Origin of the sequence: Frigidibacter sp. MR17.14, assembly GCF_037095735.1 — a bacterium.
GTDB lineage: Bacteria > Pseudomonadota > Alphaproteobacteria > Rhodobacterales > Rhodobacteraceae > Frigidibacter.
In genome coordinates this window covers 289,087-345,380 of the sequence record NZ_JBAWKD010000004.1, presented here as the reverse complement: position 1 = coordinate 345,380, position 56,294 = coordinate 289,087, and the positions used below count along the sequence as shown (strand labels likewise).

52 protein-coding genes (2 of these 52 only partly in view) are annotated in these 56,294 nt (G+C 69.2%); 25 read left to right on the top strand and 27 right to left on the bottom strand.

Annotation, left to right across the window (positions count from 1 at the left end):
• The 4 genes from V8J36_RS13840 to V8J36_RS13825 form a co-directional block, all read left to right on the top strand.
• Nucleotides 1–728, top strand: the 3' portion of a protein-coding gene (locus tag V8J36_RS13840; protein WP_336467953.1) for a ferritin-like domain-containing protein. 85 nt of this gene lie to the left of the window's left edge; the window shows 728 of its 813 coding nt (coding positions 86–813); the start codon falls outside the window, past its left edge; it ends in the stop codon at nt 726–728.
• Nucleotides 729–1,029: 301 nt separating this feature from the next.
• Nucleotides 1,030–2,358 (top strand): M23 family metallopeptidase, encoded by a 1,329-nt coding sequence (locus tag V8J36_RS13835; RefSeq protein WP_336467877.1) that lies wholly within the window; start codon nt 1,030–1,032, stop codon nt 2,356–2,358.
• Nucleotides 2,348–2,836 (top strand): bactofilin family protein, encoded by a 489-nt coding sequence (locus tag V8J36_RS13830; RefSeq protein ID WP_336467876.1) that lies wholly within the window; start codon nt 2,348–2,350, stop codon nt 2,834–2,836. The genes V8J36_RS13835 and V8J36_RS13830 overlap by 11 nt, the downstream gene beginning before the upstream one ends.
• Nucleotides 2,837–2,895: 59 nt before the next feature.
• The gene (locus V8J36_RS13825) at nt 2,896–3,258 is read left to right on the top strand and encodes an antibiotic biosynthesis monooxygenase family protein (RefSeq protein WP_336467875.1); all 363 of its coding nucleotides are present in this window, start codon (nt 2,896–2,898) and stop codon (nt 3,256–3,258) included.
• On the opposite strand, the gene V8J36_RS13820 is transcribed toward V8J36_RS13825, so the two are convergent.
• From V8J36_RS13820 to V8J36_RS13805, 4 genes are all read right to left on the bottom strand, one after another.
• Nucleotides 3,255–4,046 carry an ABC transporter permease gene (locus tag V8J36_RS13820; RefSeq protein WP_336467874.1) on the bottom strand — a complete coding sequence of 264 codons (792 nt, stop codon included), beginning with the start codon at nt 4,044–4,046 and terminating at the stop codon, nt 3,255–3,257. The two genes, V8J36_RS13825 and V8J36_RS13820, sit on opposite strands and share 4 nt — an antisense overlap.
• A gap of 129 nt (nt 4,047–4,175) precedes the next feature.
• A complete protein-coding gene (locus V8J36_RS13815; RefSeq protein ID WP_336467952.1) occupies nt 4,176–4,892 on the bottom strand; it encodes an ABC transporter ATP-binding protein in 717 nt (238 codons plus the stop codon).
• Between the two features lie 65 nt (nt 4,893–4,957).
• Entirely contained in the window at nt 4,958–5,914 is a 957-nt protein-coding gene (locus V8J36_RS13810) for a YVTN family beta-propeller repeat protein (protein WP_336467873.1), read from the bottom strand.
• Nucleotides 5,915–5,916: 2 nt separating this feature from the next.
• Nucleotides 5,917–7,086 carry an ABC transporter substrate-binding protein gene (locus V8J36_RS13805; RefSeq protein WP_336467872.1) on the bottom strand — a complete coding sequence of 390 codons (1,170 nt, stop codon included), beginning with the start codon at nt 7,084–7,086 and terminating at the stop codon, nt 5,917–5,919.
• A 158-nt stretch (nt 7,087–7,244) separates the two neighbouring features.
• Between V8J36_RS13805 and pedF the strand changes: the two genes are divergently transcribed.
• From pedF to V8J36_RS13775, 6 genes are all read left to right on the top strand, one after another.
• Nucleotides 7,245–7,925 carry a cytochrome c-550 PedF gene (gene pedF / locus V8J36_RS13800; protein WP_336467871.1) on the top strand — a complete coding sequence of 227 codons (681 nt, stop codon included), beginning with the start codon at nt 7,245–7,247 and terminating at the stop codon, nt 7,923–7,925.
• 14 nt (nt 7,926–7,939) lie between these two features.
• Entirely contained in the window at nt 7,940–8,854 is a 915-nt protein-coding gene (locus V8J36_RS13795; RefSeq protein WP_336467870.1) for a substrate-binding periplasmic protein, read from the top strand.
• Between the two features lie 35 nt (nt 8,855–8,889).
• On the top strand, nt 8,890–9,429 hold the full coding sequence (locus V8J36_RS13790; RefSeq protein ID WP_336467869.1) for a CoxG family protein: 540 nt from the start codon (nt 8,890–8,892) through the stop codon (nt 9,427–9,429).
• 70 nt (nt 9,430–9,499) lie between these two features.
• Entirely contained in the window at nt 9,500–10,000 is a 501-nt protein-coding gene (locus tag V8J36_RS13785; RefSeq protein WP_336467868.1) for a (2Fe-2S)-binding protein, read from the top strand.
• Nucleotides 10,001–10,040: 40 nt separating this feature from the next.
• Entirely contained in the window at nt 10,041–12,416 is a 2,376-nt protein-coding gene (locus V8J36_RS13780) for a xanthine dehydrogenase family protein molybdopterin-binding subunit (RefSeq protein WP_336467867.1), read from the top strand.
• Between the two features lie 60 nt (nt 12,417–12,476).
• Nucleotides 12,477–13,265, top strand: coding sequence for an FAD binding domain-containing protein (locus V8J36_RS13775; RefSeq protein WP_336467866.1), 789 nt, complete (start codon nt 12,477–12,479; stop codon nt 13,263–13,265).
• Nucleotides 13,266–13,364: 99 nt separating this feature from the next.
• Here V8J36_RS13775 and V8J36_RS13770 read toward each other — a convergent pair whose 3' ends face one another.
• Nucleotides 13,365–14,978, bottom strand: coding sequence for a GMC family oxidoreductase (locus V8J36_RS13770; protein ID WP_336467951.1), 1,614 nt, complete (start codon nt 14,976–14,978; stop codon nt 13,365–13,367).
• Nucleotides 14,979–15,157: 179 nt separating this feature from the next.
• Between V8J36_RS13770 and V8J36_RS13765 the strand changes: the two genes are divergently transcribed.
• A complete protein-coding gene (locus tag V8J36_RS13765; protein WP_336467865.1) occupies nt 15,158–15,961 on the top strand; it encodes a metallophosphoesterase in 804 nt (267 codons plus the stop codon).
• A gap of 485 nt (nt 15,962–16,446) precedes the next feature.
• Entirely contained in the window at nt 16,447–17,160 is a 714-nt protein-coding gene (locus V8J36_RS13760; protein ID WP_336467864.1) for a sugar transferase, read from the top strand.
• Nucleotides 17,161–17,283: 123 nt separating this feature from the next.
• Here the strand turns inward: V8J36_RS13760 and V8J36_RS13755 are convergent, their stop codons facing one another.
• The 5 genes from V8J36_RS13755 to V8J36_RS13735 all read right to left on the bottom strand — a co-directional run bounded on the left by V8J36_RS13755 (nt 17,284) and on the right by V8J36_RS13735 (nt 22,684).
• A complete protein-coding gene (locus V8J36_RS13755) occupies nt 17,284–18,537 on the bottom strand; it encodes an aminopeptidase (protein ID WP_336467863.1) in 1,254 nt (417 codons plus the stop codon).
• Nucleotides 18,538–18,672: 135 nt separating this feature from the next.
• On the bottom strand, nt 18,673–19,224 hold the full coding sequence (locus tag V8J36_RS13750; RefSeq protein WP_336467862.1) for a PqiC family protein: 552 nt from the start codon (nt 19,222–19,224) through the stop codon (nt 18,673–18,675).
• A gap of 1 nt (nt 19,225) precedes the next feature.
• Nucleotides 19,226–21,355 carry a PqiB family protein gene (locus V8J36_RS13745; protein ID WP_336467861.1) on the bottom strand — a complete coding sequence of 710 codons (2,130 nt, stop codon included), beginning with the start codon at nt 21,353–21,355 and terminating at the stop codon, nt 19,226–19,228.
• Between the two features lie 16 nt (nt 21,356–21,371).
• The gene (locus V8J36_RS13740; RefSeq protein WP_336467860.1) at nt 21,372–21,995 is read right to left on the bottom strand and encodes a paraquat-inducible protein A; all 624 of its coding nucleotides are present in this window, start codon (nt 21,993–21,995) and stop codon (nt 21,372–21,374) included.
• Nucleotides 21,992–22,684 (bottom strand): paraquat-inducible protein A, encoded by a 693-nt coding sequence (locus V8J36_RS13735; protein ID WP_336467859.1) that lies wholly within the window; start codon nt 22,682–22,684, stop codon nt 21,992–21,994. Before V8J36_RS13735 ends, V8J36_RS13740 begins: the two co-directional genes overlap by 4 nt.
• A 362-nt stretch (nt 22,685–23,046) precedes the next feature.
• On the opposite strand from V8J36_RS13735, the gene V8J36_RS13730 reads away from it, so the two are divergent.
• Nucleotides 23,047–23,241 (top strand): hypothetical protein, encoded by a 195-nt coding sequence (locus V8J36_RS13730; RefSeq protein WP_336467858.1) that lies wholly within the window; start codon nt 23,047–23,049, stop codon nt 23,239–23,241.
• Between the two features lie 154 nt (nt 23,242–23,395).
• Here V8J36_RS13730 and V8J36_RS13725 read toward each other — a convergent pair whose 3' ends face one another.
• The 6 genes from V8J36_RS13725 to trkA all read right to left on the bottom strand — a co-directional run bounded on the left by V8J36_RS13725 (nt 23,396) and on the right by trkA (nt 30,177).
• On the bottom strand, nt 23,396–24,472 hold the full coding sequence (locus tag V8J36_RS13725) for a DUF475 domain-containing protein (RefSeq protein ID WP_336467857.1): 1,077 nt from the start codon (nt 24,470–24,472) through the stop codon (nt 23,396–23,398).
• 303 nt (nt 24,473–24,775) lie between these two features.
• Nucleotides 24,776–24,991, bottom strand: a complete 216-nt coding sequence (locus V8J36_RS13720) for a hypothetical protein (protein ID WP_336467856.1) — start codon at nt 24,989–24,991, stop codon at nt 24,776–24,778.
• Nucleotides 24,992–25,491: 500 nt separating this feature from the next.
• Complete coding sequence (gene hflX, locus V8J36_RS13715; RefSeq protein WP_336467950.1) at nt 25,492–26,781, bottom strand: GTPase HflX; 1,290 nt, start codon at nt 26,779–26,781, stop codon at nt 25,492–25,494.
• Nucleotides 26,778–27,008: an RNA chaperone Hfq gene (gene hfq / locus V8J36_RS13710; protein WP_336460186.1), complete on the bottom strand. Its 231-nt coding sequence runs from the start codon at nt 27,006–27,008 to the stop codon at nt 26,778–26,780. The genes hflX and hfq overlap by 4 nt, the downstream gene beginning before the upstream one ends.
• A gap of 204 nt (nt 27,009–27,212) precedes the next feature.
• The gene (locus V8J36_RS13705; RefSeq protein WP_336467855.1) at nt 27,213–28,784 is read right to left on the bottom strand and encodes a TrkH family potassium uptake protein; all 1,572 of its coding nucleotides are present in this window, start codon (nt 28,782–28,784) and stop codon (nt 27,213–27,215) included.
• Between the two features lie 16 nt (nt 28,785–28,800).
• A complete protein-coding gene (gene trkA, locus V8J36_RS13700; RefSeq protein ID WP_336467854.1) occupies nt 28,801–30,177 on the bottom strand; it encodes a Trk system potassium transporter TrkA in 1,377 nt (458 codons plus the stop codon).
• Between the two features lie 147 nt (nt 30,178–30,324).
• Between trkA and V8J36_RS13695 the strand changes: the two genes are divergently transcribed.
• On the top strand, nt 30,325–30,831 hold the full coding sequence (locus V8J36_RS13695; protein ID WP_336467949.1) for a TIGR00645 family protein: 507 nt from the start codon (nt 30,325–30,327) through the stop codon (nt 30,829–30,831).
• Nucleotides 30,832–30,957: 126 nt separating this feature from the next.
• Here V8J36_RS13695 and ntrX read toward each other — a convergent pair whose 3' ends face one another.
• From ntrX to dusB, 5 genes are all read right to left on the bottom strand, one after another.
• Nucleotides 30,958–32,412: a nitrogen assimilation response regulator NtrX gene (ntrX, locus tag V8J36_RS13690; protein ID WP_336467853.1), complete on the bottom strand. Its 1,455-nt coding sequence runs from the start codon at nt 32,410–32,412 to the stop codon at nt 30,958–30,960.
• Nucleotides 32,409–34,763 carry a sensor histidine kinase NtrY-like gene (locus tag V8J36_RS13685; RefSeq protein ID WP_336467852.1) on the bottom strand — a complete coding sequence of 785 codons (2,355 nt, stop codon included), beginning with the start codon at nt 34,761–34,763 and terminating at the stop codon, nt 32,409–32,411. The genes ntrX and V8J36_RS13685 overlap by 4 nt, the downstream gene beginning before the upstream one ends.
• 213 nt (nt 34,764–34,976) lie before the next feature.
• Nucleotides 34,977–36,362 carry a response regulator gene (locus V8J36_RS13680; RefSeq protein WP_336467851.1) on the bottom strand — a complete coding sequence of 462 codons (1,386 nt, stop codon included), beginning with the start codon at nt 36,360–36,362 and terminating at the stop codon, nt 34,977–34,979.
• 24 nt (nt 36,363–36,386) lie between these two features.
• Nucleotides 36,387–37,496 (bottom strand): two-component system sensor histidine kinase NtrB, encoded by a 1,110-nt coding sequence (locus V8J36_RS13675; RefSeq protein ID WP_336467850.1) that lies wholly within the window; start codon nt 37,494–37,496, stop codon nt 36,387–36,389.
• Nucleotides 37,493–38,524 (bottom strand): tRNA dihydrouridine synthase DusB, encoded by a 1,032-nt coding sequence (gene dusB, locus V8J36_RS13670; protein ID WP_336467849.1) that lies wholly within the window; start codon nt 38,522–38,524, stop codon nt 37,493–37,495. Before dusB ends, V8J36_RS13675 begins: the two co-directional genes overlap by 4 nt.
• 262 nt (nt 38,525–38,786) lie before the next feature.
• Here dusB and V8J36_RS13665 point away from each other — a divergent pair, with 262 nt between their 5' ends.
• From V8J36_RS13665 to V8J36_RS13640, 6 genes are all read left to right on the top strand, one after another.
• Nucleotides 38,787–39,926: a bifunctional 2-C-methyl-D-erythritol 4-phosphate cytidylyltransferase/2-C-methyl-D-erythritol 2,4-cyclodiphosphate synthase gene (locus V8J36_RS13665; RefSeq protein WP_336467848.1), complete on the top strand. Its 1,140-nt coding sequence runs from the start codon at nt 38,787–38,789 to the stop codon at nt 39,924–39,926.
• Nucleotides 39,927–39,929: 3 nt separating this feature from the next.
• Complete coding sequence (locus tag V8J36_RS13660; protein ID WP_336467847.1) at nt 39,930–40,493, top strand: phosphatidylglycerophosphatase A family protein; 564 nt, start codon at nt 39,930–39,932, stop codon at nt 40,491–40,493.
• The gene (locus V8J36_RS13655) at nt 40,490–40,969 is read left to right on the top strand and encodes a CinA family protein (protein ID WP_336467846.1); all 480 of its coding nucleotides are present in this window, start codon (nt 40,490–40,492) and stop codon (nt 40,967–40,969) included. The genes V8J36_RS13660 and V8J36_RS13655 overlap by 4 nt, the downstream gene beginning before the upstream one ends.
• Nucleotides 40,970–41,043: 74 nt before the next feature.
• Nucleotides 41,044–41,421, top strand: a complete 378-nt coding sequence (locus V8J36_RS13650; RefSeq protein WP_336467845.1) for a DoxX family protein — start codon at nt 41,044–41,046, stop codon at nt 41,419–41,421.
• Between the two features lie 163 nt (nt 41,422–41,584).
• Complete coding sequence (locus tag V8J36_RS13645; RefSeq protein WP_336467844.1) at nt 41,585–42,433, top strand: DMT family transporter; 849 nt, start codon at nt 41,585–41,587, stop codon at nt 42,431–42,433.
• A 61-nt stretch (nt 42,434–42,494) separates the two neighbouring features.
• Nucleotides 42,495–43,424, top strand: coding sequence for a lysophospholipid acyltransferase family protein (locus tag V8J36_RS13640; RefSeq protein ID WP_336467843.1), 930 nt, complete (start codon nt 42,495–42,497; stop codon nt 43,422–43,424).
• Nucleotides 43,425–43,489: 65 nt separating this feature from the next.
• Here the strand turns inward: V8J36_RS13640 and V8J36_RS13635 are convergent, their stop codons facing one another.
• Together V8J36_RS13635 and V8J36_RS13630 are read right to left on the bottom strand one after the other, a co-directional pair.
• Nucleotides 43,490–43,996, bottom strand: coding sequence for a DUF1003 domain-containing protein (locus V8J36_RS13635; RefSeq protein ID WP_336467842.1), 507 nt, complete (start codon nt 43,994–43,996; stop codon nt 43,490–43,492).
• Between the two features lie 145 nt (nt 43,997–44,141).
• Nucleotides 44,142–45,101, bottom strand: a complete 960-nt coding sequence (locus V8J36_RS13630; RefSeq protein WP_336467841.1) for a DUF1223 domain-containing protein — start codon at nt 45,099–45,101, stop codon at nt 44,142–44,144.
• A 307-nt stretch (nt 45,102–45,408) separates the two neighbouring features.
• Here V8J36_RS13630 and acnA point away from each other — a divergent pair, with 307 nt between their 5' ends.
• Both acnA and V8J36_RS13620 read left to right on the top strand, forming a co-directional pair.
• A complete protein-coding gene (gene acnA / locus V8J36_RS13625; protein ID WP_336467840.1) occupies nt 45,409–48,165 on the top strand; it encodes an aconitate hydratase AcnA in 2,757 nt (918 codons plus the stop codon).
• Between the two features lie 77 nt (nt 48,166–48,242).
• Nucleotides 48,243–48,917 (top strand): TenA family protein, encoded by a 675-nt coding sequence (locus V8J36_RS13620; RefSeq protein WP_336467839.1) that lies wholly within the window; start codon nt 48,243–48,245, stop codon nt 48,915–48,917.
• A gap of 133 nt (nt 48,918–49,050) precedes the next feature.
• Here the strand turns inward: V8J36_RS13620 and V8J36_RS13615 are convergent, their stop codons facing one another.
• Nucleotides 49,051–50,643: a glucan biosynthesis protein gene (locus V8J36_RS13615; protein ID WP_336467838.1), complete on the bottom strand. Its 1,593-nt coding sequence runs from the start codon at nt 50,641–50,643 to the stop codon at nt 49,051–49,053.
• A gap of 268 nt (nt 50,644–50,911) precedes the next feature.
• On the opposite strand from V8J36_RS13615, the gene purF reads away from it, so the two are divergent.
• Both purF and V8J36_RS13605 read left to right on the top strand, forming a co-directional pair.
• Nucleotides 50,912–52,390, top strand: coding sequence for an amidophosphoribosyltransferase (gene purF, locus V8J36_RS13610; RefSeq protein WP_336467837.1), 1,479 nt, complete (start codon nt 50,912–50,914; stop codon nt 52,388–52,390).
• Complete coding sequence (locus V8J36_RS13605) at nt 52,387–52,869, top strand: DUF1284 domain-containing protein (RefSeq protein WP_336467836.1); 483 nt, start codon at nt 52,387–52,389, stop codon at nt 52,867–52,869. Before purF ends, V8J36_RS13605 begins: the two co-directional genes overlap by 4 nt.
• 31 nt (nt 52,870–52,900) lie before the next feature.
• Here V8J36_RS13605 and V8J36_RS13600 read toward each other — a convergent pair whose 3' ends face one another.
• The gene (locus V8J36_RS13600; RefSeq protein ID WP_336467835.1) at nt 52,901–53,458 is read right to left on the bottom strand and encodes a biotin transporter BioY; all 558 of its coding nucleotides are present in this window, start codon (nt 53,456–53,458) and stop codon (nt 52,901–52,903) included.
• Nucleotides 53,459–54,124: 666 nt separating this feature from the next.
• Between V8J36_RS13600 and V8J36_RS13595 the strand changes: the two genes are divergently transcribed.
• Nucleotides 54,125–54,790 (top strand): SDR family NAD(P)-dependent oxidoreductase, encoded by a 666-nt coding sequence (locus tag V8J36_RS13595; protein WP_336467834.1) that lies wholly within the window; start codon nt 54,125–54,127, stop codon nt 54,788–54,790.
• A gap of 129 nt (nt 54,791–54,919) precedes the next feature.
• Here V8J36_RS13595 and V8J36_RS13590 read toward each other — a convergent pair whose 3' ends face one another.
• Together V8J36_RS13590 and V8J36_RS13585 are read right to left on the bottom strand one after the other, a co-directional pair.
• On the bottom strand, nt 54,920–55,375 hold the full coding sequence (locus V8J36_RS13590) for a DNA polymerase III subunit chi (protein ID WP_336467833.1): 456 nt from the start codon (nt 55,373–55,375) through the stop codon (nt 54,920–54,922).
• On the bottom strand, nt 55,375–56,294 hold the 3' portion of the coding sequence (locus V8J36_RS13585) for a leucyl aminopeptidase (RefSeq protein ID WP_336467832.1). The gene runs 553 nt beyond the window's last position; only the last 920 of its 1,473 coding nucleotides appear in the window; its start codon lies beyond the right edge, outside the window — the gene reads right to left on this strand; its stop codon occupies nt 55,375–55,377. The genes V8J36_RS13590 and V8J36_RS13585 overlap by 1 nt, the downstream gene beginning before the upstream one ends.

Sequence of the window (56,294 nt, the reverse complement as noted above, 5' to 3'; positions counted from 1 at the left end):
GCGCGGCGGGCGCCGCGCCGATCGCCGTGGGCCAGGCCGCGCCGCCACTGCGCCCGGCGCGGCCCGAAAAGCCCGACCTCCTCGATCCGCGCGACGTGCCGCGCCGCCGGCCCGGCTCGCCGCAGGGCCGGATCGCGCTCCTGCACGCGCTCGCGCATATCGAGCTGAACGCGGTCGACCTGCACTGGGACATCATCGCCCGCTTCACCGACCAGCCGATGCCGCCCGGCTTCTACGACGACTGGGTGAAATCGGCGGACGAGGAATCGAAGCATTTCAACCTGCTCTGCGACTGTCTCGAGGCGATGGGCAGCCATTACGGCGCCCTGCCCGCCCATGCCGGCATGTGGCGCGCGGCCGAGGACACGGTGGACGATCTGTTCGGCCGCCTCGCCGTGGTGCCGATGGTGTTGGAAGCGCGCGGGCTCGACGTGACGCCGGGGCTGATCGCCACCTTCGAGAAGGCCGCCGCCACCGATCCCGCCGCCGAGGCCGCGGTCGCGGCGCTGAAGGTGATCTATGCCGAGGAAGTCCACCACGTCGCCTATGGATCGAAATGGTTCAACTGGCTTTGCGGGCGCGACGGGCTCGACCCCAAGGACCGCTTCCACGACCTCGTCCGGCGCTATTTCCACGGCGCCCTGAAGCCGCCCTTCAACGAGGAAAAGCGCGCCGAGGCCGGTCTGCCCCCGGACTTCTACTGGCCGCTGGCGGACGCCGAGGCCTGACCCGGGCGCGCTTAGCGCGGCGGTCCACGCCGCGCTGCGTTACCGTGGAATCAGTCACCATTTATCAACCATCGGATGCGAGGCTGCCCGGGCCTCGCCTCAACTGGATGTGGGCCGGCTCTGGCGGATTCCGCTGGATATTGGGGCGCGGGCCGCGAATCCCGTCGAAAGATCGGCGAAATATCGCCGATATCGGCCCCTTCGCGCCGATCCGGGGAACCTGCCCGGCGTTCAGCGTTGCCGCGAGGCGGTCGGCGTTGCTATCCCGCATCCGGGACAGGGGCAATCTGGGGACGGACTGGTGCCGAAACGGATACTCAATCGGGCCAACCATGCCCTCGAACGGCATCTGCCGGAACAACGCCTGTTCCTGCGCACCGATACCGACAAGGGCACCGAAACCCGCTTCGTCCGGATCTCGCCCGTCACCCAGCTTCTCGGCCTCGCCGGCGGCGGCGCCGTCATCGCCTGGACCATCGTCGCCTCTGCCATCCTGCTGATGGATTCGATCGGCTCGGGCACCGCGCGCGATCAGGCGCTGCGCAAGCAGGCCGTCTACGAACAGCGCCTCGACACCATCGGCAAGGAGCGCGACGCCCGCGCGGCCGAACTTGTCGCGGCCCAGGCCCGCTTCGGCGTGGCGCTCGACCAGGTCTCGGCCATGCAGACCGCGCTTCTCGACAGCGAGGAACGCCGGCGCGAGCTGGAAACCGGCATCGACGTGATCCAGGCCACCCTGAAACGCACCATGGCCGAGCGTGACAGCGCCCGCGGCGAGGCGCAGCTGGCCCAGGCCGCGCTGTCCGGCAATGCCGAGGCCCGCGCCGCCGCCCGCGCCAACGACCTGGAAGCCACGCTGGTCGCGATGACCTCGGCGCTGGAAAGCACCTCGGACGAGCGCGACGGCGAAATCGCGGCCGCGCAGGACGCCCACGCCCAGATCGACCGCCTCGCCTACGAGCGTCGGCTGATCGAGGAACGCAACACCCAGATCTTCGACACGCTCGAAGAGGCGATCACCGTCTCGATGGAGCCGCTGGACAAGGTCTTCCGCTCGGCCGGGCTGAACCCCGACGACCTCTTGAAGAAGGTGCGCCGCGGCCGCGACAACCTGCCGGTGCTGACCCCGCTCTCGGCCTCGAGCAAGGGCAACGAGGATCTGGGCATCGGCGAGGATCGCGCGACCGAGCTTCTGGACGGCTTCGCCCGGCTGAACGCCTATCGCGTCGCCGCGGAATCGGTGCCGCTGGCCTTCCCGCTGAAGACCTCGTTCCGCTACTCCTCGCCCTTCGGGCGCCGCTGGGGCCGCCTGCACGCGGGCGTCGATCTGGCCGGGGCCTATGGCTCGCCGATCTATGCGACCGCCGACGGCACCGTCACCCGCGCCGGCTGGATGAACGGCTATGGCAACATGGTCGAGATCAAGCACGACTTCGGATTCGAGACCGTCTACGGCCACATGTCGAAAATCCGCGTGAGCGTGGGCGATCGCGTCTCGCGCGGGGAACAGGTCGGTGATATGGGAAGTACTGGACGCTCCACGGGCACGCACCTGCACTACGAGGTGCGTCCGGGCGGGAATGCGGTCGATCCGATGACCTATATCAAGGCGGGAAAAGATGTTTTCTAAAAGCAGAATCAATGAGCCCGGGCCCAAGACCCCCGAGGCCGACAAACCGAAAACCCCCGAAACGACCCTGACGAAGCCGATGGATTACGCACCCGCACCGACGACCCCGAAGGCCAAGCCGGCCGCCTCGCTGCTGTCCTCGGATCTGACGATCTCGGGCAACATCAAGACCTCTGGCGACATCCAGATCGAGGGCACCGTCGAGGGCGACATCCGCGCCCACCTGCTGACCGTGGGCGAAAGCGCCACGATCCGCGGCGAGATCGTTGCCGACGACATCGTGGTGAACGGCCGCGTCGTGGGCCGCGTGCGCGGCCTGAAGGTGCGCCTGACCTCCACCGCCCGCGTGGAAGGCGACATCATCCACAAGACCATCGCCATCGAATCGGGCGCCCATTTCGAAGGCTCGGTCCAGCGTCAGGAAGACCCGCTCTCGCAGGGCTCGACCCCGAAGCTGGCGCCGCCCTCGGCCGACTGAGCCGACGGACAGATCAGGACCGGCCCGCCTCGGCGGGCCGTTTTCATTTCGGGGGAGCCATGATCGCCATCATCTTCGAGGTCCGCCCCGCCGAGGGCCGCCGCGACCAGTATCTGGCCCTTGCCGCGCGCCTGCGCGAAGAGCTGGTGACGATCGACGGCTTTTTGTCGGTCGAGCGGTTCCAGAGCCTCACCGACCCCGACAAGATGCTGTCGCTCAGCTTCTGGCGCGACGAGGCAGCGGTCGAGGACTGGCGCCGGCGCGAGGCGCATCGCGCCGCCCAGGCCGCGGGCCGCGCCGGGGTCTTCGCCGATTACCGGCTGCGGGTGGCTGCCGTGATCCGCGACTACGGCATGACCGAGCGCGCCGAGGCGCCGCAGGACAGCCTCGCCGCCCATGACGCACGAAGCCCGCTGATCTAGGCCTTCCGGGCGGTCTGCCCGCGCCCGGGGTCATAGCCCCAGACCGCGCCCGCCCCGAACACCACCAGCGCCCCCAGCGTGACCGCCAGCGCAAGCGCGTTGAACTGACCGTAGAGCGCGAAGCGGATCAGCTCGACCGCGTGGCTGAACGGGTTCGCCGCGCAGATCCGGTAGAGCAGCACCGAGGCCTCTTGCATCTTCCACAGCGGATAGAGCGCCGAGGACAGGAAGAACATCGGGAAGATGACGAAGTTCATCACCCCCGCGAAGTTCTCGAGCTGGCGGATCTGCGACGACAGCAGCAGCCCCAGCGCCCCCAGCATCAGCGCCGCCGCGAAGAACGCGGGCAGTGCGTAGAGATAGCCCAGCGGCTCCACGGTGATGTCGAAGGCGGCGGCGATGGCCAGGAAGGCCAGGCATTGCAGCACCGAGATCAGGCTGCCGGCGATCAGCTTGGCGCTCAGCAGCCACCAGCGCGGCAGGGGCGCGGTCAAAAGCAGCCGCATCGAGCCCATCTCGCGATCATAAACCAGTGAAAGAGAGCTTTGCATCCCGTTGAAAAGACAGATCATCCCGCAAAGGCCGGGAACGATGTATGTCTCGTAGGTGATGTAGGTCTGGTAGGGCGGAATGATCGACAGGCCAAGCGCCGCGCGGAATCCGGCGGCGAAGACCAGCAGCCAGACCAGCGGACGCACCAGCGCCGAGATGAACCGGCCCCGCTGACCCAGGAACCGCAGGAATTCGCGCAGGACGATGGCGCGGAGGGCGATCAGCCAGTGCAACATGTCAGATCGACCTTTTATGAATTATTTCATCATTATGAGAAGCGAAGCTTACATTGCACATCAACAATCGCCACGGGCGTGACATTGTCTTTTCTTCAGAGTGATACGCGCCGATCCTCATCTGATTTATCACGCCTGCTCGCCGGTCAGCTCAAGGAAGGTTCCGGTCAGATCCGCCCCCCCGATCTCGCCGGCGGTGCCGTCGGCCAGCACCTTGCCGCGGTGCAGGATCACCAGCCGGTCGGCGGGGCGCACCTCGTCGGTGAGATGCGTGGCCCAGAGCACGCAGAGGCCCTCGTCCGCGGCCAGGGCATGGACATGGTCGGTGATCGCGGCGCGGGCGGCGGCATCGAGGCCGACGGTCGGCTCGTCCAGAAGCAGCACCCGCGGGCGGTGGATCAGGGCGCGCGCGATCTCCATCCGCCGCCGGTGGCCGCCGTTCAGCGCCGCCACCTTCTCGCCCGCGCGCTCGGCCATGCCGAGCCGGTCGAGCGCGGCCATCGCCCGCGTTTCCGCCTCGCGGCCCGCGATGCCGTGCAGGGCCGCGAAATACAGCAGGTTGCGCCGGACGGTCTGGTCAAGGTCCAGCGTCGATTGCTGGAACACCACCCCGATCGCCGCCAGCGCCGCGCGCGGCGCGCGCGCAAGGTCGTGGCCCGCCACCACCACCCGGCCCGTCTGCGGCGTGAAGAGCCGCGTCAGGATTCCGAACAGCGTCGACTTGCCGGCGCCGTTCGGGCCCAGCAGCGCGCAGAAGGCGCCGGGGGTCAGCGTGAAGCTGACCTCGTCCAGCGCCTGTTTCGCGCCCCAGCGATGGCCGATGCGCTCGACCGAAAGTCCGTGAATGTCCATGGCGCCTCCCGGGGGTCAGCCTAAGGGGCCGCGCGCGCGGCGCAACCCGGACGGAAGGATCAGGGCCGCATCGCCGCGCCCCAGGGGAAGCGGCCGACCTTGATCGTCTTCACCGGCTTTTCCGAGGCCACGTCGATCACCGTCACGTCGCCCGAGACGCCGTTGGTGGTGAAAAGCTGCGAATGGTCGGGCGAGAAGGCCAGATGCCAGACCCGCCGGCCGGTCAGGATGTAGTCGCGGACCTTGAAGCTTTGCATGTCGACCACCGCGACATGGTTCGCAGGCCCCAGCGCCACGAAGGCGGTCGTGCCATCGGGCGTGAATTCGAAGCCCACCGGCTGGATCAGGTCGGGATGCACCCCCGGGATCTCGAACTTGATCTTCGCGAGCGGGCTCTGATCCGCCGCCTTGAACACCGAAACGGTGCCGCCGATCTCGGACGAGACCCAGAGCTCGGCCCCGTCGGCGGTGAACTCGGCGTGGCGCGGGCGCGCGTCGACCAGCGAATTCGCGTAGATCTGATGGGTCGCGGTGTCGATCCAATGCGCCATCGAGGTGGTTTCGGAGGTGGTGATGACGGTCTTGCCATCGGGCGAGACGGCCATCCCCTCGGGCTCGATGCCGACGTTGATCTGCGCCACGACGCTGCGGCTTTCGGTATCGACCACCGTCGTCACCGCGTCGTTCTCGTTCGCGATCCACAGGTGGCGGTCGTCGGGATGCGGCACGAACTGCTCCGGGTCCTCGCCCGAGGGCAGGTCGTTCAGGATCTGCCCGGTGGCCGGGTCCATCACCTGCACCGCGTTCGAATCTGAGGCGCAGATGTAGACCCGCGAGAAATCGTGGCTGAAGGTGATGCCGCGCGGACGCTCGCCCGTGGGGATGGTGCGGGTGACCTCGAGCGTCGCGATGTCGATCACGCTGATCGTGTCGTCCTTTTCATTGGTCACCCAGATCTCGGCCGCGGTAGCGGGCGTGACGAGGGCAGAGCACAGAAGCAGGGGTAGAAGGCGCATGGTCATCCTCCGAACGCCGTGCAGGCGCTTTCGGGTCTGTCGAGGCCGAGGGTGTCCATCTCGTTGACCTGATGAAGAAACCCCTCGACCGGGGCGAGGTCGATCAGCGCGCGGTCATTGGCGACCGGCACAGGCTGGCGCAGCTGGCCGTTCCAGGGCCGGAAGCTGAGCGAGCGGCCCTGGAAGCCGTCGAGCGCAAAGGCGTCCGACAGCATGTAGGCGCGCAAGGTGGCCGGGTCGGCGCTGCCGCTGCGGGTGACGCTTTCCGCGATGGCGCGGACCGCGAGCCAGCCCGCGTAGTCGCGCGGCCGCATCGGGCGCCCGGCCTGCGCCGCGAAGCGCTGTTGCAGCTGCGAGGCGCCCCATTGCTCCAGCACCGGCGACCAGGCGGCGGGGACCATGCCCGCGGCGCCGGCGACCGGGCGCGGCGCCCAGGTGTTGTCGGGGATGTAGCGGGCGAAGTCCGCGGCCTCGTCGGCGACCAGCACCACGTCGTGTTCGGGGAAGCCTTGCGTGAACAGCGGGATCTCGGTCGCGGTCGAGCGGCGCAGGTCGGTGTCGAAGGTCCAGTCCTTCTCGTCCACGATCCTGACCCCGAACTTGCGCGCGGCGCGGGCCAACTCGCCCGCGAAGGCGCGGTCGGCGATGCGGGGCCCGACGATCATCGCGGCCTTGGTCCAGCGCTTGCGCTGCAGCACCTGCATCAGCGCATCGGCCCGCGCGCCGTCTTCCAGCGCGGTGTGCAGCACGTTCGCCCGGCAATCGGCCGAGCGCAGGCGCGGATCGCCCGTCGCCACGTCGAGGATCAGCGCGTCGGGCGCCATGTCGGCCAGCTGCAGCAGGGTTTCGGCCGGCATGTCGGCGACGATCAGCCTGCTGCGCGACAGCGCCTCGCGCGCGGCCGAGGCGAAATCGCCGCCCTCGGGGACCGAGACCAGATCGAGGCTGTAGTCCTGCCCGAGGAACGCCCCGGTGGTCCGGCTGTCCTTCAGCGCCAGCATCGCGCCCTGAACGCCCTGATCCTCGGGCACGGGGTCGAGCTCTGACAGGGTGCTGGGCGGCGTGACCTCTTGCCGGAGGTAGATCATCGGCACGGGCAGGTCGGCCAGGGCAGGCAGCGCGGCCGGCACAAGGCAGAGCATGGCCGTGACCATGGCGATTTTCAACGACATAGGGCCCTCCTCCCCTGGCTGCCGACCCTAGGCAGGCGGGGCTCAAGAGGCATCTACGACCAAGGTCCAATTTCGGGGTTTTTCGCACCAAGGTCGAATAGGTCCGTTCATCCCTGCACCGTTAGATCGGCCAGAGACGGACATGAGGGAGGACTACCATGACGTTCCGCATTCGCGCGCTGTCCCCGGCGCTGCTTGTCGCCTGTGCGACCATGGCCTTCGCGCATGGCGATGTCGCCCCGCAGCCGGTCAACACCGATGCCCTGCCCGAGGTGGGCGAGGAGTGGCTGACCGAGAACCCCTATCGCGAAGAGAAGGCCGGGCATGACGTCTGGCAGAAGGCGGTGGACATCGGCGCTTCGGCCTTCACCCAGAACTGCGCGCGCTGCCACGGGCTTGGCGCGGTCTCGGGCGGGCTGGCGCCGGACCTGCGCTTCCTCGAGGCCGAGGAATATGGCGACGAGTGGTTCATGGAGCGGTTCCAGCACGGCTACACTCAGGACGGCACCACCAAGATGCCGGCCTTCGGCGAGGTTCTGGGCCAGAAGGCGGGCTGGGCGATCCGCACCTATATCGAGACCCGGCCCGAGGATGGCGCGCTCGACGCCCATGCCGACCGGCTGCGCGAGATCCGCGACGAGCTGGCCTCGGGCAAGGTGGCCGATCTGGCGGCGGTGAAGACCGAGCTTCAGAACATCGCGGCCGAGGCCAAGACCGCCTCTGGTGCGCCGGTCGCCGACAGCGTGGCCTTCGAGGCCGCGCGGCGGCTGACCGACGATCCGGCGACCTTCAAGCACGCGGCCGAGACGCTGACGCTCGGCCTGTCGGACGCCAAGTGAGACAGGGGGCGCGGATGCGGATTTCCCGTCGCCCCGCCCTTGCCCTGCTGGCCGGAGCCCTGCTTCTGGGCTCCGGCCCCGCCTTCGCGCGCTGCGAGGGCTATGTCGCCCAGCCCCGGCCGCAGAACACGCCGCTCGAGGATGTCGGGCGCAGCTACGACCGGATCATCGACGAGGGCTGGATCGAATTCGCGCTCTACGAGGATTTCGCGCCCTGGAGCGATTTGGTCGACGGCAAGCCGGTGGGCGTCGATGTCGAGATCGGGCGGCTGATCGCCAAGGCGCTGGGGGTCGAGGCGCGGTTCCGGCTGGTGCCGGCCAGCGAGAACCTCGATGCCGATCTGCTGAACTACGTCTGGAAAGGCGCGGCCGTCGATGGCCATGTCTCGGACGTGATGCTGCACGTTCCCTATGACAGCGACTATGCCTGCCGCTTCGATCAGGTGGTCTTCACCGGTCAGTATGGCGGCGAAAGCGTCGCCATCGGCTACCGGCTGAAGGATTACCCCGAAAAGGGCCCCTCGCCCAACTACTTCCGCTATGACACCGTCGGCGTCGAGAACGACTCGATCGCCGATTTCTACCTGACCTCGATCGGCAACGGCTCGGTCGAGCAGTCGATCCACCGCTACCGCTCGACCGCGGCGGCCGTCGACGCGATGGCGCAGGGCGAGGTGATGGCGGTGATGGGCCCGCGCGCGCAGATCGAGGGTGCGATCGCGGGTCATGCCGAAGCGGGGCTTGCAGTGCATGAGCCTCCGCTCATAGGGTTCACCCGTGGGAGGTGGACGATCGGGGTCGCTGTCAGCGCCCAGCACCGGGATCTGGGCTACGCGGTCGACGATGCGATCGCGCAAGGACTGGACGACGGGCGGATTGCCAAGATATTCCAGTCACATGGACTCACATTCAGGGCCCCGGAGCGCTAAGGTCGCGTGACCGGGGACAAGGGAGGAGACGCCAGATGCAGCTCACCGACCACCGGATCATCAAGGCCGACCCCGCGACGGTCTGGGCCGCGATCCTTGACCCCGAAGTGCTGAAGGCCTGCGTGCCCGGCTGCGAGGCGCTGACCGGATCGGTCGACGAGGGCTACGAGGCGACCGTCGTGCAGAAGGTCGGCCCCGTGAAGGCCAAGTTCACCGGCGCCGTCACCATGTCCGACATCGTGCCCGGCCAGTCGCTGACGATCAGCGGCGAAGGCAAGGGTGGCCCGGCAGGCTTCGCCAAGGGCGGCGCCAAGGTCGCCTTCAGCGAAGTGCCCGAGGGCACCCGCCTTGACTACGAGGTCGAGGCGAATGTCGGCGGCAAGATCGCCCAGCTCGGCAGCCGCATCATCGACAGCTTCGCCAAGAAGCTGGCCGACGACTTCTTCACCCGCTTCCAGACCGCCGTCGAAGGCCCCGCCGAGGACGAGGTTCCCGAACCCGCCGCCGTGGCCGAGGGCGAGACGGCCCCCGCGGAAGCGAAGAAGGGCTGGCTGAAGCGCCTGACCGGCGGCTGAACGGCCCCGCCCGCACCAGACACGAAACCAGTAGACGATTGCCCAGGGACGTTTTGCAGGGAGGCAAAGAATGACCAAGGTGACGCTCACGGTGAACGGAAAATCCGTCACCCGCGAGGTCGAGGGGCGCACGCTTCTCGTCCAGATGCTGCGCGACGACCCCGTCAACGGCGGGCTCGGCCTGACCGGGACCCATGTCGGCTGCGACACCTCGCAATGCGGGGCCTGCCTCGTGCATGTGAACGGCGAGGCGGTGAAGAGCTGCACGATGCTGGCGCTCGAGGCCGACGGCGCCTCGGTCACCACGATCGAGGGGATGGCGGCGCCCGACGGCACGCTGAACCGGCTGCAGCAGGCCTTCCAGGACCACCACGGGCTGCAGTGCGGCTTCTGCACGCCGGGCATGGTGATGTCGGCGGCGGCGCTGTTGAAGGACAACCCGACGCCGACCGAGGCAGAGATCCGCCACCATCTGGAAGGCAACATCTGCCGCTGCACGGGCTACCACAACATCGTCAAGGCGGTGCTGGCCGCGTCCGGTCAGGACGTGTCGGCGCTGGCTGCCGAGTAAGTTAGCGAACAACCGGGTCAGGCTTGGGGAGGAGAGACCAATGCCGAAGGACACGAGCGACAAGACGAGCGGGATCGGGGCCTCATCGAAGCGGCGCGAGGACGTGCGCTTCCTGACGGGGGCCGGCCGCTACACCGACGACATCAACCTGCGCGGTCAGGCCTATGCCTATTTCCTGCGCTCGGAAGTGGCGCACGGGACGATCACCAATCTCGACATCTCGGCCGCCGAGGCGATGCCGGGCGTGCTGAAGGTGTTCACCGCCAAGGATTTCGAGGGCGTGGGCGGGATCCCCACCGGCTGGCTGGTCACCGACCGGCAGGGTCAGCCGATGAAGGAGCCCAAGCACCCGATCCTGGCCGAGGGCAAGGTGCGCCATGTCGGCGACCCGATCGCCTGCGTGGTGGCCGAGAGCCTGTCAGAGGCACGGGACGCGGCCGAATCCATCGTCGTCGACATCGCGGAACTGCCCGCGGTCATCGACATGAAGGCGGCGCTGGCGCCGGGGGCGACGCTGGTCCACGAGGATCAGGGCACCAACCTCTGCTATGACTGGGGCTTCGTCGAGGAGAACCGCGAGGCGGTGAATGCGGCCTTCGCCGAGGCGGCCCATGTCACGACGCTGGAGTTGGTGAACAACCGGCTTGTCGCGAACCCGATGGAGCCGCGGGTGGCGGTCGGCGATTTCGAGCGCGGGACCGGCAACCACACGCTCTACACCACCAGCCAGAACCCGCATGTGATCCGCCTGCTGATGGGCGCCTTCGTGCTGGGCATTCCGGAGCACAAGCTGCGGGTCGTGGCGCCCGACGTGGGCGGCGGCTTCGGCTCGAAGATCTACCACTATGCCGAAGAAGCCTTCGTGACCTTCGCCGCCAAGGCGGTGAACCGGCCGGTGAAATGGACCTCGTCGCGGTCCGAGGCCTTCATGTCCGATGCCCACGGCCGCGACCATGTGACCAAGATCGAGCTGGCACTGGACGGGTCGAACAACTTCACCGCGATCCGGACCGAGACCTACGCCAACATGGGCGCCTATCTGTCCACCTTCGCGCCCTGCATCCCGACCTGGCTGCATGGCACGCTGATGGCCGGCAACTACAAGACGCCGCTGATCTACGTGAACGTGAAGGCGGTCTTCACCAACACCGTGCCGGTCGACGCCTATCGCGGCGCGGGCCGACCCGAGGCGACCTTCCAGCTGGAACGGCTGGTCGACAAGGCCGCGCGCGAGCTGAACGTCGATCCGGCAGAGCTGCGCCGGCAGAACTTCATCACCGAGTTCCCGTACCAGACGCCCGTCGCCGTGGTCTATGACACCGGCAACTACAACGCGACGCTCGACAAGCTGATGGAGGTCTGCGACCGCGCCGGCTTCGAGGCGCGCGCGGCAGAGTCGAAGGCCCGCGGCAAGCTGCGCGGCTTCGGACTGGCCCATTACATCGAGGCCTGCGGCATCGCGCCGTCGAACCTCGTGGGGCAGCTCGGCGCGCGGGCGGGGCTTTACGAAAGCGCCACGGTGCGGGTGAACGCCACCGGCAACATCGTGGTGATGACCGGCTCGCATTCGCACGGGCAAGGCCACGAGACCACCTTCGCGCAGGTGGTGGCCGAGATGATCGGCATCGACGCCTCGAATGTCGAGATCGTCCATGGCGACACCGCCAACACGCCGATGGGCATGGGCACCTATGGCTCGCGCTCGCTCGCCGTGGGCGGCTCGGCGCTGGTGAAGGCCGCGAACAAGGTCATCAACAAGGCCAAGAAGATCGCGGCACACCTGATGGAGGCGCCGGAAGGCGACATCGAGCTGAAGGACGGCAAGTTCTCGGTCGCGGGCACCGACAAGTCGGTGGACTGGGGCGCGGTCTGCCTTGCAGCCTATGTGCCGCACAACTACCCGCTCGAGAACCTCGAACCGGGGCTGGAGGAGACGGCCTTCTACGACCCGTCGAACTTCACCTATCCCTCGGGCGCCTATGGCTGCGAGGTCGAGGTCGATCCCGAGACCGGCAAGGTCGAGATCCTGGCCTTCGCCGCCGCGGACGACTTCGGCAACATCGTGAACCCGATGATCGTCGAGGGGCAGGTGCAGGGCGGGCTTGCGCAGGGCATCGGCCAGGCGCTGCTGGAAGGCTGCGTCTATGACGAGACCGGGCAGCTTCTGTCCGGCTCGTTCATGGATTACGCGATGCCGCGCGCCGACGACCTGCCGATGTTCAAGGTCGACCACTCGTGCCAGACGCCCTGCACCCACAACCCGCTGGGCGTGAAGGGCTGCGGCGAGGCCGGGGCCATCGGCTCGCCGCCGGCGGTGGTGAACGCGGTCCTGGACGCGCTGAACCGGGGCGGCCATGCCGTCGCCCATATCGACATGCCGCTGACCCCGTCGAAGGTCTGGGCGGCGATGCAGTGATCGCCCCTCCCCGGCCGGGCGTTCCGGCCGGGGGTCTCAACGCTTTGAAGGAGCGAGAGGATGCACAATTTCGAATTCGTCCGCCCGACCTCGGTCGATGAGGCGGTGGCCGCACTGGGCGCGGAAGAGGCGCAGGCCCTGTCCGGCGGCCAGACGCTGCTGCCGACGATGAAGCAGCGGCTGGCGGCGCCGGCGGTGCTGGTCAGCCTGACCGGGATCGCGGCGATGAAGGGCGTATCGGTCGCGGGCGGCGTGATGACCATCGGCGGCGCGACGCCGCATGCCGTGGTCGCGCGCGAGGCCAAGGCGCAGTTCCCGGCGCTGGCGGCGCTGGCGGGCAACATCGGCGACCCGGCGGTGCGGAACCGCGGCACCATCGGCGGCTCGATCGCCAACAACGACCCGGCCGCCTGCTATCCCTCCGCCGCGCTGGCGACCGGGGCCACGATCGTGACCAACACCCGCGAGATCGCGGCCGACGACTTCTTCCAGGGCATGTTCGCGACCGCGCTGGAAGAGGGCGAGATCATCACCGCGGTGAAGCTGCCGATCCCGCAGGCGGCGAACTACCAGAAGTTCGTGCAGCCCGCCTCGCGCTTCGCGCTGACCGGGGTGTTCCTGGCGAAGTATCCGGCCGGGGTGCGTGTCGCGGTGACCGGAGCCTCGGGCGACGGGGTGTTCCGCTGGACCGAAGCCGAAGAGGCGCTGTCGGCGAATTTCTCGGCCGAGGCGATCTCGGGGCTGAGCGTCGAGGCGGATGGCATGATCGGCGACCTGCACGGGACGCCGGAATACCGGGCGCATCTGGTGAAGGTGCTGACCGGGCGCGCGGTGAAGGCCGCGGGCTGAAACAGGAAGGTGCGGGGGGAGGCGCGCCTCCCCCCATCGCCGTCGGTCCTCGGACCGATGGCGGCCCTCCGGCGATCCCCCTGCGCCTTCGCGCCCTTGTCAGGCGTAGGCGCTGGTGCTGGCGCGGGCATCCTCGCGGATCATCTTCGCGGCCTTTTCGGCGATCATCAGCGTCGGCGCATTGGTGTTGCCCGAGGTGATCGTCGGCATCACCGAGGCATCGACGATCCGTAGCCGCCCGAGGGCGCGGAACCGCAGCCGCTCATCCACCACCGAACCGGGGTCCGAGCCCATGCGGCAGGTGCCCACGGGATGGAAGATCGTGGTGCCGATGTCGCCTGCCGCCTTCACCAGCTCGTCGCGCGTCACGTAGTCCGAGCCCGGCCGGTATTCGACCGGGTTGTAGCGGGCGAAGGACGGCTGGCTGGCGATGTGGCGGGTAAGCTCGATAGAGCGTGCCGCGACCTCGCGGTCGCCCTCGGTCGCGAGGTAGTTCGGGCGGATCGCGGGCTGGCTGGCCGCATCGGCGGCGGTGACATGGACCGAGCCGCGGCTTTCGGGGCGCAGGTTGCACACGCTGGCCGTCATCGCCGGGAACGGGTGCACCGCCTCGCCGAACTTGTCGAGGCTGACGGGCTGGACGTGGTATTCCAGATCGGGCGTCGCCTTGTCGGGGCCCGAGCGGGTGAAGATCCCCACCTGGCTCGGCGCCATCGACATCGGGCCCGAGCGTTTCAGCAGGTATTCAAGGCCGATCGAGGCCTTGCCGAACATGGACGAGGCCTTCTCGTTCAGGGTCGGCACCCCGGTGACCTTGTAGACCAGCCGCAGCTGCAGGTGATCCTGCAGGTTCTCGCCCACCCCCGGCGCCTCGGCCACCTGCGCGATGCCCGCCGCCTGCAGCACCTCGCCGCGGCCGATCCCGGAAAGCTCCAGCAGCTGCGGCGAGTTGATCGCGCCGGCCGACAGCACGGTTTCCGCGCGCGCGCGGGCTTCCTTGGGCAGCCCCTCGTGCAGGAAGCGCACGCCCTTCACCTCGCCGTCCTCGACGATCAGCTGGGTCGCATGGGCCCCGGTCAGAACCGTCAGGTTCTGCCGCCCCGCCGCCGGGCGCAGGAAGGCCTTGGCGGTGTTCCAGCGGATGCCGGCGCGCTGGTTCACATCGAAATAGCCGCCGCCCTCGTTCGTGCCGCGGTTGAAGTCGGGGGTGCGCGGGATCCCCGCCTCTTCGGCCGCGTCGAGGAAGGCGTCGAGCACCTTCCAGCGCACCCGCGCGGTTTCCACCCGCCATTCGCCACCCGCGCCGTGCAGCTCGTCGCCGCCGCGGTAGTGGTCCTCCTGCTGCTTGAAGAGCGGCAGCACATCATCCCAGCCCCAGCCGGTGCAGCCCAGCTGCCGCCAGTGGTCGTAATCCGCCGCCTGCCCGCGCATGTAGATCATGCCGTTGATCGACGAGCAGCCGCCCAGCACCTTGCCGCGCGGATAGCCCAGCGCGCGACCGTTCAGGCCCGGCTCCGCCTCGGTCTTGTAGAGCCAGTCGGTGCGCGGATTGCCGATGCAGTAGAGGTAGCCGACGGGGATGTGGATCCAGTGGTAGTTGTCGCGCCCGCCCGCCTCCAGCAGCAGCACCGAATGGCGGCCGTCCTCGCTCAGGCGGTTGGCCAGCACGCAGCCGGCGCTGCCCGCCCCGATGATCACATAGTCGAATTCCAGCACCCTGCGGCCCTCCCCGTCCGGCCCCGGGCTCCCTCCCGCCGGACCGGGGAAGGATCGCAGGCACCTCCCCGCGCCGCAAGACCCCGGGCCCCCATCGGCCGCCCGCGATGACGCAGCGTCTTCCGCCGCTTCGCGCGCGGTTGGCAGGCCCGCGGCCCTCGGCTAGGACTGTCGCCATGGCCGCCCTCCGCTTTCTTCCGCCCCTTCGCCTGCCGCCCGGCCTGCGCGCCCTGCGCCCCGGCCTGCCGCGCCTGCGGCGGGTCGACCTGGGTGGGCTGCCGGCGCCCGAGGTCGGGCGCCCGCTGGCCGCGATCGGCGATGTCCACGGCATGGACGCGCTGCTGGGCCGGCTGCTCGACACGCTGGCGCTGCGCGCGCCCGATGCGCTGCCGCTGTTCCTGGGCGACCTGATTGACCGCGGGCCCGACAGCGACCGGGTGCTGGCGCGGGTGCGCACGCTCGAGGCGGCGGGCAAGGCGCTGTGCCTGCTGGGCAATCATGAGCAGATGCTTCTCGACGCGATCGACCGGCCCGCGACCGGCGTCCGGCGCTGGCTTGGTCATGGTGGCGGCGCGACGCTGCGCAGCTTCGGGCTGGAGCCGCCGCAGGTCGGCGCGCCGCCCGAGGCGCTCGAGGATCTGGCGGGCGCGCTGGCCCGGGCGCTGGGGGCAGAGATGCTGGGCTGGCTGCGCGCCCGCCCGCTCCTGCATCGCGAGGGCACGCTGGTTGCGGCCCATGCCGGGCTCGACCCCGCCCGCCCGCCAGAGACGCAGGAACGCCACCGCCTGCTCTGGGGCGGCCCGCTGCCGCCCGGGCCCCGCGCGGACGGGCTCTGGGTCGTGCAGGGCCATGACGTGGTGCCGGTGCCGCTGCGCCGCGGGACCTGCCTGAGGATCGACACCGGCGCCTTCGCCAGCGGGCGGCTCAGCGCGCTGGTGCTGCGGCCGGGACAGGCCCCTGCGGTGCTGACCCGGCGCTGAGCCGGCCATTCCCGGATTTTTTGCCTTGGTTCCGCCCTGCCGCAGTGCAGAATGTGGCGGCCCGCCCCGCTGCCAGCAATCTTCCGCCGAGATCCCGACACGATCCGCGGAAGATTGCGCACGAATGTCCGGTTTCGCGGCCCGCGTGCAGCACCGAAAACGCCAACTGGCCGCTGCTATTCACAATTCTGCTGCATAAATGGGCCAATTATACAATTATAAGGCGAGCACTCCAGACGAATGACGGAAGATGTCGGGTCATCACACCTCATTGTTTCCCTCACGAGCAGATTGCTGCCAACTCTCGCAAGCGCAGAAACTTTTGGCTTGTCCCCGCGTTGGTGGCGAGGTTTGCTAAGGGAAAGATCCAAGATGACAGCGCGATGGCTTCGGGGCGATGTCCGGCTGGACCCGGACATGGGAACACGAAACGTGGCAATCCTGGTAGTCCCGATGAGCGATCGGCAAGGCTGGAGCGAGAGGTCATGAAAGATCTGGTTCTGGAACAGACCTACGCATCCCCGCGGACGGTCGCACGGGTCCCGGCGAACGGGGCCGCAGCGGAGGAAGACCGCAAGGTGGTTGGGCTCTACGAGCGCAGCGTGAAGCGTGCTTTCGACATTCTCATGGTGCTGATTCTGGCACCCGCGGTCCTGCCGGTGACGCTGGTGTTCTGGGTGCTGACGCGCCTGGACGGCTCGGCAGGGTTCTATGGGCAAGAGCGTGTCGGACGCGACGGGCGTCGCTTCATGTGCTGGAAGATCCGCACGATGGTGCCGAACGCTGAACAGGTGCTGGCCGATCTGTGCGCCCGCGACCCGATCATCGCGCGGGAATGGCACGAGACGCAGAAGCTGCGCTACGACCCGCGCATCACCCGCGTGGGGCAGATCCTGCGCAAGACCAGCCTCGACGAGCTGCCGCAGCTTTGGAACATCTTCCTTGGCGAGATGAGCTTCGTGGGCCCGCGCCCCTTCATGCCCTCGCAGGAGCATCTCTATGTGAAGGCCGGCGGTCAGGCCTATTTCCGGGTGCGACCGGGCATCACCGGCCCCTGGCAGGTCGAGGGTCGCTCGACCACCCTGTTCACCGACCGCGTCCGCTATGACGAGGGCTATTATCAGGGACTGAGCCTGAAGGGCGACATCAGCTACATCTGGAAGACCTTCGGGGTCGTCCTGCGGATGACGGGCCGGTAAACGGCCCGGCAGCGGGGGCGCCCCGGAACGGGAAAGCGTCCCGGCAAACGGAACGGGCGGCGCCTTGTGGCGCCGCCCTTCGTCATTCCGGGGTCCGGGAATCCGAGGCCCGAGGTCCGGCGGTCAGGCCCACTCGCCCTTGCGGAATACCGCGACCCGCTCGCCCGAGGCGGTGATGCCGTCGATGTCCACCTGATCCGACCCGATCATCCAGTCGACATGGATCAGGCTCGCATTGCCGCCCTGCGCCGCGATCTGCTCGGCGCTCAGCGAGGCCCCGTCGAGGAAGCATTTCGAGTAGCACTGGCCCAGCGCGATGTGGCAGGCCGCGTTCTCGTCATAGAGCGTGTTGTAGAACAGCAGGCCCGATTGCGAGATCGGCGAGCTGTGCGGCACCAGCGCCACCTCGCCCAGCCGCCGCGCGCCCTCGTCGGTGTCGATCAGCTTCTTCAGCACCGCCTCGCCGCGCGTCGCCTGCGCCTCGACGATGGCGCCGCCCTCGAAGCGCACCCGGATGCCCTCGATCAGGGTCCCGGCATGGGCCAGCGGCTTCGTCGCCGCCACCCAGCCCTCGACATGGCGGGCGTGCGGCGTGGTGAACACCTCTTCGGTCGGGATGTTCGGATTGCAGGTCACGCCGTTCTGCGCGACCGAGCTGCCGCCGTGCCATTCGTGGCCATCCGCCAGCCCCACCGTCAGGTCGGTGCCGGGGCCGGTGAAGTGCAGCGCCTCGAAGCGCATGTCGTTCAGCCACTTCGCCCGCGCATGCAGGCCGTCGTTGTGCTCGGCCCAGGCCGCGACCGGGTCCGGCCGGTCGACGCGGCTCGCCGCGAAGATCGCCGCGGCCAGCTTCGCCACCGCCTCGTCCTCGGGCAGGCCGGGGAAGACCTGCCGCGCCCAGGAGGGCGTCGGATAGGAACAGATCGACCAGTTGATCGCGAAGGTCGAGATCTTTTCCAGCGCCGGCTTGTAGGCGGTGGAATTGGCGCGGTTGGCGCGCGCCACCTTCTCGGGGTCCTGCTCGCTCAGCAGCATCGGGTTGTCGCCCGAGACCGCCATCCGCGCCGCCCCGGCCGCATAGGCCTCGCCCATGCCGCGATAGAGCCAGCCCGCCGCGCGGTCGAAGCTTTCGTCCGAGCCGTGGCGGAAGCGCGCCAGCGTGATCTCCTCGTCGGCGAAGAGCGGCGTCACCAGGCCCGCGCCGGCGGCATAGGCATGGGCCGCCACCCGGCGCACCAGCGGCAGCGCCGCCATCGGCGCGGTCAGGATCAGGTCCTGCCCCGGCTGCAGGTTCAGTCCGACCTTGACCGCCACCTCGGCAAGTCGGTCGAGCAGCGCCGGGTCCACCCCGGCCGGCACATCGGCGATCGCATCCATGTCGCGCACTCCTTCTGTCGCGCCCGACACTATCCCCCGAACCGGCAGGGTCAACCGCCGCTCCCCTGTTCGACTTGGCGGAAATACTCCGGGGGGTCCGGGGGGCAGCGCCCCCCTGCCTTCGCCCTCAGTCGCTCACCGCCCCAGCCGGCGCGCGATCTGCTCGGCCAGCGCCCCGATCGCCCGGCTCTGCGCGGCGGCGATGTCGCCCGCATCCGTCCCGCCCATCGGCTCGGCGATGGCGAAGCGGTCCGACTGGCCGGTCCCGCGTTCGGAATAGATGTAGTACTGACCCTCCAGCCGGTAGATCCCGTCCGCGCCGCCAAGCGCCTTCGACATCCGGACCGAGACCTCGGTCTCGGCCAGCCCGCCCAGCGGCCAGGGTTCCGAGGACACCGTCGCCGACAGGATCATGTCCAACTGGCGTGCCAAGGCCACAGACACGCCCCGCGTCGGCTGGTCGGCCCACAACGCCGAGCCCGCGTTCTTCACCGCGCCGTCGCCGGTCGCCACCGCCACCTCGATCGCCGAGGCATATTCCGGCAGCGACACGTCGCGCACCAGCACCGAGCGCGTGGCCGAGGTCAGCCGCAGCCCGCTCGGCGGCGGCTCGAAGGTGTAGCGAGGCGGGTTGCAGCCGGCCAGCACGAGGGCCGCCAGACCGGCGAGCATCAGGGTCTTCGTCATGTCAGCGTCCCAAGATGAACGATTGCGGGTTGCGGTCGATGGTGCGCGCCAGTGTCGCGACATTCTCGGCCATGCGCTGCAGTTCGCGCAGCGTGTTCACGACCTCGGTGTTGAAGCGCGACTGGTCGCCATAGCCCGAGACGAGCCCGTTGGCATTGGCGATCAGAACGTTCAGCCGGTCCGACAGCTGGGGCAGCGTGCGCGCCGCGTCGCGGATCGCGTTGGCGGCCTCTTCCGCGGCCGAGATCGCGCCATTCGCATTCTCGATGGCGCCGCCTTCGCGGACCTGCCCCAGGAAGACGCGCACCTCGTCCAGCGCTGCCGACAGGCTTGCCGGCAGCTGCCGCGCACCTTCCGTCGACAGGATCGCGTCGGCGCTCTGCACCAGCCGGTTGGCCGAGGTCGAAAGCTCTTCGACCGGGATGGTGTTCAGCTTGGCCGACAGCTGGCGGACCTGCTCCGAGATCTCGGGGAAGTCCTGGGCCGCGCCGTCGACATTCGCAAGGATCCCGTCAAGCCGGCCGACCGAGGCGATCAGCTTGTCGATCGCCTGCCCCTGCTCGATCCGCTGCATCGCCCCGCGCGCCGAGGCGGCGGTGGCGGCGAAATCGTTGAGCATGTCGGTGATCTGCTGCGAGTTCACCCGCGCCTTTGTGTCGTCCAGCAGCGAGGCCGCGGATTCCGGCAGCCGGCGCATCCCGTCGTCCGAGGCCAGCGCCTTGACCGAGTCCAGCGTGTCGATGGCCGAGCGCATCAGCTCTTCGATCGGCAGGTTGTTGATCCGGCTGATCATCCCCTGCGAGGTGGTCGCGAAGTCCTGCACGTTTGCCGGTGCGCCCGGCAGCATCGGGTAGGGTTTCGCGGCAAGGTCAAGCTCGGACGGCTGCTCGGGGTCCTCGATCAGCTCCACCACCAGCGAGCCGGTGAGGATCGAGCCGGTGGCAAGCCGCGCGCGGATGTGCTGGTCGCGTACGAAGCTGGAAATCACGTCGACCGGGTTCGCATCCACCGCCTCTTCGGACAGCCCGAGGCGACCGGGCTGCACCTGCAGGTTGGCCTGCATGGTGACGCGGCGGGCGGCGCCCTCGCCGGTGACGTCGGCGGTCAGGTCGGTGACCTCGCCGACCTTCAGGCCGCGGTAGATCACGTCGGCCTTGGCGCCCAGCCCCGCGACCGAGCCGTCGAAGCGCGCGGTCAGCGGCACGCCCTGCTCCATCGGGTTCGAGAAGAGCGAGTCCCGCGCTGCCGCCTCGCTGTCGAAGACGTCGAAGCTTTGCCCGGGCTCGATCGGCGTGCCGCCCGAGATCGTGGTGTCGAAGCTGACGCCGCCTTCGATCAGCGAGGCCAGCGAGCGCACGTCGAGCGAGATGCCGCTTGAGCCCACGTTGACCTCGAAACCCGATGTGTCCCAGAACCGCGTCAGGTTGGTGACGCGGTTGGCATAGGCCTCCTGGATGATCGCATCGACCTCGACGACGCTGCCGTCCTCGGACAGGCGCGGCGTGCCCAGGCTGCCGACCTCGATGCCGTGGTAAAGGACCGGCGCGCCCGCAGCCAGCTGGTTGCCGTCCTGCATCCGCAGTGTGACCTGCAGCCCCTGCCGGCCCGGCCCGGTGATCAGCGGCGCGGATTCGAGCCCCTCGAACTCGACCTGGGTCTCGCCCTGCTCGCTGTCCCAGTTGCCGGCGATATAGGCGCCCGACAGCACGGTATCGAGCCCGGTGACCCCCCGGACCGAGACCTCGGGGCGGATCACCCAGAACTGCGCGTCCGCGTCGACGTAAGGCGCCACGTCCTTGGCGATGCGGATCTGGACGTCGACCTTGTTCAGCCCCGACGAGAAGCCCACCTGCTCGACCCGGCCCACGGTCACGTCGCGGTACTTGAGCACGGTCGAGCCCGCCTCGATGCCGCTGGCGTTGTCGAAGCGGACCGAGATCAGCCGGCCGCGGTTCGAATAGCTGTTCAGCGCGACCCCGAGCGAGACGACCAGCGCCACGATCGGGATCAGCCAGACCGGAGAGATCTGCAGCCACCAGCGCCTGCGCGGACCGCGCACGCGCATCTCGCCGGCTTCGGGGCGTCGGGGCGGTTGTTCCGGGGGGGCGGAACGGCCGTCGGGTTCGGTCAAGGCGATCTCCGGTGTGTCAGTCCTCGTCCCAGATCAGTCTGGGATCGAAGCTTTGGGCGGACAGCATGGTGAAGGCAACCGACAGCGCGAAGCTGACGGCGGCAATGCCGGGATTGATGGTCGCGACCGCCTCGAACTGCACGAGCGAGGCAAGGATCGCAACGACGAAGACGTCGATCATCGACCAGCGGCCGATGAACTCGACGATGGTGTGCAGCCGGTGCTGGCGGTGTTCGTCCAGCGCGCCGCGCCGGCCCGGGCCGCGACCGATCGAGCCCGCCAGATAGGCGATGGCCACGAATTTGGACACCGGGATCACGATCGAGGCGAGGAAGACGATCCCCGCCACGCCGTAATCGCCGTGGCCCGCCAGCTCGACCACGCCGCCAAGGATCGTGGATTCTGTCTGGTTGCCAAGCGTGCGGGTGATCAGCATTGGGTAGATGTTGGCCGGGAAGTAGACGATCAGCCCCGCGATCCACCAGGCCCAGACGCGCTGCAGCGATCCCGGCTCGCGGCTGTGCAGCGCCGCGCCGCAGCGGGTGCAGGCCTCTTCGTCGGGGCCGAAGACCCGGCCGCAGCTGCGGCAGCCCAGAAGGCCGGCGGCGCGGGCGGTGTGCGGGGCGGCGTGAAGGCTCATGCCGCGGGGCCCTTCAGGCGCTGGTCGACCGCGCGGCCAAGGCTGCCGTCGGGGGCACCGCGCCGGGTCTCGATCGCGTGCCAGACGCTTTCCTTATCCATGCTGTTGTCCTGCAGCACGGTGACCAGCACCAGCCCGCAGAGCGCCCAGAACGCCACGCCCGGATGCACCGAGGCCAGGCCCGCCACCTTCACCAGCGCCACCGCGACGCCGATCAGGAAGATCTCGGCCATCGACCAGGGTTTCAGCTGGTCGGCCAGCCGGAACGCCTGCCCCGCCCGCGGCAGCGGCGCGCCGCCGCGCAGCATCGGCGCCAGCGTATAAAGGATCAGGCTCAGCCGCAGCGCCGGGATCACCACGATCAGCGCCCCCACCGCCAGCGACAGCGGGAACATGATGCCGTCGGAAAAGGCCTCGATCGCGTCCAGCACCGAGGCGCTGCTTTCCATCCCGGCGGTCGACAGGTCGAGGAACGGGCCGAAGACCGCCCCCGCCATCAGGATCAGCGCCGTCGCGGCCAGCGCCACGGTGCGGGTGAAGGCCTGCGCCTGCGGGGCGACCAGCACGGCGCCGCAGCGCGCGCAATCGGCCCGTTCGCGCGGGCCCAGTTCGGGCAGGCGAAAGAGCGCGTCGCAATGCGGGCAGGCCCGCATCTGCGCCAGATCGCTTTCCCCCGGTCCGCTGCTCATCCCCGTCTCCTGCCGTCCCCTGCCCGCACCCGATGTGCGGCCGTGCCTTTCAGGCCAGGTCAGGGCCAGTGTTCCCTGCCAGTCTAGGCCGTTGCGCCGCAAGGTCCAGTGCTGCCCCGGCAGCCCCCGGATCGCAAACCACCATATCTTGCGGTATCCGCGCCATTCCCCCGACCGCGGTCGGCGGACAGAGGTCGGGAAAGTTGCAGCCTTGAAACATCCCGCCTGACCCGCGCCCCGCGCATGGCGGGGTTGTCATGCCCTGACCGCATGGCGGGGCTTCCGGTTTCTGCATTGCAGAAAAACCCCTAAGCCCCCAAATTCAAGGAAAGAAAAGAACACCTGACATCGAGGTAGACACCATGACCACCCTGACGCTGAATGCCGCCGCCGTTGCCCCCGCCGCCAAGTCCGGCCTGTTCGCCCGCATCGGCACCGCGATCGACGCCTTCTTCGCCGCCACCCGCGTCGCCGGCGCGATCCGCGGCCACAACCAGCCCGCCCGCCGCGACCTGGAAATCCTGGGCATCGACCCGGAGCACAAATTCAACCTGTGATCCCGCCGCGGATCAGGGAGACGACCCAGCGAAAGGGCCCGCCCAACCGGCGGGCCTTTCCTTTTGCGCGGTGCCGGTCGCCCGCGGCCTGCCGGATGCGAAAAGGCCCGCCGGTATGGCGGGCCTTTCCCTTGCGGTCTTCTGACCCGATGGCTCACTCTGCCGGGGCGAGCCCTTCCGGGTTGGCCCGGTTCCAGCGGATCGAGGACCAGAGCGCGATGCCGATCAGCGTGGCGCCGCCCAGACCGGTGATCACCTCGGGGATGTGGTAGATCGTCTGGACATACATGATCACCGACAGGATCAGGATCGCGTAGAAGGCACCGTGTTCCAGGAAGCGGTACTGGGTCAGCGTCCCCTTCTCGACCAGCATGATCGTCATCGACCGCACATACATCGCGCCGATGCCGAGGCCGATCGCGATGATGAACAGGTTCGAGGTCAGCGCGAAGGCCCCGATCACCCCGTCGAACGAGAAGCTGGCATCCAGCACCTCGAGATAGAGGAAAGCGCCGAAGCCGCCGCGCGCCGCGCCCGACATCGTCTCTTCGCTCTTGTCGAGGATGCCGCCCAGCACCTCCACCAGCAGGAAGGTCAGCAGGCCCCAGATCGCCGAGGACATGAACAGCACCGACTCCTCGGGCGGCAGGATGCGCGAGAAGCCCAGCATGACGCAGAGCACCACCGCGATCTCGATCCCGCGGATCGAGGAGTATTTCGAGATCCAGCCTTCCAGACCCGCAACCCAGTGCACGTCCTTTTCATGGTCGAAGAAGAAGTTCAGCGCGACCATCATCAGGAAGGTGCCGCCGAAGGCCGCGATGGGCAGATGCGCGTCATACATGATGCGCGAGTATTCCTCGGGCTGGGTGGCGGCCAGCACCATCGCCTGCCAGGGGCCGATGTTCGCGGCGATGACCACGATCAGCACCGGGAAGACGATCCGCATGCCGAAGACGGCGATGATGATGCCCCAGGTCAGGAAGCGGTGCTGCCACTTGGGCGTCATGTCCTTGAGCTTGTTGGCATTCACGATCGCGTTGTCGAAGGACAGCGAGATCTCGAGCACCGCGAGGACACAGACGATGAAGAAGATCGAGGCGGTGCCGGCGGCGGTGCCGGTCATCTCCCAGCCCAGCCAGGCGCCAAGCGCGAGGCCGATGGCGGTGACCACGAAGGCCCATTTGAAATAGCCGAGCGTCGTGCTCTGGCTGGGAACCTGCGTGGTCATGCCCGCACCTCCGCGATGCGGACAGGCGTGCGCGCGCCCCTGGCGCGCAGGGTCGTCGAATTGGTCATGGAACGTATCCAGCCGGCTTCGCTTTTCACACGGCGGTGCCGACATCGTGCGAGCGCCGAAAACTCGCACCAGAGGGGCCCGGTCACCGAGTGTGCCGCTCATGGGCGGCACGCGTGCTGTCAGACATAGCAAGGATCACGACCGCGTCAACCGCGGCCGTGGAATTTTTGGTCCGTCTGCTGTCGGTCCGGGGTTAGGGGGACCGACGCCGATGCGGCGCCGGCCCCCCGCGCCTTACCAGGGCCTGACCGGCGGCCTCGGGGGCGGTGCGTGCACCGGCGGCAGGCCGATGTCGCGGCGCATGTGGTCATTGTGTGTGGGCACGACCAGCAATTGCCGGCGGCCCGAGCCGCGCAGCAGCGCGATGGCGGCGGCCAGAAGCACGCGGCGGGCGCCGTGGACGGCGATGGTCGCCGCGATGGAGGGCGTGCGGGTTTCGGTGATGGTCATGATCTTTCCGGGCCCGTTGCGGGACCGGCTCCTGTTCTGAGGGTTGAAAGAGCCCACCGGGATCAGGGGCCGGACCTGCGCCGGTCCGCAGCCGCCACGACGGGCGGAAACGGAGCCGGACGCGGCGGTATCCCACGGGATGCCAGGGGCGCGGCAATCTGGTCAGGCAGGCTGGAGGGGGGAAGAAAGGCCCGAAGGGGCCCGATCGGTCAGGCGGTTACGCGTCGCGAAGCGCGCGGGCGCCAGTTGGCCTGGAAGATCCCGGCATCGGAGGTGGTATAGATCTGGATCATGCCCGCCCTCCTCTTCCAATGGTGCCGGATGACGGGGTTGTGACCGCAAAAGCGATTCGCGCCAACCCCGAATTGTGGGCAGCGCAACATTTGGCCGAGCGGCTGTGGCAGCGGACTGCGAAGGGGGGCGGCAGAGGGGGCGCTGCCCCCTCGGGCTGCGCCCTCACCCCCGGGATATTTGGGCCAATGCGAAAGCAGCCAGCGGCGTCAGCCGCTGACCTCTTCGAAGTTCACCCGCTGGCGCGCGGTCCAGCGGACGCGGATCCGGTAGCCGGTCTCGGTGGCGGTCTCGTCCAGCACCTCGGCCTCGCGGTGCAGATAGGCGCGGCGGCGGCCCTCGTCGAAGGCCAGATCGATCACCTGCTCGGTGCGCTCGTCGTCGAGCGCCTCGGAGATCGCGGCATAGAGCCGGTCGAGCCCCTCGCCCGACAGCGCCGAGGCCGCGAAGACGCCGGGCGTGCGGGCGTCGGTCGCGAGCAGCGCCGCGCGGGTGTCGGGCGTCAGGAGGTCGATCTTGTTCCAGACCTCGAACATCGGCACGTCCTCGTCGACGCCGAGACTTTCGAGGATCTCGCCCACGTCCTCGGCCTGCTCTTCGGTTTCCGGATGCGCGATGTCGCGCACATGCAGGATGAGGTCGGCCTCGAGCACCTCTTCCAGCGTGGCGCGGAAGGCCGCGACCAGCTGGGTGGGCAGGTCAGAGATGAAGCCCACCGTGTCCGAGAGGATCACCTTGCGCCCCGAGGGCAGCGTAACGCCGCGCATCGTGGGGTCGAGCGTGGCGAAGAGCATGTCCTTGGCCAGCACCTCGGCCCCGGTCATCCGGTTGAAGAGCGTGGATTTGCCGGCGTTGGTGTAGCCCACCAGCGCCACCACCGGGAACGGCACCTTGCGGCGCGCGGCGCGGTGCAGCTCGCGGGTCTTGACGACCTTGCCGAGCTGGCGGCGCAGCTTCAGCACCTGCTCGTCGATCGCGCGGCGGTCGGCCTCGATCTGGGTCTCGCCGGGGCCGCCGACGAAGCCGAAGCCGCCGCGCTGCCGTTCGAGGTGGGTCCAGGCGCGCACGAGGCGGGTGCGCTGGTAGCTGAGCGCCGCAAGTTCGACCTGCAGCACGCCCTCGCGGGTGCGGGCGCGGTCGGCGAAGATCTCGAGGATCAGCCCGGTCCGGTCCAGAAGCTTGACGCCCCATTCCTTTTCCAGGTTGCGCTGCTGCACCGGCGTCACCGGGCCGTCGATCAGCACCAGCTCGACCTCGGCCTCTTTCAGCCGCGCCTTCAGCTCTTCGATCTTGCCGGATCCGAACAGCCAGCCGGGCGCGACCTTGGGCAGGCGCACGACCTCGGACCCCGCGATGTCGAGATTGGGCAGCGCAAGGGCGAGCGAGACCGCCTCTTCCAGCGCAAGCTCCGCGGCGCGGCGCTTGTCGGCGCCGCGGATGTCGGGGTGCAGGACGAAGGCCCGGGTGGGCTTCGCCGCAACTTCAGTGGGGTCTGTCAGTCTTCTGCCTCGTAAAGCGAGATCGCCTGTCCCGGCATGATCGTCGAGATGGCGTGCTTGTAGACCAGCTGAGACTGGCCGTCACGGCGCAAAAGGACACAGAAGTTGTCGAACCAGGTGATCACGCCCTGCAGCTTGACGCCGTTGATCAGGAAGATGGTCACCGGGACTTTGGCCTTGCGCACATGATTGAGGAAGGCGTCCTGGAGATTCTGTTTGTCGGCCATTCTTTCGTTGCCTTTGTTCCGCCCCGGCACTCCCCCGGGATAACACGCTTATCTGCCCCCGGTGCGATCATGTGCGGTTTGCGCAATTGGGCGCGAGCCCGGGGTTGAACGAACTATGAACGGGTGTTCCGGGGGTTTCCACCGGAAAATCGTTGAAACCGGGCCCACTTGCGCTAGCCGGCCGCAGATTGGCGGGCCAGCGCGTCAGTTCCGCCACATTTCGGGATTGAGCAGGGCGATGATCGCCAGCGTCTCGAGCCGGCCGACCACCATCGCCACCGCGAGGATCGCCTGCGCGACCTGGTCGAGCCCGCCCCAGCCCAGCGGCGCATCGGCGGCGACCGCGGCCAGCGGCCCGACGTTCGACAGCGCGGCGATGGTCAGCACCGTGGCCGGCGTGAAGTCGATCCCGGCCAGCGACAGCGCCAGCATCGCCACCGCGATCGACAGCGCGAACAGCGCGAAGAACACCCATGCGATCTGCGCGCCCTGGCTGCGCAGCCGCCGCGCCGCATCGCCGCCGCCGCCGACCGAGTTCGGATGCACCAGCTTCTGCAGCTCGCGCTCGCCGTGGCGATACAGCGCATAGACCCGCAGAAGCTTCACCCCGCCCGCCGTCGTCGCGACCCCGCCCCCGATCATCGCCAGCCCCGCCAGCACCAGCCCCGGCGTCGGCAGCCCCGACCAGAACCGCGAGGCGACCCAGCCGTGGCTTTCGAAGCCGGTGGTGGTCAGGAAGGACAGCACGGTGAAGACGGCGCCCCAGGCGGCATCGGCGGCGCGCGGGATGTTCTGGCTGTCGGCGATCTCGACCGCGCCGATCCAGTGGCGCAGGAACAGCACCAGCGGCACGGTGGCGATGATCGCAAGTCCCAGGCCCAGCTCGGGGTCGCGCAGCAGCGGCGCGGGGCGCCAGCGCCGCCCGGCCTCGGGCATCATCCGCCGCGACAGCGCGAGGAACAGGAACAGGAAGATCAGCACCTCGCCCGTCGGACCCGAACTCGACCCGGCCAGCCCGCCCACCGGCGAGATGCCCGAGGTCGACAGCACCGCCATCGCATGCATCGCCGCGACCAGCGCCGGGTCGCCCGCCAGCTGCAACGAGGACCACAGCACCAGCGTCAGCGCCAGATAGATCGGGAACACCGCCAGCGTCTGGCGCACCAGCCGGTCGCCCGTCGTGGTGCCCTTCACGCCCCCGGCCGAGCCCGAGGCGACCTGCACCGACCGCAGCCCGCCGCCGCGGGCGCCCTCGGGCTCGCGCGTGGCGGGCGAGACGCCGGGCACGGTCTCGGCCAGGACCTCGAACCCGCCAAGGTTCATCGGCGCGAGGATCGCGATCCCGGCGACCAGCATGAAGAAGCCGCCCATCCACCCCACGAGCCCGCGCCACAGATGCACCGAGGGCGGTAGGCGGGCCGGGTCGAACAGCGTGGCGCCGGTGGTGGTCAGCGACGAGACCATCTCCCACCAGGCCGAGAAATAGCCGGTGTCATGCACCGCCTCGTTGAAGGGCACGGCCAGCATCAGCGGCAGCAGCAGGTAGGTGCCGCAGAGCGCCAGCAGGTGGCTGCGCGCCGGGTTCAGCGCCGGGCGTGCCGCCAGCGCGATGCCGATCAGCGAAATGGCCACGGTGAAGAGCAGCGAGGGGAACAGGAAGGCCCGCGCCGTGTCCCAGTCGCGGATCGCCCAGGCATGGAACGCCGGGACCAGCATCGAGAGCGCGCCGATCCCGGCGAGGATCACCAGAAGCGGCAGGTCGAGGATCTTGCGCAAGGCCGTGCCCCTTCGCTCAGAAGAAGTCGATCGAGACCTGCAGCAGCCGCTCGACCTCGGGCACGTCGCCGGCCATGGCGAACATCAGGATCACGTCGCCCTCCTCGATCCGGGTGTCGCCCGAAGGTTTGATCACCTGATCGCCCTTCAGCACCGCGCCGACCAGCACGCCTTCCGGGAACTCGGTGTCGCGGATCGTCTTGCCCGCGATCGGCGAGGTCGACAGGACCTGCGCCTCGATCACCTCGGCCTCGGCATCGCCGATCGAATAGATCTCGCGCACGCGGCCATGGCGGATGTGGCGCAGGATCGAGCTGACGGTGGTCGCGCGCGGGTTGATGTAGGCGTCGATGTCGAGCGAGCCCATCAGCGGCACCAGCGTGGGATCGTTGATCAGCGCGATCGCCATCGGGCAGCCGGCCTGCTTGGCGCGCACCGCGGCCAGGATGTTGGTCTTGTCGTCGTCGGTCACCACCAGCACCGCGTCGGCGCGATCGATGTTGGCCTCCTGCAGGATGTCCATGTCGAGCCCGTCGCCGTTCAGCACGATGGTGCGTTCCAGCGCATCGGCGGCGCGTTCGGCCTGGGTCCGGTCGCGCTCGATCACCTTGGCGCGGATGCGCTGGGTGCGCTTCTCCAGCGCCCGCGCGACCGCGAGGCCCACGTTGCCGCCGCCGATGATGACGACGCGCTCCTGCTTGCGGGTCTCCTTGCCGAAGATCTCGAGCGTGCGGTTCACGTCGTCGACATGGCTGAAGACGTAGATCTGGTCGCCGGCGAACAGCTGGTCCTCGGCCTCGGGGGCGAAGAGCCGCCCGTCCCGGCGCACCCCCGCGACAATGGCGCGCAGGGTCGAGAAGAGGTCGGTCAACTGGCGCAGCGGCGTGTTCAGGACCGGGCAGTCCTCGTCCAGCGCGATGCCCAGAAGCTGCACGCGGTTGCCCAGGAAGTTCTCGGTGTCGAAGGCGGCCGGCGCGGCCAGCCGCTGCAGCGCGGCCTCGGCCACCTCCTTCTCGGGCGAGATCACCACGTCGATCGGCAGGTGATCGGTGCGGTAGAGGTCGGAATAGATCGCGTCGAGGTAGTTCTGGGCGCGGACGCGGGCGATCTTGCGGGTGATGCCGAAGACCGAATGCGCGACCTGGCAGATCACCATGTTCACTTCGTCGGAATAGGTCGCGGCGATCACCAGGTCGGCGTCGCGCGCGCCCGCCCGTTCCAGCACGTCGGGATAGGAGGCGAAGCCCGCCACCCCCTGCACGTCGAGCGTGTCCGAAGCGCGGCGCACCAGATCGGGGTTGCTGTCGACCACCGTCACGTCGTTGCGTTCGCCCGAAAGATGGCGGGCGATCTGCCAGCCGACCTGTCCCGCGCCGCAGATGATGATCTTCATGAAGCTCTCCCGAGGGGCCGTCAGGCTTCTGAGTGGCAGCGCCGCGCCGAAAGGTCAACCAAGGGCGATCTGTCGCCTTACAAACGATATGCGGGGCGAATAGATCTGCCGGCGACCGATGTTGCAAAGGAGTCCCGAGTGGACAGGATGATCGAGCGCGGCCTCTTCGCGAGCCGCTGGCTGATGGCACCGATGTATGTGGGGCTGGTGGGGGCGCTGGCGATCCTCGTCTGGGCCTTCCTGCTCGAGCTGTGGCATTTCGCGCTGAAGATCCCGGTGATGACGGTCGATGACGCGGTGCTGGGCGCGCTGGCGCTGATCGACCTCAGCCTTGCCGCCAACCTCCTCGTGATCGTGATCTTCTCGGGCTACGAGAACTTCGTCTCGCGCATGGATCTCGACGGTCACGAGGACCGGCCCGACTGGCAGGGCGAGGTCGACTTCTCGGGTCTGAAGCTGAAGCTGGTGGCCTCGATCGTCGCGATCTCGGGGATCCACCTGCTGAAGGTCTTCATGGATGTCGAGCATTACAATCCGTCGAAGATCGGCTGGATGGTCGCGATCCACCTCGTCTTCGTGGTCTCGGGCGTGCTGCTCGCGGTCATGGACTGGATCACGATGAAGACCAAGGTGCTGAAGAAGCCCAAGGACTGAGCCAGGCCCCGCGCGCCGGGGCTCTGCCCCGGACCCCGGGATATTTCGACCAATGAGAACGATGAGGTTTTCTTACTGGTGCAAATATCCCGGGGTCCGGGGCGGCGCCCCGGTCCGCCGCCGGGATCACTCGGCGGCTTCGTCGATCTCGAGATCCTCGTCCTCGCCCATCGAGGCGATCCGGGCGCCGGACTTGGTGGTCGTCACCACCCCCAGCGACTTCAGCTTGCGGTGCAGCGCCGAGCGCTCCATGCCCACGAAATTCGCGGTGCGGCTGATGTTGCCGCCGAAGCGGTTGATCTGGGTCAGCAGGTATTCCCGTTCGAATAGCTCGCGCGCCTCGCGCAGGGGCAGCGTCGCGAGCGCCCCGGACAGCACCACGCGGCCGTCGTCGCCGCCGCCCTCGGGGGCGCCGCCGGGCATCTCGCGGGCATCGACGGGGCCCGTGCCCTCGCCAAGGATCAGCACCCGCTCGATCACGTTCTTCAGCTGCCGGATGTTGCCCGGCCAGGGCATGGTCTGCATCAGCGCCTCGGCCTCTTCCGAGACCGCGCGCAGCGGCAGGCCCTGGCTCTTGTTGAACATCGCGATGAAATGCTTCGCCAGTTCCGGGATGTCCTCGCGCCGGTCGGCCAGCGACGGCACACCGATCGGCACCACGTTCAGCCGGTCGTAGAGCTCCTGCCGGAAGCGGCCGGCCGCGATCTCGGCCGCGAGGTCGCGGGTCGTCGACGAGATCACCCGCAGGTCGACCCGCACCTTGTCCGAGCCACCGACGCGGGTGAACTGCTGCTCGACCAGCACGCGCAGGATCTTCGACTGGGTGCCGGGCGGCATGTCCGCGACCTCGTCGAAATAGACGATGCCGCCATGGGCCTGCTCCAGCAGCCCCTTCTCGACGCCGCGTTCGGGCGACTCGCGACCGAAGAGCACCTCTTCCATCCGCTCGGGCTCGATCGAGGCCGACGAGACCGAGATGAACGGCCCGCTCGCGCGGTTCGAATTGACGTGGATGTAGCGCGCGGCCACTTCCTTGCCGGCGCCGGGCTGGCCGGTCAGCATCACCCGGGCGTTCGACTTCGTCACCTTGTCGAGGTTCGACTTCAGCGTACGGAAGCCGGGCGAGGTGCCGATCATCTCGGACGAGGCCACGTCGCGCCGGCGCAGGCTGGAATTCTCGCGCCGCAGCCGCGAGGTCTCCATCGCGCGGGTGATCACCACCATCAGCTGGTCGATGTTGAACGGCTTCTCGATGAAGTCGTAGGCACCCTGCTTGATCGCCGCGACCGCGATCTCGATGTTGCCATGGCCCGAGATGATGACCACCGGCACGTCGGGGTTGTCGCGCTTGACGGTCTTGAGGATGTCGATCCCGTCCATCCGGCTGTCCTTCAGCCAGATGTCGAGGATCATCAGAGCCGGGGGCTCGGCGTTGATCGCCCCCATGCATTCGTCGGAATTGGCGGCGAGGCGCGTCGCGAAGCCCTCGTCCTTCAGGATGTCCGAAATCAGTTCGCGGATGTCCCGTTCATCGTCCACGATCAGGATGTCGCCGCTCTTCTGCTCGGTCTTCTGGGTCATTTTACCGCCTCCTGTCCGGCTGTTTTCTGCCGGTTCGTGTTTTCGGTGGACGCCTCGCGCGCGCCCCCGTCCTTGGATTCCGTCTCGCCCCGCACGCCCAGCTTCGGCGCCCGCGCCCGCGGCAGCCGGATCTCGGCCGCCGCCCCGCGATGCGCGCCCGCGTGGAACGGGGCCGCGTCGGTGAGCGTCAGGCTGCCGCCATGCTCCTCGACGATCTTCTTCACGATCGGCAGGCCGAGCCCGGTGCCCTTGGCCCGTGTGGTGACATAGGGCTCGAACAGCCGCGATCTATCCTCGGGCAGGCCGGCGCCGTTGTCGGTGACGCGGATCACCACCTGCTCGGGCTGCACGGTCATCTCGACCCGCACCTCGGGGGCATAGCCCTCGGGCGCGCCCTTCTCGTACAGGCTCTCGACCGCCTCGCCCGCGTTCTTGACGATGTTGGTGATCGCCTGCCCGATCATCGTCGCGTCCAGTTCCACCACCGCCGGCGCCTCGGGCAGGGTCGCGGTCAACTTCGCGCCATGCAGCGCGTCTTGCTGCAGCGTGCAGATGTCGCGCACCAGCTTGGTCAGGTCATGGTCGCGCCGGTCGGGTTCCGGCATCCGGGCAAAGCGGCTGAACTCGTCGACGATGCGGCGCAGGTCGTTCGTTTGGCGGACGATCACGCCCACCATCTGCTCCAGCGCCTCGGCCTCTTCGGGCGGCAGGCCGCGGCCGAACTTGCGCTTGATGCGTTCCGCCGACAGCTGGATCGGGGTCAGCGGGTTCTTGATCTCGTGCGCGATCCGCCGCGCGACATCGCCCCAGGCCGCCATCCGCTGGGCCGAGACCAGCTCGGTCACGTCGTCGAAGGCCACCACATAGCCTTCCAGCGCCCCGTCGGCGCCGCGCCGGATCGCCATCCGCACCAGCAGGCTTTCCAGCCGGCCGTCGCGGCTGACGCGGACCTCGTCCTGCACCGCCTCGCCGGTGCCCTCGCTGAGCCGCGCCAGCAGCCCCGCGAATTCCGGCACCATCTGTTCGAGCGGCACGGTGCCCTCGGGCGGGACCAGCGCCAGCAGCTTCTGCGCGGCACGGTTCACGAAATCGACCCGCCCCGAACTGTCGAGACCGATCACCCCCGCCGTCACCGATGACAGCACGGAATCGAACAGCCGGCGCCGCTCGTCGGTTTCGCGGTGGGTGGCGACCAGCGCCTCGCGCTGGCCCTTCAACTGGCGGGTCATCTGGTTGAAGAGCCGGCCCAGCATGGCGATCTCGTCATCGCCCTTCTCTTCCAGCACCCGCACGTCCAGATCGCCCGCGCCCACCATCTGCGCCGCCCCCGCCAGCCGGCCCACCGGGCGCGAGAGGCGTTCGGCGAACCACAGCCCCAGCCAGATCGCGGCCAGGATCAGGATCAGCGCGAAGCCCAGATAGAGCAGCGAGAATTCGAACAGCACCCTGCCCCGCTCGGCCTCGAGCTGGCGGTAGAGTTGGACCGAGTTCCGCGTCTCGTCCAGAAGGCTCAGGATCTTGCCGTCGACATTGCGCGCGACGTAGAGATAGCGGTCGAGATAGGGCTCGAGCTTCACCAGCGCCCGGAACTCGTTGTTGCCCCAGTCCTGGATCACCACCGTCTCGCCCTTGTCGGCGCGGGCGATCTGGGCGGGCTCGGGCTTCTCGAAGTTGAACAGGTAGCTGCGTTCGCCGCGCGCCCGGATCTCGCCCGAGTTGTCGATGACGAAGGCTTCCTTCAGCCCGCGCTGGATCTGCCCCTGCCCCTGGGTCAGGATCTGGCGCAGGTCGCTGTCCGCGAGGAAGAAGGTCGATTGCCGGGCAAGGTTCAGGTAGCCCGCCAGCGCCTGGGTGTCGGTCACGAGGTCGCGCTGATGCTCGCCCTCATAGGCCTCGGCCGCGTCGAGCGAGCTGCCGACCACCTGCCGCACCCGGTCCGAGAACCAGCCCTCGAGCCCGATGTTGATGGTGAGGCCCGCGAAGACCGCCACGAGGATCGTCGGCACCAGCGCCATGCCGGCGAAAACGCCGGTCAGGCGCAGGTGCAGCCGCGATCCCGCCGATTGCGCGCGCCGCGCGGCGATCATCCGCGCGAGCCGTGCGGACACCAGCGCCGCCACCACCAGCACATAGACGAGGTCGGTCAGCAGGATCATGCGCAGCGGCGTCGAGGACACGCCCTGATCGAAGGGACCCAGCATCAGGAAGGTGGCCAGCGTCAGCGCCGGCCCGAGGATCACGAGCCCCAGCGCGGCACCGGTCTGGAAGCGTTTCTGGCGGCGCAGGCGCTCGAACCGCGCGAGGGATTCGCGCGCGGCACCGCCCGCGAAGCCGCTGCGGCCCGCCGTCATCGGCGCGCCCCGCGGCGATGCGTGCCGCTGCGGTTCCCACCGCGTCCTGCCCGTGCAGCCTGCGCTGCTGCCATCGCTTCGGCCCTGTCTCGGACGGCACCGGCCCTTGAGGCTCTTGCCGTCTACCCCGTCCTCCGGGCCCGAATCATGGTCAGCCCGCCCGAAAGTGCCCGTTCACGCAGACGCGAGCGGGCCACAGTCGGCGTGACCTTTTTACATCAACTTCCGGCGGCGTGTCACGCGGATATCCAGCTCGGTGATCTTCTTGCGCAAGGTATTGCGGTTGATCCCCAGCAGATCGGCACATTTCGCCTGATTGCCGGCGGTTGCATCCAGCGCGATTTCGATCAACGGCATCTCCACTTCCCGCAGGATCCGACCATACAGGCCCGGCGGCGGCAGCGCGCCGCCATGCAGGTCGAAGTAGCGCTTCAGGTGCTTGGCGACCGAGGTTTGCAGACGGTCGCCGCCGCCATCGCCGCCGCGCATCGGCTCCATCGCCGGCTGGTTGCCCAGAATCGCCTCGACCTCGGCCTTGGTGATCTCTTCCTCGCTGGCGGTGACCATCAGCCGGCGCACGGTGTTTTCCAGCTGGCGGACGTTGCCGGGCCAGCTGTAGGCGCGCACCAGCTCCATCGCGTCGGGGGCGATGCGGCGCAGCGGGAAGCCGTCACGCTCGCCGCGGGTCAGGAAATGTTCAGCCAGCGCCGGGATGTCGTCGACGCGCTCGCGCAGCGCGGGCACCGACAGCGTCACCCCGCCCAGCCGGTAGAACAGATCCTGCCGGAAGCCGCCGCCCTCCATCCGCCGGGCGAGGTCGACCTGCGAGGTCGCCATGATCCGCGGCGGGTTCGAGCCCAGCGTGTCCAGCAGCCGCACGACGCGGCCCTGCGCCTCGTCGTCGAAATCGCCGACCTCGTCGAAGACGAGGCTGCCGCCGCGCGCCCGGGCCACCAGCGACGAAGGCCCATCGGCCCCCATCAGGTCCTGCGCCTGCGCCACCACGAAGGGCAGCGTGCGGCGGTCGGAGAAATCGTGGATCGCGCGGGCGATCAGCGACTTGCCCGTCCCGCTCTCGCCAGAGATCAGCACCGCCAGATCGGTGTTCATCACCCGGGCGACCAGACGATACAGCGCCTGCATCGCGGGGGTGCGGCCCACCAGCGGCAGGTCCTCGCCGGTCTCGGACCGCGGCTCGATCGTGGCCACCTTCGGCGGCGCCACCACGGCGCGGCGCTTCTGTTCCAGCGCGCGGGCGGCGCGCTTCATCAGGTCGGGCAGGTCGAAGGGCTTCGGCAGGTAGTCATAGGCATCGGCCTCGGCCGCCTGGATCGCGGTCATGATCGTGTTCTGCGCCGAGATCACGATCACCGGCAGGCCCGGGCGCTCCTTGCCGATCTTCGGCAACTGTTCCAGCCCGTTGCCGTCGGGCATGATCACGTCGGAGATCACCAGATCCCCTTTGCCTTCCTCGACCCAGCGCATCAGCGTCATCAGGGACGAGGTCGCGTGCACCTTGCAGCCGGCGCGGGTCAGCGCCTGGGTCAGCACGGTGCGGATGGTGCGATCGTCGTCGGCGACGAGAACGGTGCCGTCCATCGGTCAGTCTCCTGTTCAGTCCCCTTACGGGGACGGCATGTCGGGATCGCTGCCCTTGGGCGCGATCGGCAGCGAAATCCGGAACACGGTGCGCCCGGGCACCGAGTCGACGTTTATCAGACCACCGTGATCGCCGATGATCTTCGAGACCAGCGCCAGCCCCAGCCCGGTGCCGTTCTCGCGGCCCGAGACGAAGGGCTCGAAGATCTCGGCGGCGATGTCGGGCGGGATGCCGGGGCCGTCGTCGATGATCTCGACCTGCAGGGGCAGCGCGCGCCCCGTCCCGTCCTTGCGGCGCAGGCGCAGCGACAGGTCGTAGAAGGTGTGCAGCGTGATGGTGCCGGGCTGGCCCTTCGTCGCCTCGCTGGCGTTCTTCAGCAGGTTCAGGAACACCTGCAGAAGCTGGTCCATGTCGCCCAGCGTCGGCGGCAGCGAGGGGTCGTAGTTCTCGACCACCTGCATATGGGTGGCGAAGCCCACCAGCGCCGACTTCCGCGCCCGGTCCAGCACGTCGTGGATGTTCACCGCGCGCTGTTCCGGCGGCCGCAGGTTGCCGAACTGCTCGACCTGTTCCAGCAGCTTCACGATGCGCCGGGTCTCCAGCACGATCAGGTCGGTCAGCTCGCGGTCCTCGGCGCCAAGGCCCATCGACAGCAGCTGCGCCGCGCCGGTGATGCCGGCCAGCGGGTTCTTGATCTCGTGCGCCAGCATCTCGGCCATGCCGATGGCCGAGCGCGCGGCCGAGCGCGTGTGCTGCGAGCGTCCCAGCCGGTCGGCCAGCTCGCGCGGGGCGATGGTCAGCAGCAGCATGTCCGGCACATCGGCCAGCGGCGAGACCTGCAGCGTGCAACTGACCGGCGGACGCTCGCCGGTGCCGACATCGACCTCGTTCACGAAAAGCGGCGACTGGTTCACCCGGGCGCGGGCGAAGATCTCTTCGATCGGTGCGTCGATCGCCAGCCGGTCGAGGATCGGCTGCCCGGCAAGGCTTTTCGCCGAATGGTTCAGAAACACCTCGGCCGCCGGGTTCACCTCGGTCACGCGGTCGGTCGCGTCGACGATCAGCGCCGGCGTCGGCAGCGAGGCCCAGATCGAACCCAGAACCGGCCCGCGCCTGTCGGACGACGCGCTCATGCGGCCTCCGACGCGGCGGCAGCCGCCTCGGCCGCGGCTTCCGAGGCGCGGTCGGTCGCGGCGAAGCCCGAGCGGATCAGGCCCGCGACCTCGGTGGCCTCGGCGGCGGTGAAAAGCTTCTGGCGCAGCCCGGGCTCGGCGCCCGCGGCCTCGCAATACCAGCCCAGATGCTTGCGCGCGATCCTGACACCCAGGTCGCGGCCATAGAACGACAGCATCGCTTCGTAATGTCCTTCGATCAGATCGGCCCGCGCGGGGCCGTAAGGCACGTCGGGCGCCGGGGCGCCGTGCAGGTCGTGGGCGATCTCGGCGATCCGCCAGGGCCGGCCCTGGATGCCGCGCCCGACCATCACCGCATCGGCGCCCGAGGCGTCGCGCGCGGCCCGCGCGGTCGCGGCGTCGATGATGTCGCCATTGGCCACCACCGGGATCGTGACGGCGTCCTTGACGGCGCGGATCGCGGCCCAGTCGGCGCGGCCCTTGTAGAACTGCATCCGGGTGCGGCCATGCACTGTGACCATCCGCACCCCCGCCGCCTCGGCCCGCCGGGCAAGCTCGGGCGCGTTCAGGCAGCCGCCATCCCAGCCCAGCCGCATCTTCAGCGTCACCGGCACCTCGACGGCGCCCACCACCGCCTCGATCAATCCCAGCGCATGGTCCAGATCGCGCATCAGCGCCGAGCCGGAGAGCCCCCCCGTCACCTTCTTCGCGGGGCACCCCATGTTGATGTCGATCACTGGCGCGCCCAGATCGGCGACCAGCCGCGCGGCCTCGCCCATCGCGCCCGCCTCGCGTCCCGCCAGCTGCACCGAGCAGGCCGCGCCCGCGCCGATCCCCAGATCGATGCGCGCCTTGGCGCGGACCGAGGGCTTGGCGGTCAGCATCTCGCCAGAGGCGACCATTTCCGAAACCACAAGCCCCGCGCCGAATCCCGCCACAACCTGCCGGTACGGCAGGTCGGTGATCCCCGCCATCGGGGCCAGGAAGACCGGTGGATCCAGAGAGATCCCTGCAATCTGCAAAGGCAACTGCCTATTCCTTGTGCGTCCGCCTTCGGGGTAGACAATCGCCGATGGAATCGCAACGTCCAGAGCTTGGACAATCGGCAAAACCCGGCCGTCGCCCGCTTTTTCATCACAAGCGCGTGCTTTTGGGGCAGCGCCAAAATCGCTTGCCTGCAAACGATCCCCGGGAATCCCGCCGCCGCCCTGCCCTTGCCGCCCCGGCCCGGCTCGCCTAGACCGAAACCCGCAAGGGCCGAAGACGCCGGAAACCGGAGAGACCGACGCGATGACCGTCGCCGCCATCATCGTCGCCGCCGGGCGCGGCACCCGCGCCGGGGGCGAGGAACCCAAGCAATGGCAGCAGCTTGCCGGCCGCCCGGTGCTGGCCCACGCGCTCGGGGCCTTCACCGGCTGCGACCGTGTCCTTCTGGTGCTGCATCCCGATGACATGGCCCGCGGCGTCGCCGAATTCGGCGGCCGGGTCACGCTGATCGCGGGCGGCGCCACCCGCTCGGCCAGCGTCAGGAACGCGCTTCAGGCGCTGGAGGGCGCCGGGATCGACCGGGTGCTGATCCATGACGCCGCCCGCCCGCTGCTGCCGCCCGCCGTGATCGCACGGGTGCTGGCGGCGCTCGACACCCACGCGGGCGCCGCACCGGGGCTGCCGGTCGTCGATGCGCTCTGGCAGGCCGAGGACAGCCGGATCACCGGCACCCGCGACCGCGCCGGCCTCTGGCGCGCGCAGACGCCGCAGGGCTTCCGCTTCGACGCGATCCTCGCCGCCCACCGCGCCCATCCCGAAGGCGCCGACGACGACGTCGAACTCGCCCGCCGCGCCGGTCACGCGGTTGCCGTGGTCGAGGGGGCCGAGCAGAATTTCAAGATCACCTGGCCGGGCGACCTCGCCCGGGCCGAGGCCGAGATCAACAGGAGACAGTCCATGGGCTTCGACATCCGCCTGGGCAACGGCTACGACGTGCATGCCTTCACGACCGGCGACCACGTCGTCCTGTGCGGCGTGAAGGTGCCGCATGACAAGGCGCTGCTGGGCCATTCCGATGCCGATGTCGGCATGCATGCCCTGACCGACGCGATCTATGGCGCCTTGGCAGAAGGCGACATCGGCCGCCATTTCCCGCCCTCGGACCCGCAGTGGAAGGGCGCCGCGTCAGAGATCTTCCTGGCCCATGCCGCGAACCTTTCGCGCGCGAAAGGCTTCCGCATCGGCAACGTCGACGTCACGCTCGTCTGCGAACGCCCGAAGGTCGGCCCCCATGCCGCGGCGATGCAGGCGGAACTGGCGCGGATCCTGGGGATTGAGCCGGGGCGCGTCTCGGTGAAGGCCACGACCTCGGAACGGCTCGGCTTCACCGGCCGCGAGGAGGGCATCGCCGCCCTCGCCACCGCAACCCTGATCGGAGACTAGGCCATGGTCGAACGCGAAACCCTGGCCGAGAGGCTGGACCCGAACCAGCCCCGCAAGCTGCGCCGCGGCCCCTGGACGCTGCCGCTGGCACTGGTGACGGTGGGCGGCATCGGCTACCTGCGCCCGGCCTCGGGCACCTGGGCCTCGGCCGCGGCGATCCTGGTGGGCACCTTCCTGCATGTCATGGGCGGCTTCCCTCTGGTGGCGATCGCCACGGTCCTCGCCACCGGCCTCGGCTTCTGGGGCTGCCATGCCGTGCTGAAGGACCGCCCCGGCGAGGACCCCTCGGAAATCGTCATCGACGAGGTCGCGGGCCAGTGGATCGCCTTCGCAGCCGTCTCCTACGGGCTCTGGAGCCACGGCGTCACCAACCTGCCCTGGCCGGCTTGGGTCGCGCCCTTCCTTCTGTTCCGCCTCTTCGACATCTGGAAGCCGGGCTGGGTCGGCCGGGCCGACCGGCGCGGCGACGGCGCGGGGGTGATGCTCGACGACCTGATCGCCGGGGTCTTCGCGGCGCTGGGCTCGGTCGTGCTGGCCGGGATCTACCACGGGGTGATGGGGCTGTGAGCGGGGAACCCGCCACCCGGCTTCTGGCCCGCGCCCGTGCCGCCGGCGCCCGCATCGCCACCGCCGAAAGCTGCACCGGCGGGCTGATCGCCGGCGCGATCACCGAGGTGCCGGGCTCGTCCGACATCTTCGACCGCGGCTTCGTCACCTATTCCAACGCCGCCAAGATCGAGATGCTGGGCATCCGCCCCGAAACGCTCGAGGCGCATGGCGCGGTGTCCGAACAGATCGCGCGCGAGATGGCCGAGGGCGCGCTGGCCCGCTCGGGCGCGAGCCTCGCCGTCTCGGTCACCGGCATCGCCGGGCCCGGCGGGTCCGAGTTTAAGCCCGAGGGCCGCGTCTGCTTCGGCCTTGCTATGCGCGGCCGCGCCACCGTCGTCACCACCATCGAGTTCGGCCCCCGCGGCCGCTCGGCGGTGCGCGCGGCGACGGTCGCCCATGCGCTGGCGCTGCTGAACGCCGCGCTGCCCGACTGAAGTCTGCCCGACTGACGTCTGGCCGACCGACTTCTGGCCGACTGACTTCTGACCCACCGACACCGGAGACCGCCATGCCCGCCGCCTGGACGCGCCTTGCGCCCACCTTCCTCAGCCTGATGCGCATTGCCGTGGGGCTGATCCTGCTGAACTACGGCAGCATGAAGATCCTGCACTTCCCGGCCGCGAACCGGGTGCCACCGACCGGCTCGCTGCCCTGGATCGCGGGCTGTCTCGAACTGGTGCTGGGCGCGGCGCTGGTGCTGGGCTTCCAGACCCGCGTCGTGGCCTTCGTTCTGTCGGGGCTGATGGCGGCGGCCTATTACATCGCGCATTGGCCGCAGGGGATCTATCCGTCGCTGAACGGCGGCAGTGCCGCGGCCGCGATGTGCTTCGCGCTGCTCTACCTGTCCGCCGCCGGCCCGGGCCCGATCTCGATCGACCGGCGCTGATCCCGCGGATGACGTGAGGTCCGCGCCGGCAGACGCCCCATTGTGGACGCGCCGGCGCGCCTCTAGCGTTCGGCGGCCCTGCCCCCCTCGCGCCCCGGAGCCGATCCTGCCCGCCCCCCGCATCGCCCCCCGCCTTTCGGCCACCACCCGCGGCATCCTGACCATGGTGCTGGGGCTCGTGCTCTTCACGCTGATGGACGCGCTCGCCAAGCACCTGGGCGAGCGCTATCCAGCGCTGCAGGTGGTCTGGGCGCGCTACGCGGGCCAGACCGGGATGCTGCTGATCCTGCTGGCCCCGCGGCTGCGCACGGCGCTGCGCAGCGCGGTGCCCGGGCTGCAGGCCCTGCGCTCGCTCTGCCAGTTCGGATCGACCGCGATCTTCTTCCTGTCGCTGACCTATCTCGGGCTGGCCGAGGCCACCGCGATCTTCGACGTGAACCCGGTACTGATCACGTTGGGCGCCGCGCTGTTCCTGGGCGAGCGGTTGGGGCCGCGGCGCATCGCCGGCATCGTCGCCGCGCTGGTCGGCGCGATGATCATCATCCGCCCCGGTTCGGGCGTCTTCGCCCCCGCCTCGCTGCTGCCGCTGGCCGGGGCCTGCTGCTATGCCGCCTTCGCGCTGGTCACCCGCAAGGTCGGCACCCGCGACCCGCTCTGGACCTCGCTTCTGTACACCGGGCTGGTGGGCACGCTGGTCAGCACCGCGGTCCTGCCCTGGATCTGGGTGCCCATCGAGATGGACGACCTGCCGGGCTTCCTGGTCATCGGCCTGATCGGCGCCGCCGGTCAGCTCTTCGTGATCCGCGCCTTCTCGATCACCGAGGCCAGCGCCCTTGCCCCCTTCGGATATTGCTCGCTGATCCTCGCGACCTTCTGGGGCTGGATGTTCTGGGGACGGCTGCCCGACGGCTGGACGCTGGTCGGGATGGTTGTGATCGCCGGGGCCGGTCTCTATGTCTGGCACCGGGAAACCCGCACCCGCCCGACGGCATCGGCCGACGGCGGCGTATGAGGCCCTGCCCGACCCCGAAGCCCCCACCGCGCCCCGAACGCGCGCCGCGACACGACCCGAGATGACCGAGAAGACGCCAGAGCCACCGCCCGCCAGCCTCGCCGACAGGGTGAGCGATGCGGCCCTGCGCGCGCTGCTGGGCGTCGGACGGATGCTGCCCTACGGCTGGCGGGTGCCGCTGACCGGCTGGCTGACGGCGCGGGTGGTGGCGCCGCTGGCCGGCTGGCGGGCGCGGATCCGCGACAACCTCGCCCATGCCTGGCCCGACATCGACCGGGCCGAGCTGGACCGGCTGCTGACCGCGGTGCCCGACAACATCGGCCGCACCGTGGCCGAGCTGTATTCGGGGCGCGAATTCGTCGACCGGGTGCGGCCGATCCCGCTTGAGGGAGCCGGCGCGGAGGTGCTGGAAGCGGCGCGGGCCGCGAACCGCCCCGTGGTGCTGGTGACCGGGCATTTCGGCAATTACGACGTCGCCCGCGCGGCGCTGATCGCCAAGGGGTTCCGGGTCGGCGGCCTGTACAAGCCGATGAAGAACCGCCTGTTCGGCGCGCATTACCTGCGCGCGATCACCTCGCTGGGCGAGCCGCTGTTCCCGCGCGGCGCCAAGGGGCTGGCGGGGATGGTGAAGTTCCTGCGCTCGGGCGGGATGCTGGGCATCGTCGTCGACCAGCACATGATGCACGGCCTGCCGCTGCGCTTCTTCGGCCAGACCGCGATGACCGCGACCTCGGCCGCGGACCTCGCCCTGAAATACGACGCGCTGCTGGTGCCGATCTACGGCATCCGCCAGAAGGACGGGCTCAGCTTCCGCATCCAGGTCGAGGCGCCGATCCCGGCCTCGACCCCCGCCGAGATGACCCAGGCGCTGAACGACAGTCTCGAGACCGTCGTCCGCCAGCATCCCGAACAATGGTTCTGGGTGCATCGCCGCTGGAAGGGTCCGGACGGGAAGCGCGGCTGGAAGAAGATACTGGAATCAAGACGTTGATCCATCAACATCACTTTATACGTGAGGCTTATGGATCATCTGAACAACATCAGGCAACGCATTGATCAGGAGATGTTTTTCCCGATCAGTCGCGCCAGGAGGTCGATCTGTTCCTGCTGACGCAGCAGCATCGCCTTCAGATCCTCGTCCCGCATCCGATCCAGCTTTTCGTGCAGCGCCATGATCTCGATCTCGGCCTTCAGGTTGACCTCGTAGTCATGCGCGGCGTCGAGCCGGTCCTTCGCGGCCTGCCGGTTCTGGCTCATCATGATCACCGGGGCCTGCAGCGCGGCCAGCATCGACAGAAGCAGGTTCAGGAAGATGAAGGGATAGGGATCGGGCGCCGCCCGGTCCGCCAGCCAGTTGCCGCCGGTCCAGGCCACCAGCAGCCCGAGGAACAGCAGGATGAAGGTCCAGGATCCGCCGAAGGCCGCGACCCGGTCGGCGACGCGCTGGCCCAGCGTCGCATCGGCGTCGAACCGGGCGTTGGTGTCGCGCGCGATAGGACCGTGGCGGACGATATGCGCCAGAACCGCCTGCAGCGCGGGGGACAGCGGGCGGGACGCGGTCATGTGGGGAGCGGTAGAAGGATCGGTGTCGGACGGCATCGCGGGCTCCGGGGCTGGGTCGGCGGCAGGCTAGCCGCGGAACCGTTCGCCCGGAAGCCTCGGCGCAGTCTCAGTGGCGAAGTCTCGGCGCAGCCTCAGTGGCGAAGCCTCAGCGCAGAACCTCGGCCGCGACGACCGGGCCCGGCCCCGGCTCTTGCAGGATCACCACCGCCGCATCGCCACCCGCCGCCGGCAGGTCGAGCGCCAGAGGCTCCTGCCCGGCCCAGTCGGCGACCGGCTTCCAGTCGGTGACGATGTTCGAATAGCGGATCACCTTGCCGGCATTCTCGCCGGCCTCGATCGGCACCGTCTCTTGCGGGCGGTAGCGCACCAGCTGCACCTGCACCGGCTTGTCGAGCGGCGGGCGCGCCTCGGCCTTCACGCGGATCATGTCGCCCTCGCGGGTCAGCGTCAGGCGCACATGGCTGGGCTGGCTGCCGCGGCTGTCGACCAGATCGGTCAACTGCACGGGACGAAGCCCCACAAGCTGGTCCTGCCCGGCGATGATCATCTGCGGGGTATAGATCGCATGTTCCCCCGCGGCGCGGGCATAGGCCTTCTGCCGCTTGGTGTGGCCGGGGGTCGCGAACTTGTCCTTCCAACCGATGTAGTCCCAGTAGTCGACATGCAGCGCCAGCGCGATTACGTCGTCGCGGCTGGCGATCTGCGCCAGCAGCGCATCGGCGGGCGGACAGGCGGAACAGCCCTGCGAGGTGTAGAGCTCGATCACCACCGGATGGTATTCGACGATCGGCGCCTCGGCCGGGGTCTTGGCGGCGGCGGGCGGCATCAGGCTGAGCAGCGTGCGCCCCGGCCCTGCCGGCGCCACCGGCAGCGGCGTGGCGGTGAAGACGCCCTCGGCCCGCAGGCGGTTGCCCAGATCGGCCTCGGCGGTGGTGGGGTTCGACAGGTCGGCGGCGGATGCTGCGGGGACCGCGGCCGGCCCCGACTGCGTGGCACCAGGCCCCTGCGTCCCCGTTTCCTGCGCGCAGGCGATGCCGGAGGCCAGAGCGAACAGCCCAGCCAGGACGAGCGAGAGCCTGCCGTCTGCAGGAATCGTGCGGCGCATGTCTGGTCTTCCGGTTCCCTCAGTCCCGACCTAGCTACCGGCGAGGTCCGGGCTTGGCCAATCAAGGTTTTGAGAGTGCCGCGCCAGCCTGTCCAGCCCGCCGCGAAGCCGGTGCGCGCATCCCCCGCAAGGCGCGACCTTCCTGCAACGGCCGCCCGCGCCGCGGCCCCCGCCGCATACCCCGTCCCTTCGTGGCGGATTTTCGCATACAATGGCATACAAAAACCTGCCGAGCCCCTTGATTGCGACGCGGCGATGCGGCATGTCTCGGGCAGCCTCACCCCCGTCTTACGTGAAGGGAGCCGCCATGACCGTCGTCACCGGACAAGATACCGCCAAGACCCGCCGCACGCTTACTGCGGGCGGCAAGACCGTTGCCTATTACTCGATCCCCGCCGCCGAAGCCGCGGGCCTGGGCAACTTCTCGAAGCTGCCGGCCTCGCTGAAGGTCGTGCTGGAAAACATGCTGCGCTTCGAGGACGGTGGCTTCACCGTCTCGGTCGAGGACATCAAGGCCTTCGCCGAATGGGGCGCCAACGGCGGCAAGAACCCGCGCGAGATCGCCTATCGCCCGGCCCGCGTGCTGATGCAGGACTTCACCGGCGTTCCGGCCGTGGTCGACCTGGCCGCGATGCGCGACGGGATCAAGGCGCTGGGCGGTGACGCGCAGAAGATCAACCCGCTGAACCCGGTCGATCTGGTCATCGACCACTCGGTGATGATCGACGAGTTCGGAAACCCGCGCGCCTTCCAGAAGAACGTCGATCTGGAATACGAGCGCAACATCGAGCGCTACCAGTTCCTGAAATGGGGCCAGAACGCCTTCCAGAACTTCCGCGTGGTGCCGCCGGGCACCGGCATCTGCCACCAGGTGAACCTGGAATACCTCGCGCAGACGATCTGGACCGACACCGACCAGAACGGTGAAGAGGTCGCCTATCCGGACACGCTGGTCGGCACCGACAGCCACACCACCATGGTCAACGGCCTGGCCGTGCTGGGCTGGGGCGTGGGCGGGATCGAGGCCGAGGCCGCGATGCTGGGCCAGCCGGTTTCGATGCTGATCCCGGAAGTCGTCGGCTTCAAGCTGACCGGCAAGATGATGGAAGGCACCACCGCCACCGACCTCGTGCTGAAGGTCGTGCAGATGCTGCGCAAGCACGGCGTGGTGAACAAGTTCGTCGAATTCTACGGCGAAGGCCTTGACCACCTGCCGCTGGCCGACCGCGCGACGATCGCCAACATGGCCCCCGAATACGGCGCCACCTGCGGCTTCTTCCCGATCGACGGCGAAACGCTGCGCTACCTGCGCAACACCGGCCGCGACGAGGCCCGGATCGCGCTGGTCGAAGCCTATGCCAAGGAAAACGGCATGTGGCGCGGCGCGGATTACGAGCCGGTCTACACCTCGCACCTGCATCTGGACATGGGCGAGATCGTCCCGGCGATCTCGGGCCCGAAACGTCCGCAGGACTATGTCGCGCTGACCAACTCGGCCGCCGGCTTCTACAAGGTCGTCGCCGACTACCGCGGCATCGACGTGGACAACGGCGCGCAGGCGATGTCGGGCGAAGGCGGCGGCGTGGTCGCGGCCCCGGTCGATGCCCGCAAGACCGCCCCGGTCGAAGGCAAGGACTACACGATCCGCGACGGCTCGGTGGTGATCGCGGCGATCACCTCCTGCACCAACACCTCGAACCCCTATGTGATGATCGGCGCCGGCCTCGTCGCCCGCAAGGCGCGCGCGCTCGGCCTGACCCGCAAGCCCTGGGTGAAGACCTCGCTCGCCCCCGGGTCGCAGGTCGTCGGTGAATACCTCGCCGCCGCCAACCTGCAGGACGATCTCGACGCGCTCGGGTTCAACCTCGTGGGCTACGGCTGCACCACCTGCATCGGCAACTCGGGCCCGCTGGGCGATCCGGCGATCTCGAAGGCGATCAACGACAACGACCTGGTCGCCACCGCCGTGCTGTCGGGCAACCGCAACTTCGAGGGCCGCATCAGCCCCGACGTGCGCGCCAACTACCTGGCCTCGCCGCCGCTGGTCGTCGCCTATGCCATCGCCGGCGACATGAACATCGACCTGACCAAGGACCCGATCGGCCAGACCCCGGAAGGCAAGGATGTCTACCTCAAGGACATCTGGCCGACCTCGAAGGAGGTTTCGGACCTCGTCGAGGCGACGGTGACCCGCGAGGCGTTCCTGTCGAAATACGCCGATGTCTTCAAGGGCGACGAGAAGTGGCAGGCGGTGGAAACCACCGACTCCGAGACCTACGACTGGCCCGCGACCTCGACCTACATCCAGAACCCGCCCTATTTCAAAGGGATGGGCAAGGAGAAGGGCGCGATCTCGAACGTCGTGAACGCCAAGATCCTCGCGATCCTCGGCGACATGATCACCACCGACCACATCTCGCCCGCGGGCTCGTTCAAGCCGACCACCCCGGCCGGCAAGTACCTGACCGAGCGGCAGGTGGCGCCGAAGGATTTCAACTCCTACGGCTCGCGCCGCGGCAACCACGAGATCATGATGCGCGGCACCTTCGCCAACATCCGCATCAAGAACGAGATGCTGGACGGTGTCGAAGGCGGCTACACCAAGGGTCCGGACGGGGCGCAGACCTCGATCTTCGACGCCTCGATGGAATATCAGGCGGCCGGCACTCCGCTGGTCATCTTCGGCGGCATCGAATACGGCGCGGGCTCCAGCCGTGACTGGGCGGCCAAGGGCACCAACCTTCTGGGCGTCAAGGCCGTGATCGCGGAAAGCTTCGAGCGGATCCACCGCTCGAACCTGATCGGGATGGGCGTCATTCCCTTCGAGTTCACCGGCGGCATGACCCGCAAGGATCTGAACCTGAAGGGCGACGAGACCGTGACCATCGAAGGGCTCGAGGGCGACATCAAGCCGCTGTCGACCGTGCCCTGCACGATCACCTATGCCGACGGCAGCGTGAAGACGATCGAGATCAAGAGCCGCATCGATACCGCGGTCGAGATCGAATACCTCGAGAACGGCGGTGTGCTGCACTACGTGCTGCGCAACCTCGCCAAGGCCTGAACGGCCCGCTCGACCTGACGACGACGGCCCGGGGATCTCTCCGGGCCGTTTACTTTTCTGCTGGAGGATCCGCCCCGATGACCCCGACCGAGACGCTCCGCGACACCGTCCTTGCCGATTGGCAGGCCGTCGCCGCCCATCCCTTCACCCTCGCGCTGGCCGAGGGCAGCCTGCCCGCGGCCCGGATGGCGGCCTATCTGGTCGAGGATTACCGCTTCGTCGAGGAATTCGCGCGGCTCCTGGCGGCGGCGGTGGCGCTGGCGCCCGACATGGCCGCGCTGGTCCCCGGCGCGCAGTTCCTCGCGGTGATCACCGGGCCCGAGAACACCTATTTCCTGCGCAGCTTCGCGGCGCTCGGCGTGCCCGAAGCCGCCCATGCCGCGCCGCCCGCGCCCGAGACGGAAACCTTCCTCGCCCTGATGCGAGAGGCCCGCGCCTCGGGCCGGGCCGAGCGGATGCTGGCGGTGCTGGTCGTCGCGGAATGGAGCTACCTGAGCTGGGCCAGCCCCCATCACCCGGCCGACGCGGCGCTGCCGTTCTGGCTGGGCGAATGGATCACCCTGCACGCGGGTCCGGGCTTCGAGGCGGTCGTCGCGCATCTGCGCGGCCGGCTCGACGCGCTCTGGCCCGCGCTCTCGGCGGCGGACCAGGCCGCGGCCACCGACATGTTTGCCCGTGCTGTCCGCGCCGAGCGCGCCTTCTTCGACGCGGCCTGGCAGCGCTGGTCGCTGGAGCTGCCGGACCAGGTCTGAGCGGAAGGAGGGGGCGCTGCCCCCTCGGGCTTCGCCCTCACCCCCGGGATATTTGTGCCAGCAAGAAACATGCTTTCTCAATGGCTCAAATATCCCGGGGGAGCGCCGCCAGGCGCGGGGGCGGAGCCCCCTCTTACTGCCCCGCGACCGGGATCAGGTTGCCCTGCCGGAACTGGTAGAGCCAGGTCTCGGTCAGCGGCCCGCCCTCGAGCGAGAGATACATCCTGAGCTCGGCCATCTGCTCGGGCGGCAGTTCCAGATCGAAGATCGCGCGCCAGACGTTGCCGTTCGGCACCGGCTCGACGAGCGTGCCGCCGATGCGGCCGGCCGAGGTGGTGACCTCGACCTTCGGGAAGACGCCATAGGGGATGCGGGTCATCACCTCGGGGCGGTCGAACTCGACGGCGACCTTGTAGACCCCCGGCGGGCGCGGCAGGCCCGGCTGGCCGCCGCGGCCGACGCGGGTCGAGACGGTCTGGGCGATGTTCGTCGCCGGATAGGGCTCGTTGTCCTGCCAGAACACCCGGTAGTGCAGGTCGTAGCGGTTGCCCGCCTTCGCCGGCCCCTCGGGCACCCAGAAGGCGCCGATGTTGTCGTGGATCTCGTCGTTGGTCGGGATCTCGAGCAGCTGCACGGCACCGCGGCCAAGGGGCGCGATCGGCTCGACCCAGAGGCAGGGGCGGCGGTCGTAGAAGACGCCGTCGCGGTAGTGGTCGAAGTTGCGGTCGCGCTGCAGCAGGCCGAAGCCGCGCGGGTTCTCGTCCCCGAAGGCCGCGACCTGCGTGCCTGTCGGGTTGATCAGCGGACGCCAGATCCGCTCGCCGCTGCCGGTCCAGAGCGCGAGGCCGTCGCTGTCATGGACCTCGGGGCGCCAGTCGAAGGGCCGCTCGCGACCGTATTCGCCGTACCAGAACATCGAGGTGATCGGCATCAGCCCCAGCCGCGCCACGTCGCGGCGCAGGAACATCGCGCTTTCGATCTCCATGTTGACGCCCTTGGTCCGCTCCATCCCGCGCTGCAGGCGGAAGCGGAAGGCGCCGGTGATCGAAGGTCCGTCGAGCAGGGCGCAGACCGTCACCGGCGCCTCGCTGTCGCCGGTCTCCTCGATGTAGAACTCGGTGAAGGCCGGGAATTCCTCGGGGCGGTCGGGCATCGCCGCGTCGATCACCACGCCGCGGGCCGACAGGCCATACTGCCCAGAGGCGCCGATCGCGCGGAAGTAGCTGGCGCCGAGGAAGGCCACCCAGTCCTGCGTCGGCCAGTCGGGCGAATAGACCGCCTCCTGCAGGCGGAACCCGGCGAAGCCCGCATCGCGCGGCAGCTTGCGCGCGATGCTGTCGGCCGGCATGTCGAACAGCTCGGGGTCATAGGCCACTTCCGAGGCCTGGCCGTCCTTCACCAGGAACATCCGCACCCGGTTCTGGAAATATTGGCCCAGATGGAAGAAGGTCACCGGATAGGCGCCGTCGCCCTTGGAATAGGGCGCGCGGTCGGTGCGGAAGCGGATCTCGCCCCAGGTCTGGTAGTCGATGACGGCGGTCACCTCGGGCATCGGGCGGTAGGGCGCCTGATACTCGGCCCGCGCCATCGCCTCGGCCCGGGCGGTCAGCTCTTCGAAGCGGAAGGGCTGCGGCGCGGTGGCCTGCGCGAAGGCCATGCGGGGCAGCGCGCCCGCCATGGCCACGAGGGCCGTCTGCGCCAAAAGGTTGCGTCTGGTGATCGTCATCCTGCACTCCGGCACGAGATGGAAACAGCGGGCCCAGAGCTAAGCGATCGTCGCGTCGGATCACAGGGTGAAAATGCCGCGCGCGCGAGAACCTGCCGCTTTGCGCAGGCATGCCACGCTTTGCGAAGGCGCCCGCCTAGCGCGCTGCGCATCCCGTGCAAGGCGGTCTGCCGAAAAACACGATCTTCGGATCGTGACAGCGGGACGACAAGCGCCTAAATAGCAGCACACTCCCCTGCCTTTGCCCCCGGATTCGGAGGACCTGCCGATGAACCCCTTCCTGAGCAACCCGTTCGACGACGACAAGCTGAAGGAGGAATGCGGGGTCTTCGGCGTCATCGGCGTCGCGGACGCCGCCAGTTTCACCGCGCTCGGCATGCATGCGCTGCAGCATCGCGGGCAAGAGGCCGGCGGCATCGTCAGCTACGAACCCGAGAGCGGCTTCAACTCGGCCCGCCGCTTCGGCTATGTGCGCGACAACTTCACCTCGCGCTCGGTGATGGACACCCTGCCCGGCGCGCTGGCGATCGGCCATGTGCGCTATTCCACCGCCGGCTCGAAGGGCGCGACGCAGATCCGCGACGTGCAGCCCTTCTTCGGCGAATTCTCGGCCGGCGGCGCTGCCATCGCGCATAACGGCAACCTGACCAATGCCGCGGCCCTGCGCCGCGAGCTGATCGAGCGCGGCTCGATCTTCCAGTCCGGCTCGGACAGCGAATGCATCATCCACCTGATGGCGCGCTCGATCCAGCGCTCGGTGCCCGAGCGGATGAAGGATGCGCTGCGCCGGGTCGAGGGGGCGTTCTCGGTCATCGCGATGACCCGCACCAAGCTGATCGGCGTGCGCGACGCGCTGGGCGTGCGGCCGCTGGTGCTGGGCCGGATCGGGCCTGAAGGCTCGGGCGCCTATGCGCTGTCGTCCGAGACCTGCGCGCTCGACATCGTCGGCGCCGAGTTCATCCGTGAGATCGAGCCCGGCGAGATGGTCGTGATCGAACACGGCCGCATCGAAAGCTCGCGCCCCTTCGGCCCCGCCACCAAGGGCCGGTTCTGCATCTTCGAACAAGTCTATTTCTCGCGCCCCGACTCGATCCTTGGCGGTCGCTCGGTCTACGAGACCCGGCGCCAGATCGGGGTCGAGCTCGCGCGCGAGGCGCCGGTCGAGGCCGATCTCGTCTGCCCGGTGCCGGATTCAGGGACCCCCGCCGCGATCGGCTACAGCCAGGAATCGGGCATCCCCTATGCGATGGGGATCATCCGCAACCAGTACATGGGCCGGACCTTCATCGAGCCGACGGAAAGCATCCGCAACATGGGCGTGCGGCTGAAGCTGAACGTCAACCGCGCGCTCATTCGCGGCAAGCGGGTGATCCTGGTCGATGACTCGGTCGTGCGCGGCACCACCTCGCGCAAGATCAAGGACATGATCCTGGATGCCGGCGCGGCCGAGGTGCATTTCCGCATCGCCTCGCCGCCCACCGCCTGGCCCTGCTTCTACGGCGTCGACACGCCCGACCGCGACAAGCTGCTGGCGGCGAAGATGACCGAGGAAGAGATGCGCGACTGGATCGGCGTCGACAGCCTCAAGTTCATCTCGCTCGACGGGCTCTACCGTGCCGCCGGCGAGGCCGAGGGCCGCAACCGCGCCAACCCGCAGTTCTGCGATGCCTGCTTCTCTGGCGAATACCCTGTCGCCCCGGCCGACATGCTGGAGAAGGGGTTCCAGATGAAGACCGCCGCCGAGTGAGCGATACGGGTCCGACGACCCGGCCGGCCCGGTCCGCCGCGATCAGGTTCCGGCCGCACCATTTTCTGTGTGCGGTCGGCTATCGCGGCAAGGGCTATTCCCCCGACTTCACCGCCAACATGACCGCCGTCGTCATGGGCCGCCTGCGCGCGCCCGGCGGCGGCGGCGAGATGCTCGAGGTGATCGCTGCGGCGGACGACCTCTGCGGTCCCTGCCCCTCGCGCGAGGGCGCGGGCTGCGTCTCGGGCGCGAAGATCGCGCGGCTTGATGCCTCGCATGCCCAGGCGCTGGACCTGCTGCCGGGCGACCGGCTCAGCTGGGCCGCGGCGCAGGCGCGGATCCGCGAACGCGTGATGCCCGGAGATCTGGCGCGGGTCTGCGCGGGCTGCAGCTGGCTTGCCTATGGCATGTGCGAAGAGGCGCTGGCCGCGCTGCATGCCGCGGAAGCGGAGCCGGAAACGCAAGACGCCGCCCGGTGAGGGGCGGCGTCGGGTCGTCGATGCGAATGGCTCAGCCGCGGCGGGCCTTCAGCGCGGCCCAGCCGCCCGAAACCACCAGCGCCGCGATCAGCGACTTGACGATGTCGCCGGCGACGAAGGGCAGCATCCAGCCCGACAGCAGATCGGGGACCGACTTGCCCATCACCAGCGCCGGCCAGGCCAGGCCCGGCACGTAGATCAGCGCCGAGGCGAACAGCGCCACGGCCGCGGTCGGCACGAGGCCGCGCACACCCCGGTCGGCGGCGAAGCCCGCGACCCAGGCCATGGCCACGAAGCCGATGAGGAAGCCCGCGGTCGGGCCCAGCAGCGCCGCGGTCGAGCCGCCATGCGCGAAGACCGGCAGGCCCATCGCGCCTTCCAGCAGATAGGCCACCAGCGCCGCGGCGCCCAGCCGCGCGCCCAGCGCGAAGCCGACGGTCAGGATCGCCAGCGTCTGCAGCGTCATCGGCACCGGGAACATCGGCACCGCCACCTGCGCGGCGACAGCGATCAGCGCCGAGGCGCCAAGCACCAGCGCGGCGCGGCCCAGCCGGCTCTGCGCCGGGACGAGGGCTTTGGTCAGGGTCATTTCAGTGTCTCCTCTCGAAGCGCGACCTCGCGGGCCGTCTTGGCCGACCAGAAGCCCTGAACAGGCCACCGCTGTCAATCCCGAGGTGTCGCCGGGACGCCACGACCTTCGGACAGGCCCCGCCTTCCCGGGCACGCGTCCGGGAGGGACAAGGCTCCCTGCGCGCGCAGCACCGCGCAGCCTTCGCGCTCGCACGGCGTCAGGCTGCTGTCCCTGCTGCCGCCCGTTCGCGCCGCGGGCTACGGCCGACATCGGCTGCCACGGCGAGGCCACACCGACCCGCCCTCCCCTCCGCGAAGGACTGCGCGAGGCTCCCTGCGCGCAACGCAGCACCGCAGCGCCGCGCCCGGTCTGCCCTCGCCCGCCGTCCGGGTGCTATCCCTGCCGCCGCCCCCGCCCTTCGCGCTGCGGGCCGTGTACGACATCGACCGCCGCGGCAACGCCACACCCACCTGCCCTGGCAGCCGCGCAGGACTGCGCAAGGCTCCCTGCGCGCGCAGTATCGCAGCGCCAGGCCGCGTCCGCGCTCGCACGCCGTCAGCGCCCCGTGCTCCCGCGCCGCGGGCCACGGCTGTCCCCGGCCGCCCCGGCGACGTCAAGGCCCGCGCCCCATGGCGCCGCCGCGACAGCTTGCGCGGAGAGCGCGGCCATGCCATGCAACCGGCCATGACCGATACCGCCGCTCCCCCCCGTCTCGCTCTCGTCACCGGCGCCTCGCGTGGGCTCGGGGCGGCCCTGGCCGAAGCCCTTGCCGCGCGCGGCTGGCATGTGCTGGCCGTCGCCCGCACCACCGGCGCGCTCGAGGAACTTGACGACCGGATCCGCGCCGCCGGCGGCAGCGCGACGCTGGCGCCGATGGACGTGACCGAACCGGGCGCGATGACCCATCTCGCCGCCTCGCTGACCGCGCGCTGGGGCGGCCTCGGGCTCTGGGCGCATACGGCGATCCATGCCGCCCCGCTGACGCCTGCCGGCCATGTCGACGGCAAGGACCTGGCCAAGAGCCTTGCCTGCAACATCACCGCGACCGCGCATCTGATCTCGGTGCTGGAACCCGTTCTGCGCGCCTCGGGCGGCACCGCGATCGGCTTCGACGACCCGATGGCCGGCACCCGCTTCTCGGGGGCTTACGGCGCGACGAAAGCCGGGCAGATGGCGCTCTGGCGCGCCTGGGAGCAGGAGACCGCGAAGATCGGCCCCCGCGTCCTCACCGCGACGCCCGCGCCGATGCCCACCGCGATCCGCGCCCGCTTCTTCCCCGGAGAGGACCGCGCCCCCCTCGCCCCCTGCCGGGACGAGGCCGCGCGCCTGCTGACCGCCGCCGGCCTCTGAGGCGCCGCCTCCCCTTTTCGGCTTGGTCGAAATACTCCGGGGGAGCCCGGCACGGGCGGGGGCAGAGCCCCCTCTTTCCTCTTTCGCACTGGCCGAAATATCCCGGGGGCGAGGGGGCAGCGCCCCCTCTCAGCGCTCGGTCTTCTTCTCCCAGCGCCCGCCCTCTTCGCTCCAGTACTGGGCCGCGGCCCCGGCGCCGGTCAGGGCCCGCCACTGGTCGCGCGCCCGGCTCAGCGCCTCGCGATCAAGGCCGTCGAACAGGATCCAGACCCGCTCATGCGCAGCGATCTCGGCCGGGTCGACCTCGGCCCCGCCCACCGCCATCAGCGCTTGGGCGGGCCCAGCATCGGTCGCGCCCTCGGTGATCAGCACCGGCTGCAACGCGTCGTGCGGCCCGCCCGCGCGGCCATGCGGCAGGAAGCCAGCCGCCTCGCGCGTCCACAGCTGCTCGTCCAGCCGCGCCGCCAGCCGCGCGTCGGGACAGCGCAGCACCACGCGCCAGTCCTGGGCCAGCGCGCGCGACAGGATCGTCTCGACCGTGTCCTCGAGCGCCGAGTGGGTCAGGTGGTAGAACAGCGCGGGCATCAGCCCCGCTCGTAGCCGTCGGCGATCAGCCGGTTCAGCGCCATCACGCCCCAGCCGGTGGCGCCCTTCGGGGCCAGCGTCGTCTCGCCGGTCGGCAGGGCCACGCCGGCGATGTCGAGATGGATCCAGGGCATGCCCTCGGCGATGAAGCGCCCAAGGAACTGCGCCGCGGTGATCGAGCCCGCGGGGCGGCCGGCACTGTTCTTGATGTCGGCGAGCCGCGACTTGATCTTCGCGTCATAGGCCGGCCCCATCGGCATCCGCCAGGCGCCCTCGCCCTCGGCTTTGGCCGCGGCGAGGAAGGCCCCCGCGAAGGCGTCGTCATTCGAGAAGACGCCCGCGTTCTCGTGCCCCAGCGCCACGATGATCGCGCCGGTCAGGGTGGCCAGATCGACGATGCCCGAGGGCTTGAAGCGTTCCTGCGTATACCAGAGCACGTCGGCCAGCACGAGCCGCCCCTCGGCATCGGTGTTGATCACCTCGATCGTGTCGCCCTTCATCGAGGTCACGATGTCGCCCGGGCGCTGCGCGCGGCCGTCGGGCATGTTCTCGACAAGGCCCACCAGACCCACGACATTCGCGCGCGCCTTGCGCAGGGCGAGCGTGCGCATCACGCCCGCCACGACCCCGGCGCCGCCCATGTCCATCGTCATCTCTTCCATGCCGGCGGCGGACTTTATCGAGATCCCGCCGGTGTCGAACACGACGCCCTTGCCGACCAGCGCCAGCGGCGCCTCGCCCTCGGGCCCGCCCTTCCACTGCATCACCACGACCTTCGAGGGGCTTTCCGAGCCCTGCCCAACGCCCAGAAGCGCGCGCATGCCCAGCTTCTCGAGCTCCTCCTCCTCGAGGATCTCGACCTCGAGCCCCAGCTCGCCCATCGCGGCCAGCCGCGCGGCGAAATCGTAGGTGGTCAGCA

Excerpts from the sequence above, each read along its gene's own strand:
- hfq (WP_336460186.1), bottom strand. The coding sequence starts at position 27,008 with ATGGCCGACAAACAGAATCTCCAGGACGCCTTCCTCAATCATGTGCGC.
- V8J36_RS13675 (WP_336467850.1), bottom strand. The coding sequence starts at position 37,496 with ATGAGCGCGTCGTCCGACAGGCGCGGGCCGGTTCTGGGTTCGATCTGG.
- V8J36_RS13660 (WP_336467847.1), top strand. The coding sequence starts at position 39,930 with ATGGTCGAACGCGAAACCCTGGCCGAGAGGCTGGACCCGAACCAGCCC.
- V8J36_RS13725 (WP_336467857.1), bottom strand. The coding sequence starts at position 24,472 with ATGACCACGCAGGTTCCCAGCCAGAGCACGACGCTCGGCTATTTCAAA.
- V8J36_RS13665 (WP_336467848.1), top strand. The coding sequence starts at position 38,787 with ATGACCGTCGCCGCCATCATCGTCGCCGCCGGGCGCGGCACCCGCGCC.
- V8J36_RS13730 (WP_336467858.1), top strand. The coding sequence starts at position 23,047 with ATGACCACCCTGACGCTGAATGCCGCCGCCGTTGCCCCCGCCGCCAAG.
- V8J36_RS13600 (WP_336467835.1), bottom strand. The coding sequence starts at position 53,458 with ATGACCCTGACCAAAGCCCTCGTCCCGGCGCAGAGCCGGCTGGGCCGC.
- V8J36_RS13685 (WP_336467852.1), bottom strand. The coding sequence starts at position 34,763 with ATGACGGCGGGCCGCAGCGGCTTCGCGGGCGGTGCCGCGCGCGAATCC.
- V8J36_RS13680 (WP_336467851.1), bottom strand. The coding sequence starts at position 36,362 with ATGGACGGCACCGTTCTCGTCGCCGACGACGATCGCACCATCCGCACC.
- V8J36_RS13590 (WP_336467833.1), bottom strand. The coding sequence starts at position 55,375 with ATGCCCGCGCTGTTCTACCACCTGACCCACTCGGCGCTCGAGGACACG.
- V8J36_RS13805 (WP_336467872.1), bottom strand. The coding sequence starts at position 7,086 with ATGTCGTTGAAAATCGCCATGGTCACGGCCATGCTCTGCCTTGTGCCG.
- V8J36_RS13830 (WP_336467876.1), top strand. The coding sequence starts at position 2,348 with ATGTTTTCTAAAAGCAGAATCAATGAGCCCGGGCCCAAGACCCCCGAG.
- V8J36_RS13795 (WP_336467870.1), top strand. The coding sequence starts at position 7,940 with ATGCGGATTTCCCGTCGCCCCGCCCTTGCCCTGCTGGCCGGAGCCCTG.
- V8J36_RS13765 (WP_336467865.1), top strand. The coding sequence starts at position 15,158 with ATGGCCGCCCTCCGCTTTCTTCCGCCCCTTCGCCTGCCGCCCGGCCTG.
- V8J36_RS13790 (WP_336467869.1), top strand. The coding sequence starts at position 8,890 with ATGCAGCTCACCGACCACCGGATCATCAAGGCCGACCCCGCGACGGTC.
- ntrX (WP_336467853.1), bottom strand. The coding sequence starts at position 32,412 with ATGACCCAGAAGACCGAGCAGAAGAGCGGCGACATCCTGATCGTGGAC.
- V8J36_RS13615 (WP_336467838.1), bottom strand. The coding sequence starts at position 50,643 with ATGACGATCACCAGACGCAACCTTTTGGCGCAGACGGCCCTCGTGGCC.
- V8J36_RS13760 (WP_336467864.1), top strand. The coding sequence starts at position 16,447 with ATGAAAGATCTGGTTCTGGAACAGACCTACGCATCCCCGCGGACGGTC.
- V8J36_RS13650 (WP_336467845.1), top strand. The coding sequence starts at position 41,044 with ATGCCCGCCGCCTGGACGCGCCTTGCGCCCACCTTCCTCAGCCTGATG.
- V8J36_RS13780 (WP_336467867.1), top strand. The coding sequence starts at position 10,041 with ATGCCGAAGGACACGAGCGACAAGACGAGCGGGATCGGGGCCTCATCG.
- V8J36_RS13695 (WP_336467949.1), top strand. The coding sequence starts at position 30,325 with ATGATCGAGCGCGGCCTCTTCGCGAGCCGCTGGCTGATGGCACCGATG.
- acnA (WP_336467840.1), top strand. The coding sequence starts at position 45,409 with ATGACCGTCGTCACCGGACAAGATACCGCCAAGACCCGCCGCACGCTT.
- trkA (WP_336467854.1), bottom strand. The coding sequence starts at position 30,177 with ATGAAGATCATCATCTGCGGCGCGGGACAGGTCGGCTGGCAGATCGCC.
- purF (WP_336467837.1), top strand. The coding sequence starts at position 50,912 with ATGAACCCCTTCCTGAGCAACCCGTTCGACGACGACAAGCTGAAGGAG.
- V8J36_RS13630 (WP_336467841.1), bottom strand. The coding sequence starts at position 45,101 with ATGCGCCGCACGATTCCTGCAGACGGCAGGCTCTCGCTCGTCCTGGCT.
- V8J36_RS13620 (WP_336467839.1), top strand. The coding sequence starts at position 48,243 with ATGACCCCGACCGAGACGCTCCGCGACACCGTCCTTGCCGATTGGCAG.
- V8J36_RS13735 (WP_336467859.1), bottom strand. The coding sequence starts at position 22,684 with ATGAGCAGCGGACCGGGGGAAAGCGATCTGGCGCAGATGCGGGCCTGC.
- V8J36_RS13755 (WP_336467863.1), bottom strand. The coding sequence starts at position 18,537 with ATGGATGCGATCGCCGATGTGCCGGCCGGGGTGGACCCGGCGCTGCTC.
- V8J36_RS13820 (WP_336467874.1), bottom strand. The coding sequence starts at position 4,046 with ATGTTGCACTGGCTGATCGCCCTCCGCGCCATCGTCCTGCGCGAATTC.
- V8J36_RS13785 (WP_336467868.1), top strand. The coding sequence starts at position 9,500 with ATGACCAAGGTGACGCTCACGGTGAACGGAAAATCCGTCACCCGCGAG.
- pedF (WP_336467871.1), top strand. The coding sequence starts at position 7,245 with ATGACGTTCCGCATTCGCGCGCTGTCCCCGGCGCTGCTTGTCGCCTGT.
- V8J36_RS13595 (WP_336467834.1), top strand. The coding sequence starts at position 54,125 with ATGACCGATACCGCCGCTCCCCCCCGTCTCGCTCTCGTCACCGGCGCC.
- V8J36_RS13750 (WP_336467862.1), bottom strand. The coding sequence starts at position 19,224 with ATGACGAAGACCCTGATGCTCGCCGGTCTGGCGGCCCTCGTGCTGGCC.
- V8J36_RS13775 (WP_336467866.1), top strand. The coding sequence starts at position 12,477 with ATGCACAATTTCGAATTCGTCCGCCCGACCTCGGTCGATGAGGCGGTG.
- V8J36_RS13740 (WP_336467860.1), bottom strand. The coding sequence starts at position 21,995 with ATGAGCCTTCACGCCGCCCCGCACACCGCCCGCGCCGCCGGCCTTCTG.
- V8J36_RS13635 (WP_336467842.1), bottom strand. The coding sequence starts at position 43,996 with ATGACCGCGTCCCGCCCGCTGTCCCCCGCGCTGCAGGCGGTTCTGGCG.
- V8J36_RS13720 (WP_336467856.1), bottom strand. The coding sequence starts at position 24,991 with ATGACCATCACCGAAACCCGCACGCCCTCCATCGCGGCGACCATCGCC.
- V8J36_RS13645 (WP_336467844.1), top strand. The coding sequence starts at position 41,585 with ATGGTGCTGGGGCTCGTGCTCTTCACGCTGATGGACGCGCTCGCCAAG.
- V8J36_RS13810 (WP_336467873.1), bottom strand. The coding sequence starts at position 5,914 with ATGCGCCTTCTACCCCTGCTTCTGTGCTCTGCCCTCGTCACGCCCGCT.
- V8J36_RS13640 (WP_336467843.1), top strand. The coding sequence starts at position 42,495 with ATGACCGAGAAGACGCCAGAGCCACCGCCCGCCAGCCTCGCCGACAGG.
- V8J36_RS13825 (WP_336467875.1), top strand. The coding sequence starts at position 2,896 with ATGATCGCCATCATCTTCGAGGTCCGCCCCGCCGAGGGCCGCCGCGAC.